The sequence below is a fragment of the Comamonas sp. 4034 genome, assembly GCF_050434545.1.
Classification (GTDB): domain Bacteria; phylum Pseudomonadota; class Gammaproteobacteria; order Burkholderiales; family Burkholderiaceae_C; genus Comamonas; species Comamonas odontotermitis.
The window spans coordinates 1-56694 of record NZ_JBNDIT010000008.1 but is presented as its reverse complement, the minus strand read 5'-3'; the positions used below and the strand labels follow the sequence as shown (position 1 = coordinate 56694).

The 56694-nt window shown below is 60.9% G+C and carries 49 protein-coding genes, 1 pseudogene and 1 riboswitch (1 of these 51 only partly in view); of the genes and pseudogenes, 24 read left to right on the top strand and 26 right to left on the bottom strand.

Annotated features, from left to right (window positions below; all coding sequences use genetic code 11):
* The 10 genes from nuoL to ABIE32_RS10370 all read left to right on the top strand — a co-directional run.
* On the top strand, window positions 1-138 hold the end of the coding sequence (gene nuoL, locus ABIE32_RS10415; RefSeq protein WP_429015815.1) for an NADH-quinone oxidoreductase subunit L. 1902 nt of this gene lie to the left of the window's left edge; only the last 138 of its 2040 coding nucleotides appear in the window; its start codon lies beyond the left edge, outside the window; the stop codon is at window positions 136-138.
* Window positions 139-150: 12 nt separating this feature from the next.
* On the top strand, window positions 151-1620 hold the full coding sequence (locus ABIE32_RS10410; protein ID WP_429015813.1) for an NADH-quinone oxidoreductase subunit M: 1470 nt from the start codon (window positions 151-153) through the stop codon (window positions 1618-1620).
* A gap of 27 nt (window positions 1621-1647) precedes the next feature.
* A complete protein-coding gene (gene nuoN, locus ABIE32_RS10405; RefSeq protein WP_429015810.1) occupies window positions 1648-3141 on the top strand; it encodes an NADH-quinone oxidoreductase subunit NuoN in 1494 nt (497 codons plus the stop codon).
* 28 nt (window positions 3142-3169) lie between these two features.
* Window positions 3170-3487: a DUF2818 family protein gene (locus ABIE32_RS10400; RefSeq protein ID WP_224151814.1), complete on the top strand. Its 318-nt coding sequence runs from the start codon at window positions 3170-3172 to the stop codon at window positions 3485-3487.
* Window positions 3488-3490: 3 nt separating this feature from the next.
* A complete protein-coding gene (locus tag ABIE32_RS10395) occupies window positions 3491-3973 on the top strand; it encodes a DUF1178 family protein (RefSeq protein WP_429015808.1) in 483 nt (160 codons plus the stop codon).
* A 333-nt stretch (window positions 3974-4306) separates the two neighbouring features.
* Window positions 4307-5077, top strand: coding sequence for an ABC transporter ATP-binding protein (locus ABIE32_RS10390; RefSeq protein ID WP_224151816.1), 771 nt, complete (start codon window positions 4307-4309; stop codon window positions 5075-5077).
* Window positions 5078-5093: 16 nt separating this feature from the next.
* On the top strand, window positions 5094-5801 hold the full coding sequence (locus ABIE32_RS10385) for an ABC transporter ATP-binding protein (protein WP_224152600.1): 708 nt from the start codon (window positions 5094-5096) through the stop codon (window positions 5799-5801).
* A gap of 160 nt (window positions 5802-5961) precedes the next feature.
* Window positions 5962-7158, top strand: coding sequence for an ABC transporter substrate-binding protein (locus tag ABIE32_RS10380; RefSeq protein WP_224151817.1), 1197 nt, complete (start codon window positions 5962-5964; stop codon window positions 7156-7158).
* A 44-nt stretch (window positions 7159-7202) separates the two neighbouring features.
* Window positions 7203-8087: a branched-chain amino acid ABC transporter permease gene (locus tag ABIE32_RS10375; RefSeq protein WP_224151818.1), complete on the top strand. Its 885-nt coding sequence runs from the start codon at window positions 7203-7205 to the stop codon at window positions 8085-8087.
* Between the two features lie 10 nt (window positions 8088-8097).
* Window positions 8098-9081 carry a branched-chain amino acid ABC transporter permease gene (locus ABIE32_RS10370; RefSeq protein ID WP_429015803.1) on the top strand — a complete coding sequence of 328 codons (984 nt, stop codon included), beginning with the start codon at window positions 8098-8100 and terminating at the stop codon, window positions 9079-9081.
* 77 nt (window positions 9082-9158) lie between these two features.
* Here the strand turns inward: ABIE32_RS10370 and ABIE32_RS10365 are convergent, their stop codons facing one another.
* Window positions 9159-10289, bottom strand: a complete 1131-nt coding sequence (locus ABIE32_RS10365; RefSeq protein WP_429016141.1) for an ABC transporter substrate-binding protein — start codon at window positions 10287-10289, stop codon at window positions 9159-9161.
* A gap of 332 nt (window positions 10290-10621) precedes the next feature.
* A riboswitch (TPP riboswitch) is annotated at window positions 10622-10743 on the top strand.
* Window positions 10744-11029: 286 nt separating this feature from the next.
* Between ABIE32_RS10365 and thiC the strand changes: the two genes are divergently transcribed.
* A complete protein-coding gene (thiC, locus tag ABIE32_RS10360) occupies window positions 11030-12964 on the top strand; it encodes a phosphomethylpyrimidine synthase ThiC (protein WP_429015800.1) in 1935 nt (644 codons plus the stop codon).
* Window positions 12965-13061: 97 nt separating this feature from the next.
* On the opposite strand, the gene ABIE32_RS10355 is transcribed toward thiC, so the two are convergent.
* The gene (locus tag ABIE32_RS10355) at window positions 13062-13574 is read right to left on the bottom strand and encodes an O-acetyl-ADP-ribose deacetylase (RefSeq protein WP_429015797.1); all 513 of its coding nucleotides are present in this window, start codon (window positions 13572-13574) and stop codon (window positions 13062-13064) included.
* 192 nt (window positions 13575-13766) lie between these two features.
* Here ABIE32_RS10355 and ABIE32_RS10350 point away from each other — a divergent pair, with 192 nt between their 5' ends.
* A complete protein-coding gene (locus ABIE32_RS10350; RefSeq protein WP_429015795.1) occupies window positions 13767-14432 on the top strand; it encodes a nitroreductase in 666 nt (221 codons plus the stop codon).
* Between the two features lie 134 nt (window positions 14433-14566).
* On the opposite strand, the gene ABIE32_RS10345 is transcribed toward ABIE32_RS10350, so the two are convergent.
* Entirely contained in the window at window positions 14567-15778 is a 1212-nt protein-coding gene (locus ABIE32_RS10345; protein WP_429015792.1) for an ABC transporter substrate-binding protein, read from the bottom strand.
* 372 nt (window positions 15779-16150) lie between these two features.
* On the opposite strand from ABIE32_RS10345, the gene ABIE32_RS10340 reads away from it, so the two are divergent.
* Complete coding sequence (locus tag ABIE32_RS10340) at window positions 16151-19237, top strand: IPTL-CTERM sorting domain-containing protein (RefSeq protein WP_429015790.1); 3087 nt, start codon at window positions 16151-16153, stop codon at window positions 19235-19237.
* 98 nt (window positions 19238-19335) lie between these two features.
* On the opposite strand, the gene mog is transcribed toward ABIE32_RS10340, so the two are convergent.
* Window positions 19336-19932, bottom strand: a complete 597-nt coding sequence (mog, locus tag ABIE32_RS10335) for a molybdopterin adenylyltransferase (RefSeq protein ID WP_429015787.1) — start codon at window positions 19930-19932, stop codon at window positions 19336-19338.
* Window positions 19933-19983: 51 nt separating this feature from the next.
* Window positions 19984-20661 carry a ribosome biogenesis factor YjgA gene (gene yjgA / locus ABIE32_RS10330; protein ID WP_429015785.1) on the bottom strand — a complete coding sequence of 226 codons (678 nt, stop codon included), beginning with the start codon at window positions 20659-20661 and terminating at the stop codon, window positions 19984-19986.
* Window positions 20662-20805: 144 nt separating this feature from the next.
* Here yjgA and pmbA point away from each other — a divergent pair, with 144 nt between their 5' ends.
* Together pmbA and ABIE32_RS10320 are read left to right on the top strand one after the other, a co-directional pair.
* Window positions 20806-22206, top strand: a complete 1401-nt coding sequence (gene pmbA, locus ABIE32_RS10325) for a metalloprotease PmbA (RefSeq protein WP_224151827.1) — start codon at window positions 20806-20808, stop codon at window positions 22204-22206.
* The gene (locus tag ABIE32_RS10320) at window positions 22206-22913 is read left to right on the top strand and encodes a riboflavin synthase subunit alpha (protein ID WP_429015782.1); all 708 of its coding nucleotides are present in this window, start codon (window positions 22206-22208) and stop codon (window positions 22911-22913) included. Before pmbA ends, ABIE32_RS10320 begins: the two co-directional genes overlap by 1 nt.
* Window positions 22914-22994: 81 nt before the next feature.
* Here ABIE32_RS10320 and ABIE32_RS10315 read toward each other — a convergent pair whose 3' ends face one another.
* The 3 genes from ABIE32_RS10315 to ABIE32_RS10305 form a co-directional block, all read right to left on the bottom strand.
* Window positions 22995-24275, bottom strand: coding sequence for an MFS transporter (locus tag ABIE32_RS10315; protein WP_429015779.1), 1281 nt, complete (start codon window positions 24273-24275; stop codon window positions 22995-22997).
* A gap of 136 nt (window positions 24276-24411) precedes the next feature.
* Complete coding sequence (locus ABIE32_RS10310) at window positions 24412-25698, bottom strand: PQQ-dependent sugar dehydrogenase (RefSeq protein ID WP_429015776.1); 1287 nt, start codon at window positions 25696-25698, stop codon at window positions 24412-24414.
* Window positions 25664-26746 (bottom strand): tartrate dehydrogenase, encoded by a 1083-nt coding sequence (locus ABIE32_RS10305; protein WP_377779920.1) that lies wholly within the window; start codon window positions 26744-26746, stop codon window positions 25664-25666. The genes ABIE32_RS10310 and ABIE32_RS10305 overlap by 35 nt, the downstream gene beginning before the upstream one ends.
* A gap of 181 nt (window positions 26747-26927) precedes the next feature.
* On the opposite strand from ABIE32_RS10305, the gene ABIE32_RS10300 reads away from it, so the two are divergent.
* Window positions 26928-27839 carry a DMT family transporter gene (locus ABIE32_RS10300; RefSeq protein ID WP_429015773.1) on the top strand — a complete coding sequence of 304 codons (912 nt, stop codon included), beginning with the start codon at window positions 26928-26930 and terminating at the stop codon, window positions 27837-27839.
* Between the two features lie 24 nt (window positions 27840-27863).
* Here ABIE32_RS10300 and ABIE32_RS10295 read toward each other — a convergent pair whose 3' ends face one another.
* From ABIE32_RS10295 to ABIE32_RS10280, 4 genes are all read right to left on the bottom strand, one after another.
* On the bottom strand, window positions 27864-28601 hold the full coding sequence (locus ABIE32_RS10295) for an SIMPL domain-containing protein (RefSeq protein ID WP_429015770.1): 738 nt from the start codon (window positions 28599-28601) through the stop codon (window positions 27864-27866).
* Window positions 28602-28813: 212 nt separating this feature from the next.
* A complete protein-coding gene (locus ABIE32_RS10290; RefSeq protein ID WP_429015768.1) occupies window positions 28814-29803 on the bottom strand; it encodes a Bug family tripartite tricarboxylate transporter substrate binding protein in 990 nt (329 codons plus the stop codon).
* A gap of 77 nt (window positions 29804-29880) precedes the next feature.
* Window positions 29881-31098, bottom strand: a complete 1218-nt coding sequence (locus ABIE32_RS10285; RefSeq protein ID WP_429015767.1) for a CaiB/BaiF CoA transferase family protein — start codon at window positions 31096-31098, stop codon at window positions 29881-29883.
* A gap of 71 nt (window positions 31099-31169) precedes the next feature.
* On the bottom strand, window positions 31170-32126 hold the full coding sequence (locus ABIE32_RS10280) for a hydroxymethylglutaryl-CoA lyase (RefSeq protein WP_429015764.1): 957 nt from the start codon (window positions 32124-32126) through the stop codon (window positions 31170-31172).
* Window positions 32127-32295: 169 nt separating this feature from the next.
* Here ABIE32_RS10280 and ABIE32_RS10275 point away from each other — a divergent pair, with 169 nt between their 5' ends.
* On the top strand, window positions 32296-33192 hold the full coding sequence (locus ABIE32_RS10275) for a LysR family transcriptional regulator (RefSeq protein ID WP_429015762.1): 897 nt from the start codon (window positions 32296-32298) through the stop codon (window positions 33190-33192).
* A 130-nt stretch (window positions 33193-33322) separates the two neighbouring features.
* Here the strand turns inward: ABIE32_RS10275 and ABIE32_RS10270 are convergent, their stop codons facing one another.
* The 6 genes from ABIE32_RS10270 to ABIE32_RS10245 all read right to left on the bottom strand — a co-directional run bounded on the left by ABIE32_RS10270 (window position 33323) and on the right by ABIE32_RS10245 (window position 41302).
* The gene (locus tag ABIE32_RS10270) at window positions 33323-35686 is read right to left on the bottom strand and encodes a PKD domain-containing protein (RefSeq protein WP_429015759.1); all 2364 of its coding nucleotides are present in this window, start codon (window positions 35684-35686) and stop codon (window positions 33323-33325) included.
* A gap of 157 nt (window positions 35687-35843) precedes the next feature.
* A complete protein-coding gene (locus tag ABIE32_RS10265) occupies window positions 35844-36290 on the bottom strand; it encodes a GatB/YqeY domain-containing protein (protein ID WP_429015758.1) in 447 nt (148 codons plus the stop codon).
* 160 nt (window positions 36291-36450) lie between these two features.
* Complete coding sequence (gene rpsU / locus ABIE32_RS10260) at window positions 36451-36663, bottom strand: 30S ribosomal protein S21 (protein ID WP_007833691.1); 213 nt, start codon at window positions 36661-36663, stop codon at window positions 36451-36453.
* Window positions 36664-36795: 132 nt separating this feature from the next.
* The gene (locus tag ABIE32_RS10255; protein ID WP_429015747.1) at window positions 36796-38781 is read right to left on the bottom strand and encodes a DUF5979 domain-containing protein; all 1986 of its coding nucleotides are present in this window, start codon (window positions 38779-38781) and stop codon (window positions 36796-36798) included.
* A 173-nt stretch (window positions 38782-38954) separates the two neighbouring features.
* Window positions 38955-40211, bottom strand: a complete 1257-nt coding sequence (locus ABIE32_RS10250) for an NAD(P)/FAD-dependent oxidoreductase (RefSeq protein ID WP_429015745.1) — start codon at window positions 40209-40211, stop codon at window positions 38955-38957.
* 185 nt (window positions 40212-40396) lie between these two features.
* On the bottom strand, window positions 40397-41302 hold the full coding sequence (locus ABIE32_RS10245) for a DUF3626 domain-containing protein (protein WP_429015744.1): 906 nt from the start codon (window positions 41300-41302) through the stop codon (window positions 40397-40399).
* An 87-nt stretch (window positions 41303-41389) separates the two neighbouring features.
* On the opposite strand from ABIE32_RS10245, the gene ABIE32_RS10240 reads away from it, so the two are divergent.
* The gene (locus ABIE32_RS10240) at window positions 41390-41899 is read left to right on the top strand and encodes an acyl-CoA thioesterase (protein WP_224151842.1); all 510 of its coding nucleotides are present in this window, start codon (window positions 41390-41392) and stop codon (window positions 41897-41899) included.
* 117 nt (window positions 41900-42016) lie between these two features.
* Here ABIE32_RS10240 and ABIE32_RS10235 read toward each other — a convergent pair whose 3' ends face one another.
* The 3 genes from ABIE32_RS10235 to ybiB form a co-directional block, all read right to left on the bottom strand.
* Window positions 42017-43213, bottom strand: coding sequence for a glycerophosphodiester phosphodiesterase family protein (locus ABIE32_RS10235; protein ID WP_429015742.1), 1197 nt, complete (start codon window positions 43211-43213; stop codon window positions 42017-42019).
* A 100-nt stretch (window positions 43214-43313) separates the two neighbouring features.
* Window positions 43314-44234, bottom strand: coding sequence for a uroporphyrinogen-III C-methyltransferase (gene cobA, locus ABIE32_RS10230; protein ID WP_429015741.1), 921 nt, complete (start codon window positions 44232-44234; stop codon window positions 43314-43316).
* Window positions 44231-45205: a DNA-binding protein YbiB gene (ybiB, locus tag ABIE32_RS10225; protein WP_429015738.1), complete on the bottom strand. Its 975-nt coding sequence runs from the start codon at window positions 45203-45205 to the stop codon at window positions 44231-44233. Before ybiB ends, cobA begins: the two co-directional genes overlap by 4 nt.
* Window positions 45206-45470: 265 nt before the next feature.
* On the opposite strand from ybiB, the gene ABIE32_RS10220 reads away from it, so the two are divergent.
* Both ABIE32_RS10220 and tsaD read left to right on the top strand, forming a co-directional pair.
* Window positions 45471-46181: a DUF937 domain-containing protein gene (locus tag ABIE32_RS10220; protein ID WP_224151846.1), complete on the top strand. Its 711-nt coding sequence runs from the start codon at window positions 45471-45473 to the stop codon at window positions 46179-46181.
* A 111-nt stretch (window positions 46182-46292) separates the two neighbouring features.
* Complete coding sequence (gene tsaD, locus ABIE32_RS10215; protein WP_429015736.1) at window positions 46293-47351, top strand: tRNA (adenosine(37)-N6)-threonylcarbamoyltransferase complex transferase subunit TsaD; 1059 nt, start codon at window positions 46293-46295, stop codon at window positions 47349-47351.
* A 71-nt stretch (window positions 47352-47422) separates the two neighbouring features.
* On the opposite strand, the gene ABIE32_RS10210 is transcribed toward tsaD, so the two are convergent.
* The 5 genes from ABIE32_RS10210 to ABIE32_RS10190 all read right to left on the bottom strand — a co-directional run bounded on the left by ABIE32_RS10210 (window position 47423) and on the right by ABIE32_RS10190 (window position 53217).
* Window positions 47423-47797: an Hsp20/alpha crystallin family protein gene (locus ABIE32_RS10210; RefSeq protein WP_429015733.1), complete on the bottom strand. Its 375-nt coding sequence runs from the start codon at window positions 47795-47797 to the stop codon at window positions 47423-47425.
* Between the two features lie 148 nt (window positions 47798-47945).
* On the bottom strand, window positions 47946-49172 hold the full coding sequence (gene mltB, locus ABIE32_RS10205) for a lytic murein transglycosylase B (RefSeq protein ID WP_429015730.1): 1227 nt from the start codon (window positions 49170-49172) through the stop codon (window positions 47946-47948).
* Between the two features lie 6 nt (window positions 49173-49178).
* Window positions 49179-51260 (bottom strand): transglutaminaseTgpA domain-containing protein, encoded by a 2082-nt coding sequence (locus tag ABIE32_RS10200; protein WP_429015728.1) that lies wholly within the window; start codon window positions 51258-51260, stop codon window positions 49179-49181.
* A 9-nt stretch (window positions 51261-51269) separates the two neighbouring features.
* Window positions 51270-52229: a DUF58 domain-containing protein gene (locus tag ABIE32_RS10195; RefSeq protein ID WP_429015726.1), complete on the bottom strand. Its 960-nt coding sequence runs from the start codon at window positions 52227-52229 to the stop codon at window positions 51270-51272.
* A gap of 67 nt (window positions 52230-52296) precedes the next feature.
* Window positions 52297-53217: an AAA family ATPase gene (locus ABIE32_RS10190; RefSeq protein WP_184705746.1), complete on the bottom strand. Its 921-nt coding sequence runs from the start codon at window positions 53215-53217 to the stop codon at window positions 52297-52299.
* 91 nt (window positions 53218-53308) lie between these two features.
* On the opposite strand from ABIE32_RS10190, the gene ABIE32_RS10185 reads away from it, so the two are divergent.
* The 4 genes and pseudogenes from ABIE32_RS10185 to ABIE32_RS10170 form a co-directional block, all read left to right on the top strand.
* Window positions 53309-54214, top strand: coding sequence for a histone deacetylase family protein (locus ABIE32_RS10185; RefSeq protein WP_377779923.1), 906 nt, complete (start codon window positions 53309-53311; stop codon window positions 54212-54214).
* A 12-nt stretch (window positions 54215-54226) separates the two neighbouring features.
* Window positions 54227-55012 carry an enoyl-CoA hydratase gene (locus ABIE32_RS10180; protein ID WP_429015724.1) on the top strand — a complete coding sequence of 262 codons (786 nt, stop codon included), beginning with the start codon at window positions 54227-54229 and terminating at the stop codon, window positions 55010-55012.
* 116 nt (window positions 55013-55128) lie between these two features.
* Window positions 55129-56400 carry a mechanosensitive ion channel family protein gene (locus tag ABIE32_RS10175; protein WP_429015721.1) on the top strand — a complete coding sequence of 424 codons (1272 nt, stop codon included), beginning with the start codon at window positions 55129-55131 and terminating at the stop codon, window positions 56398-56400.
* A 200-nt stretch (window positions 56401-56600) separates the two neighbouring features.
* Window positions 56601-56694 (top strand): annotated as a pseudogene (locus ABIE32_RS10170) (electron transfer flavoprotein subunit beta/FixA family protein); the annotation flags it as partial.

The following is a 56694-nucleotide window of genomic DNA, read 5'->3' as shown; positions in this document are numbered from 1 at the left end:
AATGGCTCCTGGAAGGTGGTTGGCCGTATCGCTGCGCTGGTGCGCTGGCTGCAGACGGGTTATGTGTATCACTACGCACTGGTCATGATTCTGGGCATCTTCCTGGCCATGACGTACTTTGTGCTGCTCAACAAGTAAGGAAGAAGAAAAATGGGATTGTTGAGTCTTGCAATTTGGACCCCCATCGTCTTTGGCGCGGTGGTGCTGGCTTTCGGCAAGCAAGAACAAGCCAAGATGGTGCGCTGGATCGCCTTGATCGGCGCGCTGGCTGGCTTGCTGGTCACGATACCGCTGTACACAGGCTTCCAGCTTGGTACTTCGGCCATGCAGTTCGTCGAAAAGGCCTCCTGGATTCCGCGCTTCGGAATCAATTACTACCTGGGCGTTGATGGCATCTCGTTCTGGTTTGTCCCGCTGACGGCCTTCATCACGGTGATCGTGGTGCTGGCGTCCTGGGAGAACATCACCGAGCGCGTCAACCAGTACATGGGTGCGTTCCTGATTCTGTCGGGTCTGATGATCGGTGTGTTCTCCGCACTGGACGGTCTGCTGTTCTACGTGTTCTTCGAAGCAACGCTGATCCCGATGTACCTGATCATCGGTATCTGGGGCGGACCCAACCGCATCTATGCGGCTTTCAAATTCTTCCTGTACACGCTGATGGGTTCGCTCCTGACCCTGATCGCGATCTTGTACCTGTACACCAAGGCAGGCAGCTTCGAAATTCTGGCTTGGCACCAGTTGCCGCTGTCGATGACGGAGCAGACGCTGATCTTCTTTGCCTTCTTCGCAGCCTTCGCGGTGAAGGTTCCGATGTTCCCGGTGCATACCTGGCTGCCGGACGTGCACGTGGAAGCACCTACCGGTGGTTCCGCCGTGCTGGCCGCCATCATGCTGAAGCTGGGTGCCTATGGCTTCCTGCGTTTCTCGATGCCGATTGCACCTGACGCTGCCCATCAGTGGGCATGGCTGATCATCGCGCTGTCGCTGATTGCCGTGATCTATGTGGGTCTGGTTGCCATCGTGCAGAAGGACATGAAGAAGCTGGTGGCGTACTCGTCGGTGGCTCACATGGGTTTTGTGACTCTGGGTTTCTTCATCTTCAACGACATCGGTGTGATGGGCGGCATCGTGCAGATGATTGCCCACGGCTTCGTGTCGGGCGCCATGTTCCTGTGTATCGGCGTGCTGTATGACCGCGTGCACTCCCGCGAAATTGCTGCCTATGGCGGCGTGGTCAACACCATGCCCAAGTTTGCTGCCTTCGCGCTGCTGTTCGCAATGGCCAACTGCGGCTTGCCGGGCACCGCTGGTTTCATCGGTGAATGGATGGTGATCCTGGGTGCCACCAAGTTCAACTTCTGGATCGGTGTTCTGTCTGCAACTGCCCTGATCCTGGGTGCGGCTTACACCCTCTGGATGTACAAGCGCGTGTACTTTGGCCCGGTGACCAATGACAATGTCCGTGAGCTGCAGGATATCGGTGGCCGCGAATTCTTTATCCTGGCCGTGTTGGCAGCCGCAGTGCTGTACATGGGTATCTATCCTGCGCCATTCACGGATGTGATGGGTGCGTCGGTTGCTGACCTGCTCAAGCATGTCGCCACGTCCAAGCTGTGATGCCCGGACAGAATTGAGAGACTTGAGATGATTGATAACATCAGCTGGCTGGCTATCTATCCTGAAATCGTACTGTTGGTGATGGGCTGCGTCATCACCCTGGTGGACCTCGGCGTCAAGAGTCGTGGTCGTACCGTGACCTACATCCTGTCGCTGCTGACCCTGGTGGTAGTGGCCGTGATCACGGGCATGTACGCCAGTGCAGGCAATACCTTCTACGCCTTTGGCAACATGGTGGTTTCCGACTCCATGGGCAACTGGCTCAAGTGCTTCGCAGCCATCGCCATGGCGGTGACCCTGGTGTATGGCCGAGGCTATGCGCGTGACCGCGAAATGCTACGCGGCGGCGAGTACTTCTCGCTGTCCCTGCTGGCCTTGCTGGGCATGAACGTGATGATCTCAGGCAACAATTTCCTGATCATCTACCTAGGCCTGGAATTGCTGACCCTGTCGAGCTATGCGCTGGTATGCCTGCGTCGTGACAACGAAGCCGCTGTTGAAGCCGGCATGAAGTACTTTGTGCTGGGCGCCATGGCTTCGGGCTTCCTGCTGTACGGCCTGTCCATGATCTATGGCGCTACCGGCTCGCTCGACATCGGCGAGGTCTTCAAGGCGGTGAACTCCGGTCTGATCCGTCACCAAGTGCTGGTCTTCGGTCTGGTGTTCGTGGTAGCTGGCCTGGCCTTCAAGCTGGGTGTGGTTCCATTTCACATGTGGGTTCCTGACGTGTACCAGGGCGCGCCAACGGCTGTCACCATCATCGTTGGCGGTGCACCCAAGCTGGCAGCTTTTGCAATCGTGATCCGTCTGCTGGTGGATGGCCTGCTGCCGCTCGCCATCGATTGGCAGCAGATGCTGGCGGTGCTGGCCATCATGTCGCTGCTGGTGGGTAACCTGGCCGCCATTGCGCAAACCAATATCAAGCGAATGCTGGCGTACTCGACCATCTCGCAAATGGGTTTTGTGCTGCTGGGCCTGATGTCCGGTGTAGTCAATGGCAATGTAGAGGCTGCTACCGCTGGCAACGCATACAGCGCCGCCATGTTCTACGTGGTGACCTATGTGCTGACGACGCTGGCTACCTTCGGTGTGGTGTTGCTGCTGGCCCGCGAAGGTTTCGAGAGTGAAGAGATTGCTGATTTTGCAGGCCTGAACCAGCGCAGCCCCCTGTATGCGGGTGTGATGGCCATCTGCCTGTTCTCGATGGCGGGTATTCCTCCGCTGGTGGGCTTCTATTCGAAGCTGGCTGTGCTGCAGGCGCTGGTGGCATCGGGCAGTGGTCTGTACATTGCGCTGGCCGTGTTTGCAGTGATCATGTCCTTGATCGGTGCGTTCTACTACCTGCGCGTGGTCAAGGTGATGTACTTTGACAAGCCCATCACTGCCACCAAGGTGTCGGCCCCGCTGGACGTGCGTGCCGTGCTGGTCGTCAATGGTGCCTTGGTGTTGATCCTGGGTATTGTGCCCGGTGGCCTGATGAAGCTGTGCTCCGATGCCGTGCTGCGTGCATTGGCAAGCTAAGCTGTAGTCCTTCTGCAAGAAAGCCCGCATGTCTATCACTGCATCCATCTGGCTCGTGATAGTGGCGGGCTTTGTCGCAGCCAACATTCCTTTTCTCAATCAGCGCCTTTTCGCCGTCGGCCCCCGAGGCAGTGTGGGCGGCAAAGCCCTGTGGATACGGTTGGTCGAGCTGGTGGTGCTGTATGTGCTGACAGGGGCTCTGGCCTTGCTGCTGGAAGGCAAGGCCGGGCAGCGCAGCGCCCAGGGCTGGGAGTTTTACGCCATTACTGCCACGCTGTTTCTGACTTTTGCCTTTCCAGGATTCGTCTACCAATACCTGACCCGCAAAAGCCGTTCGGCGGACTAGCGTATGAAGGTTCTCAATCTGCGCTGCCCTTTGAACCACGTGTTCGAAGGCTGGTTTGCTTCTGATGCCGAGTTTGCGCAGCAACAGCAGGGTGGCTGGCTCAGTTGCCCGATGTGCGGCTCCGCCGAGGTCGTCAAAGGTCTGAACGCTCCCCGTCTGGCACGCAAATCCAACGCAGTATCGGCTCCCGCCAGTCCCACCCAGGAGACGTCTCGCCAGGGAACGGCAAGTGATGCGGCAGCACCGGTTGCCGATCTTCAAGCCATGCAGCAGGCATGGCTCGCGGTCTCTCGCCACATTGTGGAGAACACCGAAGACGTGGGCTCCAGCTTTGCCGGGCTTGCACGCCAGATGCATGAAGGTGAAGTAGAGGGCCGCGCCATTCGTGGCACCGCAACTGCAGACGAAAGACGGTCGTTGGCGGACGACGGAATCGAAGTTGTCCCCTTGCTGCTTCCAGAAGCTGCAAAACACAGCCTGCAGTAGCATTTTCATTTTTCAATCAGAACAGCCAGTATTGCACTGGCTGTTTGTATTTTGTGCTTCCTAATTCATAGCGATCTCATGCCAATTCCATGGCAATCAAGGGCATGCCGGTCATCGAGATCACAGTTCTGGCGGGCATCTTGCATGTCATCCTGATGACTATAAAAATATGAGCAGCTCGCGCCCACGGGAAAACGCTTACGCATGCGTACTTACAGGCTTTCCCCACTATGACTTCTTGATAGTTTTTCCTAACATGGGCATTGTCGAAGCGGCGTGTCCTTTACGTGCAAGGATGCGCCGAACTTTTTTAAGCGAAGTGGTGCAGTGCCAATGAGTGATGTCATTCTTCAAACCCAGGATCTCACCAAGGAGTTCCGTGGATTTACAGCGGTCAGCAACGTGAATTTGTCCGTTCAGCGGGGATCCATCCACGCCTTGATCGGGCCCAATGGCGCGGGCAAGACCACCTGCTTCAACCTGCTGACCAAGTTTCTGACCCCGACCAAGGGCGTCATTCATTTCAATGGCGTCGATATCACCAAGGAAGAGCCAGCGCAGATTGCGCGACGCGGGGTGATTCGCTCGTTCCAGATCTCGGCAGTCTTTCCACACCTGACCTTGGTGGAAAACGTGCGTATCGCGCTGCAACGCCAGTTGGGAACCTCCTTTCATTTCTGGCGCAGTGAGCGCACGCTCGACAGCCTCAACGGCCGCGCCGTCGAGTTGCTGGATGAAGTGGGCCTGGCCCACATGGCCAATGAGGTGACCCTGAACCTGCCCTATGGTCAGAAGCGGGCGCTGGAGATTGCGACGACGCTGGCCATGGAGCCCGAGCTGATGCTGCTCGACGAGCCAACGCAGGGCATGGGCCATGAGGACGTGGACCGGGTGACGCAACTGATCAAGAAGGTGTCGGCAGGCCGCACCATTTTGATGGTGGAGCACAACATGAAGGTGATCTCCACCATTGCAGACCGCATCACCGTTCTGCAGCGTGGCGCGATCCTGGCCGAAGGCGATTACCAGACGGTGTCTCAGAACCCGCAGGTGATGGAAGCGTACATGGGAACGACGGACGGCCAGCTGCAGGGAGCGCACTGAGATGAACGACAAGAATATGACGCCTGCCTTGGAAATCTCCGACCTGCAGGCATGGTATGGGGAGTCGCACGTGCTGCATGGCGTGAACATGCGCGTGATGCCGGGCGAAGTGGTCACATTGCTGGGCCGCAATGGAGCGGGCCGCACATCCACCATGCGCGCCATCATGGGCCTGACAGGGTCTCGCAAGGGCTCGATCAAGGTCAATGGCGTCGAAACCATCGGCATGCCAACCCACAAGATCGCCCACCTGGGGCTGGGCTACTGCCCGGAAGAGCGCGGTATTTTCGCCAGCCTGTCCTGTGAAGAAAACCTGATGCTGCCACCCGATCTGAAGATGGGGACACCAGGCATGTCGGTCGCTGAAATCTACGAAATGTTCCCCAACCTGGCCGAGCGCAAGCACAGCCAGGGCACCCGGCTGTCGGGTGGCGAGCAGCAGATGCTGGCCGTGGGACGGATTTTGCGCACAGGCGCCAAGCTGCTGCTGCTCGATGAAATCTCCGAAGGGCTTGCACCCGTGATCGTGCAGGCACTGGCTCGCATGATCATCAGCTTGCGCGCCAAGGGCTATACGGTGGTGATGGTGGAGCAGAACTTCCGTTTTGCTGCTCCTCTGGCAGACCGCCTCTATGTCATGGAACACGGGCAGATCGTCGAGCAGTTCGGGGCTGATGAGCTGGAGGCCAAGATGCCGCTGCTCAACACCTTGTTGGGTGTTTGATAAAAATAATAGCTGGCAGCGCTTGGTTTGATTGGGTTTGAGGTAGAAAAATAATTAAACCCCCCAACCGGTAAGCGCTGACTGCTCTCTTTTTTTAGGGCCAGCAGAAAGCATGACAACCATTGCTGGTCCATCAGAAATGTTTTTACAGGAGACAGAGATGAAAGCGAAGCTCACAACCATTGCACAGGTCACTTGCTTGATGGCCCTTGCTGCCGGCGCGGCCCAGGCGCAGGAAAAGGTCAAGATCGGCTTCATTACCGACATGTCCAGTCTGTACGCAGACGTCGAGGGCAAGAATGGCGCGATCGCCATCCAGATGGCCATCGATGATTTTGGCGGCAAGGTGCTGGGCCAGCCAATCGAGCTGGTGTCGGCCGATCACCAGAACAAGGCGGATATCGCCGCATCCAAGGCGCGTGAGTGGGTGGATACCCAGGGCGTCACCATGCTGTTTGGCGGCACCAACTCCGGCACCGCACTGGCCATGGCCAAGATTGCGCAGGAGAAAAAGCGCGTATTCATCGTCAACGGCGCTGGCGCAACAGCCCTGACCAACGAGCAGTGCAGTCCCTACACCGTGCACTATGCCTATGACACCATGGCGCTGGCCAAGGGTACCGGCAGTGCCGTGGTCGAGCGTGGTGGCAAGAGCTGGTTCTTCCTGACCGCGGACTATGCCTTCGGCCATTCGCTGGAGAACGATACGGCAGCTGTCGTCAAGGCCAGCGGTGGCTCGGTGGTGGGTACGGTCAAGCACCCGCTCAATGCATCCGATTTCTCCTCTTTCCTGCTGCAGGCGCAAAACTCTAAGGCCCAGGTGCTGGGTTTGGCCAATGCGGGTGGCGACTTCATCAACAGCGTCAAGGCTGCGAAGGAATTCGGCATCAACAAGACCATGAAGACTGCGGGTTTGCTGGTGTTCCTGACCGACATCCACAGCCTGGGCCTGAAGAACACCGAAGGCCTGCTGCACACCGTCAGCTGGTACTGGGACATGAACGACGAATCGCGCAAGTTTGCCGAGAAGTTCTTCGCCAAGACCAAGCGCATGCCCACCGACATCCAGGCTGCAGACTACTCTGCCACGATGAACTACCTGAAGGCCGTGGAAGCTGTGAAGACGGCGGATGCCGACAAGGTGATGGCACACCTCAAGAGCACGCCGCTCAACGACTTCTATGGCAAGGGCGTGCTCCGCCCCGATGGCCGCTACGCCCACGACATGTACCTGGTGGAGGTCAAGAAGCAGGCCGAGTCCAAGAAGCCCTGGGACTACCTGAAGGTGCTGCAGACCTTGCCGGCTGACAAGGTGTGGACCACCAAGGCAGAATCCAAGTGCGCTCTCTGGAAATAAGCTGAATCCCGGCGCGTGTTCATCCACTGATTCGTGAGCCCCTCATGGAAATTTTTGGTGTTTCAGTTCCGGCCTTGATGAGCCAGCTTCTGCTGGGCCTCGTCAATGGGTCGTTCTATGCCATCCTCAGTCTGGGATTGGCAGTTATCTTCGGCTTGCTCAATGTGATCAATTTCGCACATGGAGCACTGTTCATGCTGGGGGCCATGTTCACGTGGATGGCCGCGTCATACTTCCAGGTCAACTACTGGGTGATGCTGTTGCTATCGCCCATCCTGGTTGGCGCCATCGGCATGGTCATCGAGCGCTTCCTGCTTCGCCACATCTACAAGCTCGACCACCTCTATGGCCTGCTGCTGACCCTGGGCCTGTCGCTGTTGATTGAGGGCGTTTTCCGCTCGATCTATGGCGTATCGGGCCTGGGCTATGACACGCCTGAACTGCTCGAAGGCGCGACCAATGTTGGCGTCATGATGCTGCCCAACTACCGCATGTGGGTGGTGGTGGCATCGCTCGTGGTGTGCTTTGCGACCTGGTTCGTCATTGAAAAGACCCGCCTGGGCGCCTACCTGCGCGCTGGCACGGAAAACCCGCGCCTCGTTGAAGCCTTTGGTGTGAATGTGCCGTTGATGATCATGCTGACCTATGCATTCGGCGTGGGCCTGGCGGCCTTTGCCGGTGTGCTGGCTGCGCCGGTCTACCAGGTCACGCCTCTCATGGGGCAGAACCTGATCATCACCGTGTTTGCGGTGGTGGTGATTGGCGGCATGGGCTCCATCATGGGCGCGATCGTCACGGGCCTGGGCCTGGGCGTGATCGAAGGCCTCACCAAGGTGTTCTATCCGGAAGCCTCGGCCACCGTGGTGTTCGTGATCATGGTGATTGTGTTGCTGGTGCGCCCAGCAGGCCTGTTTGGCAAAGCGAAGTGAGGGCTAGGGGATGAATTCCAAGAAATTTGCCAAATGGGGATACGGCTTGCTGCTGCTGGGGCTGATTGCAGCCCCCTTGATGGGCGCCTATCCGGTGTTCGTCATGAAGCTGATGTGCTTTGCGCTGTTTGCCTGCGCCTTCAACCTGTTGCTGGGCTATACCGGGCTGCTGTCGTTCGGCCATGCTGCATTTTTTGGTGGCGCAGCCTATATCACGGGCCATACCATCAAGACATGGCATCTGACGCCTGAACTCGGCATTCTGTTTGGTGTGGCCTTCGGTGCGTTGCTGGGCCTGGTGTTTGGCTGGCTGGCCATTCGCCGCCAGGGTATCTACTTCTCGATGATCACCCTGGCGCTGGCGCAGATGCTGTTCTTTGCCTGCCTGCAGATGCCGTTTACCGGCGGCGAAGATGGTCTGCAGGCCGTGCCGCGTGGCAAGCTGTTTGGCGTGCTGAGCCTAGAGAGCGACCTTACGATGTACTACGTGGCGCTCGTCATTGTCGTGCTGGCTTTCCTGCTGATCATGCGAACCGTGCATTCACCGTTTGGCCAGGTGCTCAAGGCCCTGAAGGAAAACGAGCCACGCGCCATCTCGCTGGGCTACGACGTCAATCGCTTCAAGCTGCTGGCGTTTGTCATCTCGGCAGCGTTGGCAGGACTGGCTGGTTCGCTCAAGACGGTCGTGCTGGGCTTTGCCACGTTGACGGACGTGCACTGGACCGCTTCGGGCCAGGTTATCCTGATGACGCTGGTGGGTGGTCTGGGCTTGCTGTCCGGGCCTATCGTGGGCTCTGCGGTGATCGTGGCCCTGGAAAACAAGATCGGCGATATTGGCAACGCGCTGTCGCGCTGGACGGGCGTGGAATGGTTCAACACCCTGGGTGAGTCCGTCACCATCGTCACCGGCCTCATCTTTGTGATCTGCGTGCTGGCCTTCCGCCGAGGCATCATGGGCGAATTGATCGCTTTCGTCGATCGCAGGAAGAAATAAGCCCAACTGCGCAGTTTCTCCACTGCGCTGCCAACGACAAAGGCCCGCATGTGCGGGCCTTTGGTTTTTGGGCGGGATTATTTCCAGAGCTTGCAGGTGGATTCTGCCCTGGTCGTCCACACCTCGTCGGGGCTGAGCGTCTTGAGAATCTTGAAGTAGTCCCAGGCACCTTTCGATTCTGCAGGTGCCTTCACCTGCATCAAGTACATCTCATGGGCGTAGCGGCCATCGGGGCGAATGGTGCCCTTGGCATAGAAGTCGGACAAGGGTTCTGACTTGAGTGCTGCCATCACCTTGTCCGAATCGGTGGATTTGATCCTGTCGGCAGTCTTGAGATAAGTCATCATGGCCGAGTAGTCGGCCGCCTGCAGCGAGGTGGGCATCTTCTTGAATTTCTCAAAGAAGCGATCGGAGAACTTGCGGCTTTCCGGGTTCAGATCCCAGTGCCAACTGTCGGTGAACATCAGCCCTTCAGTCTGCTTGAGACCCAGGCTGTGGATGTCCGAGCTGAAAAGCAGCAGGCCCGCCAGCTTCATGGTCTTGGTCACGCCAAACTCCCGCGCCGCCTTGATGGTGTTGATGGTGTCTCCACCTGCATTGGCCATGGCAAGTATCTGTGCCTTGGAGTTCTGTGCCTGCAGCAGAAAGGACGAGAAATCCGATGCATTGATGGGGTGCCTGACCGAGCCAATCACGCGGCCTCCAGCCGCCTTGATCACCTTGGTGGTGTCGGCTTCCAGGGCATGGCCGAAGGCGTAATCGGCGGTCAGGAAGAACCAGTCCTTGTCTCCCAGGCCCACGATGGCGCCGCCGGTGCCCTTTGCCAGTGCCACGGTGTCGTAGGCGTAGTGCACCGTGTACGGACTGCACTGGTCATTGGTGAGGGCCGATGTGCCCGAGCCGTTCACAATGATGAGGCGCTTTTTCTCCTCGGCCACCTTGGCCATGGCAAGGCCAGTGCTGGAGGTGGTGCCGCCCACCAGCATCTGCATGTCGCGCTGGTCAAACCATTCGCGCGCCTTGGATGCTGCCAGATCCGCCTTGTTCTGGTGGTCGGCAACCATCAGCTCCACCGGCTTGCCAAGCACCTTGCCACCATAGTCATCAATCGCCATCTGCAAGGCAAGAGCACCGCCCTTGCCGTCTACATCCGCATAGACGCTGGACATGTCGGTGATGAACCCGATCCGCACCTTGTCCTGCGCCATGACACCCTGGGCCGCCAAGGCGAGAACACAGCCAGCAGCCGCTGCAGCTATTGGGCGCCTGCGGTGTGGTAGCGCGCGGCGCGCGGGTAGGCGTGGCGTTGCAGGAACATTCATGGGAGTACTCCTTGTTCAAAAAGACATGCGTACGGCGCGGCGGCCACGTGCGGGGCAGGCGTAGGCTGCTGCGCCCCGATGGTTGCAGGCGGAATGAGCAGTGCCTACTGGGGTAAGCACCAAAACAGGGCCACCCCCGCATGGATTTGAGCGAATGGGGCTGGTGTACGCAATGACGGCGAAGGGCTGGCGCAGTACGGCGGGAACCGGCTATACTGCATGCAGCTCCGGGGTGTGCGAAAGCGCTGAGATGCGAAAGGCAGTTGCAAGACTGCTGATTAGCGAACCCGACGAACTTGATCCGGTTCATACCGGCGGAAGAAGAGCGGGACCCTGACGCAGGGCCCTTGGACAAGAGGATGCGGGGCATCCATCCATGGGCACAGCACACCCCAGGCGCCTCGCGCACTGGGGTTTTGTCTTTTTAGGGCGAACTTTCGGGGCGCAACGGCCTTGGCTGGAGTCGGCAGATTCCAGAGGGAGCCTCAGCATTGGCCAGTCAGTCAGTGCAAAAGGCTCCCCCGGTGCAGGATGGTGGCGGCACCAAAGCCGTCACCACCAGATCAGAGCGGGCCCAGCACTCCACGGAGCGTTTGATGAACTTCATACGCTTTTTGGAGACTGCAATGAACGCCCCCGATTCGATCTTCACTCCCGCCGCTGGCAACGCCCCTGATGCAGCCCGCTTTGCCCAGCTGCTGGCCCAATCCCGCCAGCCTTTTCCGGCATCCACCAAAAGCCATCTCAATGGCGCCATCCACCCGGAGCTGCGTGTGCCCGTGCGCGACATCGCACTCACCAATGGCGAGCAGGTCAGCGTGTATGACACCTCGGGGCCGTACACCGATCCGTCGGCGGTGATCGATGTGCGCAGCGGCCTGCCCAGCGTGCGTGGCAACTGGATCGAATCGCGTGGCGACAGCGAATACTATGCCGGCCGCCTGCGCGTGGCGCTGGACGATGGTGGCAAGCGCGGCGAGGAGGATGCGCGCGTGGCCCAGCTGCGGGCCGAGGCAGCCGCGCTGCAGCGCCAGCCACGCCGGGCCAAGAGCGGTGGCAACGTCACCCAGATGCACTATGCACGCAAGGGCATCATCACGCCCGAGATGGAATATGTAGCCTTGCGCGAGAATGGCCGCCGCGAGTGGATGGCCGAGTACCAGCAAGATGCTGCACGCGAAGCGCGCCTGGCCGGCAACAGCCTGGGCGCCGCGATTCCGAAGATCATCACGCCCGAGTTCGTACGTGACGAAGTGGCGCGCGGCCGCGCCATCATTCCGGCCAACATCAACCACCCCGAGATCGAGCCCATGGCCATCGGGCGCAATTTCAAGGTCAAGATCAACGCCAACATCGGCAACTCGGCTGTCACATCCAGCATCGAGGAAGAGGTCGAAAAGCTGGTCTGGGCCATTCGCTGGGGCGCCGACAACGTGATGGATCTGTCTACCGGCAAGAACATCCACACCACGCGCGACTGGATCATCCGCAATTCGCCCGTGCCCATTGGCACCGTGCCTATCTACCAGGCGCTGGAAAAGGTGGGTGGCATTGCCGAGGACCTGACCTGGGAGATCTTCCGCGATACGCTGGTCGAGCAGGCCGAGCAAGGCGTGGACTACTTCACCATCCACGCAGGCGTGCGCCTCGCATACATCCACCTCACGGCCCAGCGCCGCACCGGCATCGTCTCGCGCGGCGGCTCCATCATGGCCAAGTGGTGCATGGCACACCACCGCGAGAGCTTCCTGTACGAGCACTTCGAGGATATCTGCGACATCATGAAGCAGTACGACGTGAGCTTCTCGCTGGGCGATGGCCTGCGCCCGGGCTGCGCGTCGGATGCCAACGATGAGGCCCAGTTTGCCGAACTCAAGACGCTGGGTGAGCTGACCCAGATCGCATGGAAGCACGATGTGCAGACCATGATCGAGGGCCCTGGCCACGTGCCCATGCACATGATCCAGGCCAACATGACCGAGCAGCTCAAGCACTGCCACGAAGCGCCGTTCTACACCCTGGGGCCGCTGACCATCGACATCGCCCCCGGCTACGACCATATCGCCAGTGCCATCGGTGCAGCCATGATTGGCTGGTTCGGCACCGCCATGCTGTGCTATGTGACGCCCAAGGAACACCTGGGCCTGCCCGATCGTGACGACGTCAAGCAGGGCATCATCGCCTACAAGATCGCGGCGCACGCTGCCGACGTTGCCAAGGGTCATCCGGGCGCACGCTCGCGCGACGATGCGCTCTCCCAGGCGCGCTTCGATTTCCGCTGGGAGGACCAGTTCAACCTGGGTCTGGATCCCGACACGGCGCGTGCGTTCCATGACGAGACGCTGCCCAAGGACAGTGCCAAGGTGGCGCACTTCTGCAGCATGTGCGGGCCCAAGTTCTGCTCGATGAAGATCACCCAGGAAGTGCGCGATTTCGCCAAATCGCAAGGCGTGGCCGCGGAGCAGGGCATCTCGGTGGGCATGCAGGCCAAGGCGGAAGAGTTCAACCGCACGGGCGGCGAGTTCTACATTCCGATCGCATCGGATACGACAGCGCGTTGAACCGTGTGAGATAGAGACGAAAATAGCGGCCAGCGCCAATCCATAAAGCGCTGGCTGCTATTTATTAGGTAGCAACTACCTGAAGAGGCCGTTAGCTTCAGTCTGCCAGCTCACGCAGTACCTGCCCATACACCTCCAGATCGTTGGCCGAAAAGCAGCAGAACACCACAGACTGAACGCCGGGTGCGTTTCCTGCACATGCCTTGACGGTTGCCACGGCGATGCGCGCCGCAAGTGCAATGGGGTAGCCATAGATGCCGGTACTGATGCTGGGGAAGGCGATGGCCTGTGCACCCACGCTTTCGGCCAAGGCCAACGAGTGCCGGTAGCATGCCGCAAGCATTGATGCTTCATCGTTTTCGCCATTGCGCCACACAGGTCCTACGGTGTGGATGATGTGTTTGGCAGGCAACCGGTAGCCACCCGTGATCTTGGCGTCACCCGTTTTGCAGCCGCCCAGCAATCGGCATTCGTGCAGCAGCTCGGGCCCGGCGGCCCGGTGAATGGCGCCATCGACCCCACCGCCGCCCAGCAGCGACGAGTTGGCGGCATTGACGATGGCATCCACCTGCAAGCTTGTGATGTCGGATTGGATGGCAGTGATGTGCATGGCAAGAGTCCGGCAATGAGGGCCTCTACAAAGGCGGTTTGCAGAGGGCCCCTGGGGTTTCAGCGTAGCGCCTCCACAAGTGACTCACCTGTATCTTGCAACGAAAGTGTCAGACCTATTTGCTGCACTGCACTAAACTTGCCTGCAGTGACGGCCTATCGCCTGCGATTTTCATCCAAGAAAGACCCAGCCATGAATGTCTCTCAAGCCATGAAAGAGCGCCGCTCGGTGCGCGCGTTTTTACCCAAGGCCCCTACGGCAGACCAGGTGCACAGCCTGATGAGTGATGCGGCGCAGGCCGCATCCGGAGGCAACCTACAGCCCTGGCGTGTGGTGGCGCTGGCGGGGGCGGCCTTGACGCAGCTCACGGATGCTATTGCTGCGGCGCAGCCCGATGAGGAGCAGGTCAGCAACCTGTCGTATCCGCCCAACCTGTGGGAGCCGTACCGCAGCCGCCGCTTCAAGAACGGCGAAGATTTGTACAAAACCATTGCCATCCCGCGCGAGAACAAGGCGGCACGCCTGGAGCAACTGGCCAGGAATGGCCAGTTCTTTGGGGCGCCGACGGGTATTCTGGTGTTTGCAGACGAGCGCATGGGCTATGCGCAGTGGGTGGATCTGGGCATCTACCTGCAATCGCTCATGCTGCTGGCCACCGAGCGCGGCATGGCCACCTGTGCCCAAGGCTTTTGGCGCCGCTATGGCAATACGGTGGAGCGGGTACTCAAGGCCCCTGAGCCTTACCGCGTTGCCTACGGTGTGGCACTGGGCTATGAAGACACGCTGGCGCCGATCAATACCTTGCGCGCCGATCGTGCGCCGTTTGCCGAGTGGGCGCAGATGCGGGGCTTTGAATGAACTGTTTGCGGTGAAAGTGGCTGCTGGCGCTTGTCCGTAGCGCGCTATCACTTAAATTTTCATAGCAAAAAGCCGCAAGGGTTTCTTGCGGCTTTTGTGTTTTTTGTGCTGTATGGGCCTGCGGTTGGCCGGGTTTACTTCCAGATAGGGCAGTTGGCCTCTTCCTTGCTGGCAAACAGGGTGTCGCCGGGCAGCTCCTTGATCAGCTTGAACGAGTCGTGCTTGGCCTTGGATTCTTCGGGCGTCTTCACCTGCAGCAGGTACATGTCGTGCACATAGCGGCCATTGGGCTGGATCTTGCCCTTGCCAAACATGTCGTTCAGCTCCATGGATTTGAGCGTGGCCATCACCTTGTCGGCATCCAGCGTCTGGGCCTTTTCCACGGCCTTGAAATAGTTCATGGCAGAGGAGTAGTCAGATGCGTGCAGCGAAGTTGGCATCTTGCCGGTCTTGGCATAGAAGCGGTCAGTCCATTTGCGTGCCTCAGGGGTCCGGTCCCAGAACCAGCTGTCGGTGAACATCAGGCCACCGGCAAGTTTGAGCCCCAGGCTTTCTACTTCGTTGGCAAACACCATCAGCGCCACCGGTTTCATCTTGGGGGTGACGCCAAACTCACGCGCGGCCTTGAGCGAATTCATGAAATCGCCACCCGCATTGGCGAGGCCCAGAATCTGCGCCTTGCTGGACTGCACCTGCATCAGGTAGGACGAAAAGTCGTTGGCATGAAAAGGTGCGCGAACTGATTTGAGTACCTGCCCGCCGTTGGCGGTGATGACCTTGGTGATGTCGTTTTCCAGCGTGTGACCAAAGGTGTAGTCGGACACCAGCAGGGCCCAGTTCTTGCCGCCTTGCTCTGCCACGGCCTTACCCGTGCCCCGTGCAATGGCTGTGGTGTCGGAGTTGTAGTGCACCCAGTACGGCGAGCAGTTGGCACCGGTGATACCCGAGGAATACGCACCATTGATGAGCAGCACGCGTTTTTTCTCGTTGGCCACCTGGCCCATGGCAAGAGCTGTGGCGGTGTTGGTGCCGGCAATCAGCAACTGCACGCCCTGCGTGTCTACCCATTCGCGTGATTTGGTGGAGGCAATATCCGCCTTGTTCTGGTGATCTGCAGCGATCAACTCAATCGGCTTGCCCAGCAGCTTGCCACCGAAATCGTCAATGGCCATCTGGATCGCTGTGGCACCGCCCTTGCCGTCGCCGTCGGCGTACTGGCTGGACATATCGGTCAGGAATCCCAGGCGAACCTTGTCCTGGGCGTGGGCCGGGCTGGCCAGCAGACCGCATGCCAACGCGCAGGCTGCCATGACGGGGCTCAGAACTGGGGACGAGGGCTTGAACATGAAAGGCTCCTTTGTAATTGGTTGGAGTGGATAGGTGTCTGCATGCATGCTAGAAGCATTGCTTCTGGTGCGTGATAGTGAAAACCGTTGCACCTACCGTTTCATGTCGCCCAGGTTACGTCGTCTGAATATTGATAACCTATATGTTTTTAATTTTTGTGCAGATAGCAGAGGATGTGTTGAAGAAGATACGGCCGTTGGCCATAGGAAAGGTGCATGCTTTTTTCATGACCGTGTCATTGATTGTTGCAAAACTCTCGCCTTTCTTTTGGGGATACTATGCGACGCCTACCTCTTGTGGCAGCAATGGCAACATTGCTGACATTGCCCTTTCAAACCACACTTGCCGCTGAAAGCGCTGTGGTTGCAAGCATGCAGCCTCTGCAGGCGCTGGAGGCCAGGCTGGCCAAAGCCGATCCACAAGGGCAGGTCTATGTCGACAAGGTATTCAACGACAAGACTGCAACCGGCCTGCCTATTGGCTGGCGCACGCCTGGGTGGAACAAAGGCAAGGCCTCCATTGACGCGACAACCGGCAACCTGCTGATCGACGGCACCGCCAACGACACCGCAATGACGGCCGTCATGCTGCCGGTGGAGCTGGAAAAGCTGTCCAACTACCGCATCGACATGGAATTCACCTTCGACAAGGTGAACAGCAACACCCGCTGGGGCAGTGTGATGTACCGCAGTTCTGCAGAGAGCGGAACCTACGCCTATGAGCCGTATCACCAGTTCGCAATGCGACAGAACGCCACTGCCAGCAATGGCACTGAATTCGCATTCCGCAAGGCGGGTGCATGGTCGGTGACCAGCACCAAGGCTTTTACCGAAGCCATCGACAAGAACAAGACTTATATTGCCAGCGTGGTGGTGCATGGGAACCGTGTTCGGCAATACCTCAATGGAGTCTTGTTGCACGATGTCGTCATCACATCTGGTCTGACCCAAGGCGGTATCGGCATGCAGACTGCGGGGCTGGTCATGCGCGTCAAGAGCCTGAAGGTGACCGAACAACTGACCCCTTTGCCTGATCTTGACATGCCTGTCACCGTGCAGGACACCGGCACACTGGCTGCCATGGCGCCGACGCTGGTGCAGGCGGCCCATGCAGGCGTGGCGCTGGACGGAACGGGCGTCAGCACGAGCTTGCTGAGTTTGGACAGCGCGCTCAACCTCAAGGACGCCAATGGCGCCGTGGTGGGCACCCTCAAGGCGCACTACGAGCAAGCTGCGCGTAACACCATACCGCTGCTGCGTATTGACGATGCGGCCACGGTGCATGCGCTGGTGGCTTTCTCCAACGATGTACACAACCTGGCCGATGTCACGCTGCTGTCTGGCGATGTGGCACTGCTCAAACAGGCGCGCGTAGCGCTGCCCAAGGTGCGCACGGCTGTGGATTTCAGCCAGCGCAACCTGGGCACATCGACCCAGGATCTGCTCACGATCTCCGGCGACACCAACCGTGCAGGCGCCAAGATCGCCATCCTGCCCGCGAACCTGAGCCACCGTGACTTCGTGGCCCGCCTGCAGCGCCTGCTGATCACGGTATGGACAAGTGCCGAAGCGGATACGCCCGAGCAGGCGGCACGCATCCTGACCAGTGGCGTCAACGGCGTGGTGTCGGCCAACAGCGCTGCCTATGCGGAGGTGTTGCGCAAGCTGCCTGCCAATACCCTGCTGCGCAAGCCGCTCGTGATCGGCCACCGCGGCATGCCCAGCCGTGAAGACGAAAACACGCTGGAAAGCGCCAGAGCAGCCGTGGCCGCCGGGGCCGATGCTGTGGAAAACGATATCTACATCACCACCGATGACCACCTTGTCATCATGCATGACGACACGGTCAACCGCACCACGACCGGCACCGGCGCTGTCGAAGGCATGAGCCTCGATCAGGTCAAAGCCTTGCGCACCAAGGGCAAGGGCTACCAGGTGCCCACCATGCGCGAGTATTTCCAGACCTTCAAGGACAAGCCCATCACCCATGTGATCGAGCTCAAGAGTGCCAACCCGCGCATCATTGCCCAGCTCAAGAAGGAGATGGAGCAAGAGGGCGTGGCCGACCAATCGGTTGCCATTTCGTTCAGCAGCGACCAGCTCAAGCGCAGTGCCGAGCAGATGCCGGAGTTGACCGGCGGCTTTCTCAACAGCATTGCCGAGAGCGCCGATGTGACCAACAGCGTGCGCAACGTGCTGGAAGCCACACAGGCCAATTCCTCTACCTTCAACCCCAGCTATGGCGCCATCAGCCAGCGCACCATGGAGGCGGCCAAGCATCGCGGCGTCACATTCTGGCCGTGGACGGTGAATACGCCCGCAGATTTCTACAAGTACTACAGTTGGGGCACCCACGGCATCACCACCGACCACGCCTATCTGGCCAGCGACTTTCCGGTCGATATTTCTGCCAAGCCCCAGCAAGGCGTGCTGGCACTCAACACGCCAGTGAATCTGGAGGTTGATCTGCTCACGCAACTGCAGGACAAAAAGGCTGCAGTGGCCAACGAGCTGGTGTACCTGGGAGGCACTGCCGCTGTGGCACAGGACAACGGCGGCACGCTGAGCTTCAGCACGGCTGGCACGGCCATCGTCATGCCCGGCTACCGCCACAAGATGGATGCCAACTACAACTACGTGATCCTGGGCAAGCCTGTAACACTGATTGTTGGCGATGGCAGCCATGGCGTGGTGGGCGTGCCCAACGTGGCATCGGCGGGCAGCGTTGCGTGCTCCAGCGCCGTACCGGGCCAGACCAGCAGCTGCACGGTAGTGCCGCAGCCGGGCTACCAACTGCTGGGGCTGGCCGCAAGCAGCAATTGCCCCGCAGGCAGCTGGAATGCGGATCGCTCCACCTACACCACGGGCACGCTTACCGGCCAGTGCCAGCTTCAGTTTGATTTCGCTGCCAAGCCTGCAACGGCTTCCCTGGCACCAGTTGGCAAGGCGGGTGATGTGCAGGCCAGCGTCAGTGGCGGTGGCTCCGGTCTGTGGGCGTTCGATGGGGGCAAGCCGGTAGCCGTTAGCGCTGCTTCACAGCCGCCTCAAGGCGTGAGCTTTCCGTTTGGACTGGTGAGCCTGCAGCTCACGGGTGGACAGGCAGGGCAAAGCGCCACGGTGGAGTTGACCTATCCCGAGACGCTGCCCGCAAATGCCAGGTACTACAAGTTTGGCAAGACGGCAGACAACCAGAAGGACCACTGGTATGCGTACCCCAACGCCACCATCAACGGCAACAAGGTGGCGCTGAACCTGACGGACGGCCAATTGGGCGATGACGACCTGGTGGCCGACGGTGTGATCCGCGATCCGGGCGGTGTTGCTGTAGTGGCGGGAGACCCTGGTACGCCATCGACGCAGGCTACGCCGGTTCCGGCCCTGGGTCAGGCGGCTTTGGCACTGTTGTCGGGCGGCATTGGTATGCTGGCCTGGCGCCGCAAACGCAAGGCTCAGGCCTGATCGCTGCGTTGAAATGACCCACAGATGGCTCACCCCCGCCAGTTGCTCAAAGCCCGGGCGGGTTTTTCTTGCCGCAGTCGGGTGAGGCGTAGCCGGATTTAGTTGCGAGGGGCGCGGACTGCGTTCTTGGGCCGAAAGGCCTTGCACACCGCGTCTTGCGTTTCCAGATAGGGGCCGCCAATCAGGTCAACGCAGTAAGGCACGGCGGCAAAAATGCCTGGCACGAGCTGCGTTCCATCGGCATCCTTCAGGCCTTCCAGCGTTTCTGCAATTGCCTTGGGCTGACCGGGCAGGTTGATGATCAGGCATTGGCCGCGTATGACGGCGATCTGGCGCGACAGGATGGCCGTGGGCACGAAGCGCAGGCTGATCTGGCGCATCTGCTCGCCAAAACCAGGCATTTCCTTGTCAGCCACGGCCAGGGTGGCTTCGGGCGTCACATCGCGCAGCGCCGGGCCGGTGCCGCCTGTGGTCAGCACCAGGCTGCAGCCTGCATTCACCAGTTCGATCAAGGTCTGGCTGATCAGCGCCTGTTCGTCGGCAATCAGGCGGGCCTCGTAGGCCACCGGGTTGTGCAGCGCACGGCCCAGCCAATCCTGCAGGGCGGGCAGGCCTTTGTCCTCATACACACCACTGCTGGCGCGGTCGCTGATCGAGACAATGCCGATTTTGACGGAGTCGTATGCAATACTCATATTTTGATAGCTGATTGCGCGCACCCACCATGCGCCAGGGGCTGTTTTCTCTCAATCCTCATCGCTGGCATCGTCATCTGCCGCGGATGCCTGCACGCGTGCTGCGTGGGCGGCCATCACATGGTCCCGCACCAGCTGGAACAGCTCGCGGTATGCGCGGCCTTTGCGGGCGGCCTGGCCGGTGGATTCCTGCACATTGGCCTCATGGGCGCCGGGCATGTCCTTGCGCGCCTGGCGCACCAGCGAACGCAACTGCTGGATATCGGTCTGCGGCGCCTCGTTGATCCATTGCGCGACGGCATCGTCGTCTGCAATCATGCGGTCGCGCCACTGTTCCGAGGCATGCAGCAGGGCTTTTTCAATGCCGGAGCCTTCCTTCTGCTCTGTGAGCGCGGCGTTGATGGCGGCTACCTCGCTTTCGTCGAGCCTGCGCATCAGCTTGCCAACGAACTGCATCTGGCGGCGCTTGCCTTCAAAATTGGTGATGCGCTTGGCTTCGGCCAGCGCGTTCACCAGAATCTCGGGCAGTTGCAGGCGGTTGAAGAGATCGCTGCGCAGCGTGAGCAGTTCCTTGCCGAGGTCCTGCAGGGCATCCATTTCCTTTTTCAGATCGGACTTGCTCGATTCGGTCGTGCCTTTGAGTTCGGCCTTCAGCTCGATATCGAGTTCGCTGCCTTCGGCCACGAACTTGCCGCGAACGAAATAGCCTTTTTTGGGTTTGCGTGACATGGTTATGCTTTTGTTCAAAAGGCCACAGCCCGGCAGGGAGGAGCTGAACGGGCCATTGCCTCTGCTGCGCACGCTGGTTGCGCAGGTCGTTCAGCCCATCTCAGTGCCAGGGCGATGGCGGTTATCAGTATCATAGCGGGCAGTATGAAAAAAACCGTATCCAGCTCCAACAGCCAGGGCGATGCCCAGGCCGCAACCGGCTTCAGTTACAGCCGCGCATTTTTCAAAGACCTTGTCGAGCAGGCACTGTCGCATGCCAAAACACTGGGTGCCACCGACGCCGGAGCAGATGCCTCCGAAGGCGCAGGCCTGTCGGTCAGCGTGCGCAAGGGCGAACTGGAGACGGTGGAGCGCAACCGCGACAAGTCGCTGGGTGTGACGGTGTATATCGGCAAACGCCGAGGCAATGCCAGCACCTCGGATTTTTCGACCGAAGCGGTAAAGCGCACGGTGCAAGCAGCCTATGACATCGCCCGTTTCACGGCCGAAGACCCGGTTGCCGGCCTGCCCGATGCAGCCGATATTGTGCCAGCAGCCGAGCAACGCGAACTTGACCTGTTCCATCCGTGGGCTATTGACAGCGAGGCAGCCGCACAATTGGCGCTGCAGTGCGAAGCGGCCGCCTTTGCCACCGACAAGCGCATCACCAATAGCGAGGGAGCAGGCGTATCGGCCCAGCAAAGCCATTTCTACAGTGCGCATACCAACGGTTTTGCCGGTGGCTACGCCAGCTCACGCCACAGTATCTCGGTGGCTCCCATAGCGGGCAAGGGTGCCGACATGCAGCGCGATGCCTGGTACAGCAGCATGCGCCGCGCGCAAGATCTGGCCGACCCGGCTGTCGTCGGGCGCTACGCCGCAGAGCGCGCCTTGTCGCGCCTCAATGCACGCAAGATTCCTACTACCGAATGCCCGGTGCTGTTCGACGCGCCGCTGGCCGCGGGCCTCGTGGGTTCGCTGGTGCAGGCCATCAGCGGCGGCGCGCTGTACCGCCGCAGCTCCTTCCTGCTGGGTTCCTTGGGCAAAAAGGTGTTCCCCAAGCACATCCAGCTGGTGGAGGATCCCTTCCTCATTGGCGGAAAGGGCAGTGCGCCGTTCGACGACGAAGGCGTGCGTGTCAGCAAGCGCCATGTGGTGGAAGACGGCAAGGTCAATGGCTATTTCCTGTCCACCTACTCGGCCCGCAAGCTGAGCATGAAGACTACGGGCAACGCAGGCGGTGCCCACAACCTGCACTTCTATTCCTCCAAGACGCGGCCAACTGACGATCTTGCCGCCATGCTGCAAAAGCTGGGTACGGGTCTTTTCGTGATCGAACTCATGGGCCAAGGCGTGAACCCGGTCACAGGTGATTACTCGCGTGGCGCCAGCGGCTTCTGGGTCGAGAATGGGCAGATTGCCTTTCCCGTGCAGGAAATCACGATTGCCGGCAACTTGAAGGACATGTTCAAGGACACTCTGGCTGTGGGCGCCGATGAGTACTGCGCGGGCTCCAAGACCCTGGGCAGCATTCTTGTTGGCAAGATGAAGGTGGCAGGTTCCTGATGTTCACTGGGATCATTCAGGCGGTCGCCACCATCAGCGCCATTGACGACCAGCCCGGCCTGCGCACGTTCACGGTTGCCTTTCCTCCAGGTTTTTGCCAGGATCTGGCCATTGGCGCGAGCGTATCGCACGATGGCGTATGCCTGACAGTGACCGAGCTGGTGGACGCGCAGCATGCACGGTTTGATGTGATGCTGCAAAGCCTGAACATCACCACCCTGGGCCAGTTGCAGGTGGGCTCGTCCGTCAATGTGGAGCGCGCCGCCAAGGACGGTGCCGAGATTGGCGGCCACCCGCTGTCCGGCCATGTGGATTTCACCGGAACCCTGGCTGCGATCCGCGAGTTCGACAACAACTACGTGATGCGCGTGGCCGTGCCCGAAGCCTTTCGACGCTACGTGTTTGCCAAGGGCTATATCGCTATCAACGGCGCCAGCCTGACGGTTGCCGAGGTGAACCGCCAGGAAGGCTGGTTCGAGGTCTGGCTCATCCCCGAAACCCGCCGCATGACGGTGTTCGAAGCCAAGCGTGTGGGCGACGGCCTCAACATCGAGATCGAACGCGGCACGCAAGTGGTGGTGGACACCGTCCGCGAAGCCGTGGATGAAAGCCTGGGCCAGCTCAAGCCCTTGCTGGAGAGCCTGCTGCGCGAGAGGGGCCTGTCGCTGGACGATCTGGTCAAGCCGCCGCAGTTGCCACGGGGATAGGGTCCTGCCAGAGAGCGTTCCCCACTTGGCCTGCCGCCGCCAGCCTTGGCGCACCAAAATACCCGCATCAGCGGGTATTTTTCATGGCTGGAGCTTGGTTGGCAGCAGCAGCGAGACGCACGCTGCAACGAGCAACAACACGGCAGCCGCCCCAAAGGCAATCCAGTGCGTGCCAAATTGCTCGAATGCCCAGCCGCCAAGCCAGCTGCTGATCATGGCGCCGATCTGGTGACCCAGGTAGGCCCATCCGTACAGCAGGCCTACCAACTTGATGCCATACAGATCGCCCAGAATGGCAGATGAGGCGGCAATCGAGCCAGCCCAGACAATGCCGCCAATGGCAGCCACTGCATATAGCTGCCAGTGGTGAACGACGGCCACCAGGCCCACAAAGCCCAGGCCGCGTACCAGGTAGATGACGGCAAGGATGTAGCGGCGCGGCACCATGTCGGAGAGTTTGCCCAGCGCCAGAGTGCTGAAGATCGCCACAAAACCGATGAGACCGATGCCCCCCGCGCTGCTGCCCGCGTCAAAGCCATGGTCCATCAGCATGGGCATGCCGTGGGTGCCCAGCAGGTTCATGCTGAAGCCGCAGGCAAACAGGCCCAGGAAGATCTGCCAGAACGGTGCGGTTGCGATAGCCTGGGTAAAGCTGATTGCTTCTGATTTTGTAGCTACTGGCGCTTGATGGGTGGGCGTTGTTTGCCGGTTTTGTTCAATTTGCGCAGCAGTCAGATCGGTATTTTCGGGTGCATCGTCGCGCACGATCCATAGAGCCATGGCGCCGATGATGAGTGCAAACACCACCGCAAACCCCAGCAGGGTGCGCTGCCAACCCCATAGGCCGATGGTGGTGGTGAAGACGGGTGTCATCACCGCGATGCCCGCCATCGAGCCCGTTGACAGAAAAAACAGTGCCATGCCACGCTGGCGCGTGAACCAGCGGCTGATCATGGGTGTGACTGCCACCGGGCTGGTAAAGGCCAGCCCAAGCGACAGCGCGACGCCATAGGCCCAGAAAAAGCTCCATGGCGTGCGGGCGTTCACCGTCCAGAGGCAGGCGAGCACGACAATGGCGGTGCCTGTCAGCAAAACAGTGCGCGTGCCCTTGCGCGCCACCAGCCAGCCTGCCGCTGGCATGCCCAGGCCATAGCAGAGCATGCCGACTGCCACGATGGACGAGAGCAGGCTGCGGCTGAAGCCCAGATCCTCCGACATGGGCAGCATGAATGGGCCAATGCCCATGCGCATGCCGACCGTGAGCAGCGTGAGGATGGTGGAAGCCGCGACGATCACCCAACCGAAGTAAAGGCCGGGCGGCGGGGTAGGGCCCGGGGGCACTGAAGAGGGGAGTGCTGTCATGTCGCGGTGGCTGCAGGGCGCCCTAAGGCGGGCCTGCGCAGCAGGGATGGATAACTGCAGATGATAGGCCGGGGCTCAGGATCCACAAGCAGGCTGGGTGGCTGGATGTCGCCCACGCGGCATGGTTGGTTGCGGTTCAGCGCTTGTGAATGGCTTGGGGCGTGGTGTCGGGCAACAGCATCAGCAGCGTGCGGTTGTAGTCTTCCACCACCATCAATTGCCCCAGGTGGTTCAGCGCGAGGCCGGTGGGGCGGCCCAGCGGGCGCATGTTTCCGTCTGCCGTCCATCCGGTCAGCCATTCCACCGGTTTTCCGCCTGGCTTGCCGTCCTTCTGGCGCGCAAAGCCCACCACCCGATGGCCCTGCGGGCCGTGCCAGGCTACCAGCAACTGGCCTTGAAAAGGACTGGCTGCGGGCGTGGCGAGCAAATGCAGCGGCGCCGTGTGCGCAGGCCACAGCATGCGGGGTGCCTTGGTGGACGCACACCGGACGCGCTTGTCATAGCCGCGCGCCACGCGCTGCTGGCCCACGCAGTAGGGCCAACCGTAGTCTGCGCCCGCGACCAGCTCGTTCAGCTCTTCCGGCGGTTCATTTTTGTCGCGGTAGTCGATATTGTTTTCGCCTTGCCACAGGCTGCCTGCGGCCGGGCCATCGGGCAGCGTGGCAAGCGCCACCGAATTGCGCAGGCCGAGTGCAAAAGGTGCAAATTGCTGCACGGGCGGTTGCCCGGATACTGGCGGGTTGTGCAGAACCGCACGCCAGACCGCGCCACGGAACTGCATGGCCTCCCGCTCGGGGCACGGATAGGCAAGCTCGCCTTGCGCGCCCTGGCAGCGGTCGGTGACCGAGCCCATGTTGACATACAGGCTGCCATCCGGCCCGAACGTGATTTCCTTGAGCGGGTGGGCTCCGTCGTTGGGCAATGCGTCCAGCACCGTCTGCGGCTGTACCGGCTGGCCTGCTGCGGGCACCGGCGTGCGCCAGATGCGGCCCGCCTCGCCGATGTAGATCTGCGCATCGGGGCCGCGCACCAGTGCCAGGGGCCGATCCAGCTTATCTGCCAGCACTTTGACCTGCGGGCGTTGCAAGGGTGTGGCAGTGGGCTGCGCAGGCAGCGCTATCTCCAGCAGCCGCCCCTGGTGGGGCACCCAGCTGCCCATATCGATGATCCACAGGCGGCCTGGGCTGATCTCCAGCACCCGGCGCGGTGCGCGCAGGCCATCGCGTTCATCGGCCACCAGGGCCACGCAGGTTCCTGCTGGGCTGCCGATGCTCACGCGCTCGTAGCCGCCACAACTGCCCTGCGGCGTGTAGCCCCGCGCCTGTACCTGGGGCGTGCATGCCAGCAAGGCTGCCAGCGCAGTGGCTGCGCGCAGCCCTGCCAGGCGCTCAGGCCAGCAATTGCGCAATGGCCTGGCCCACATCGTCTGTCTTGGCCTGTCCGCCCAAATCGGGCGTGCGGGGGCCGCTCAGAATGGTCTGGCTGACCGCGTCGACGATGGCATCGTGTGCCTGCCGCCACGCGCCCTGGCCGTTGCCCAGAAAATCCAGCATCAGCGCCACCGACCAGACCATGGCAATGGGGTTGGCAATCTTCTGGCCATAGATATCGGGTGCGGAGCCATGCACGGGCTCGAACAGCGAGGGGAAGTTGCGCTCGGGGTTCAGGTTGGCCGACGGTGCCAGGCCAATCGTGCCGGTGGTAGCGGGGCCCAGATCGGAGAGGATGTCGCCGAACAGGTTGGTGGCCGCCACCACGTCAAACCGGCCGGGCTGCAGCACAAAGCGGGCGGTGAGGATATCGATGTGCTGCTTGTCCAGCACCACATCGGGGTAGTTTTTGGCCATGGCTTCGGCGCACTTGTCCCACCAGGGCATGCTGATGGCAATGCCATTGGACTTGGTGGCGAGGGTCACATGCTTCTTGCTGCGGCTCTGGGCCAGGTCGAATGCGAACTTGAGCAGGCGGTCTGCGCCCTTGCGGGTGAACACGGCCTCCTGCAGCACCATTTCGCGGTCCGTACCTTCGAACATGATGCCGCCCAGCGCGGTGTACTCGCCTTCGGTGTTCTCGCGCACTACGTAGTAGTCGATGTCGCCCGGCTTGCGGCCAGCCAGCGGGCAGGGCACGCCATCAAACAGGCGTACCGGGCGCAGGTTGATGTACTGGTCGAACTCGCGGCGGAACTTGAGCAGCGAACCCCACAGCGATACGTGGTCGGGCACGGTGGCGGGCCAGCCCACGGCGCCGAACAGAATGGCATCGAAGCCTTGCAACTGGGCTTTCCAGTCGTCGGGCATCATCTGGCCGTGCTGGGCAAAGTAGTCGCAGTGCGCCCAGTCGAAATGCTGCATCTCCAGCGGCAGGTCAAAGCGTTTGGCTGCAGCTTCCAGCACACGGATCCCTTCGGGCATCACTTCCTTGCCGATGCCGTCGCCAGCCAGTACGGCGATACGTTGTTTCTTGCTCATGGATCGTCCTCTAGGTGTCTTGGTGGCACTGCCAGCCTGCGGCGGCAGACCTACAATGGCGCGTCCTTGCCATTTTGCAAGGAGGATGCCAGCTTCGCCACGCATCCTAGCGCCATTGGCACGGGCTGTGCAGCATTTGCGGGACAGCGTGTGCGCTTGCTGCGGTTTTCGCTGATCTACCGTGTCTCACCTCCCTTTTCCTCCTGAATTCCTGGCCGTGCTGGCCGCTGCCTGCTGGGCGATGGCTGCGCTTTTTTCTGCGCCGGTCTCGCGCAAGATGGGCGCATTTGCCTTTACGCGCTGGCGCATGGTGTTTGCCAGTGTCATGCTGGGCGGCTGGGCCACCATTGCGGGTAGCTGGGGCACGCTCAATCCCACCTTGATTGCGGTGCTGGTACTTTCGGGCTTCATCGGCATTTTTATTGGCGATACGGTGCTTTTCGCCTGCATGAACCGGCTCGGGCCTCGCCGCTCGGGCATTCTGTTTGCCACGCACTCGATGATGTCTGCCGTGCTGGCTGCGCTGTTTCTGGGCGAGCGCATGGGCGGCACTGCCATGGTGGGCTGCACCCTGCTGGTAGGAGGGGTGATGACGGCGATTGCCTTTGGCTCGCGCGCAGGCAGCGCTACGGAGTGGGAGGCCACGCGTGGCCGCCTGGCGGTGGGTGTGGGCCTGGGCCTGTTGGCTGCGCTGGGGCAGGCCTTGGGCACCTTGGTAGTCAAGCTGGTAATGGGGCCGCAGGTCGATCCGGTGGCTGCTTCAGCCATCCGCATGGCGGCAGGTTTTGGCTTTCATGCATTGCTGCTGGTGGCGCGCTGGCAGCCTGCCCGTTTGCAGGCGCCCATGGTACAGCGCGACTGGGCTCTGGTAGCGGGCAGCGCCTTCTTGTCGATGGCGCTGGGCATGACTCTGATCTTGGCCGCGCTCAAATACGGTAGCGCGGGCCTGGTGGGCATGCTGTCGTCGATTTCACCGATTCTGCTGCTGCCGCTGCTGTGGTGGAAGACCCGCGTGGCGCCTACTTTGGGGGCTTGCCTTGGCGCCGTATTGACGGTTGCGGGCGTGGCGCTGATTCTGTCGCGCAGCCTGTAGCGCCGTACAGGCTGCGCGCAAAGCTTATTTGATCAGCTTGACGGAACCGGACAGGGTGACCGATACCGTGGTGTAGCCGGCTTCCAGGCCTACGGGCTCGCTGGCATCCGCCGATTTGGACATGGCCATGGCATAGCCGCGGTTGGCACGCATCATCGGCTGGCTGGTGCCGCTCTGGTTCAGGTTGATGTTGCCATATTCATAGCGCGCAAACCCCATGGCGCTTGCCGTGACCTTGGCCTTGGCCTCAAAGGCTTTGACGGCGTCGGCAATCAACTGATCCTGCGCTTTTTTACGGGCAGCGTCCGACAGGCGAAAGCCGGAGCCTGCCAGCCGCGCCTTGTCCATCAGGGCAGCCATGGTCTGGCCGACCTGGGCGGTGTCGGTCGATTCGATCTGCACGTTGAAGTTGGTGCGCCAGCTGGAGATCTTGCCGTCCTTGTTATAGACGGGCGTGGTGAACAGGTTCTCGGTGGTGACCTGCAGCGACGGTGATTTCTTCACCGTGGCGAGCACATCGGCCAGTGCGGTTTTGCCCAGCTGTTGTGCCTGCGCCTGGTCTTTTGACTCCTTCTCCACGCTGAACTGCGCCCATGCGGTGTCTTCTGGCACGCGGGTCGTTGCTTCGGCGTCAAGCGTCAGAGTGGGTCCGGTATCGGCGGCCTTGGAGTTGCTGGAGTGGTTCTGGGCCATGGCGGTGGTGGTGACGAATGGGGCGGCGGCGATCAGTGCGGCGGTTGCCAGCAAGCGCATTTTTTTCATGAAAACTCCTCGTAGAACGGCAGGGCCCGTCATCGGCCTGGTGAGCGATGCCTTGGTGGCCCTTGCGATGGTAGTTGCAGCCGGGCCCATAGCTGTGCGGGCGAATTCCGCATTTGGCTGGGGCGTGCGTGGTCTGCACACTGCAATGGAGTGTGACAGCGTAGGGCTTCGATAGTTCCGCGCCTGTAGGAGAGCTGCCGCAATGCCCTTGGTTAATCTAATTTCACATTGGCGGCGTTCACCACGGCTTCCATGCGTGATTTTTCTTCACGGATGAAGGCGGTTGTCTGTGCGGGAGGCATCAGTTGGATATCGTAACCCTGCGCCACCAGTGCCTGCGTGGCCTCGGGGGTTGCAACGCCTTGTACAAAGCCTTGGTACAGCCGTTGCCGTTCCGCGTCTGCCAGCCCGGCCGGCGCAATGGCGGCAATCCAGCCGTCCAGCACATAGTCTGGCAGTCCCTGTTCAGCGATTGTGGGCACGTCGGGCAGTGCGCTCGACCGTTTGGCGCTGGTGACGCCCAGCGCACGCAATGCGCCGGTCTTGACATGCGGCGCTGCGGGCGCAACGGCCACCACACCCAACTGTACCTGGCCACTGAGCAAGTCATTCATCAACTGGCCCATGCCGCGGTAGGGGATGTGCGGAATCTGCAGCCCGGCCTGCTGCACAAACATGGCTGCGCCCAGGTGCAGGATGGTGCCGTTGCCCGAAGATCCGTAGTTGAGCGTGCCCGGGTTGGCCTTGGCATGGGCGATCAGTTCCTGCACATTGCGCACGGGCAGCTTGGGGCTGGCAACCAGCACGAAAGGTGTGCTGCCGATGATGGTGATGGTGGTGATGTCGCTGATCGAATCGAACGGAATGTTCTTGTAAAGGCTGGGGTTGACGACATGGTTGTTGCTGATGATGCCGATCGTTGAGCCATCCTTGGGGGCGCGCACCAGCTGTGCGGTGCCGGTAATGCCTCCTGCGCCGGGCAGGTTCTCGATCACCAGGGCCTGGCCCAGCACCTTGCCGATGCTGGGGCCGATGGCACGGATGGCTCCATCTGCGCCCGAGCCGGCCGACAGCGGCAGGATGACGCGCAGCGGCTTGTCGTGCGGCGCTGCGGCTCGGGCCAGCGGCGCCAGTGTGCCAGCGGCACAGGCGATGGTGGACGCCAGCCACTGGCGGCGAGTGATGGATGGGGATGCGTTCATGCCTTGTCTCCTGAATGCGGGTCTGCGCCCGTCTGGTAAGCGGTGATTGCTATCAAATCAAAAGCTTGCCTCTGCTGCTAGCCTGCAATGGCTCCAGTGGTGCGCAGCGTTGCAATCGCAGCGTCGTCATAACCCAGGCTGTGCAGCAGCTCCCGGGTGTGCTCACCCAGCTGCGGCGGGTTCAGGCGTACGCCCAGGCGCTCGCCTGCCAGCCGGATGGGCAGCAGGGTGGTGGGCGCTTGCTGGCCGGCACGTTCGCCATCGGTCAGGCGCACATCGGCCAGGCCGCCCGTGGCAAGCAGGTGCGGGTCGTTCAGCAACTGCTCGGGCTTGCTGATGGGGGCGTAGGGCAGGCCATTGGCCTCAAACTGCTGGGCGATATGTGCTGCCGTCATTGGTGCAAAGCGCTGGCGCAGCTCGGGCAGCAAACGGTGCCGCAGGCGCACACGGCTGTTGTTGGTGGCGTACTGCGGATCGGCCAGCAGATCGCTCCAGCCAAAGGCGGTGCACATCGCAGCCCACTGCGCATCGCTCACGGCGGCCAGAAAGATCTGCTCGTCGCTTTGCACCGTGAATACGTCATACACCGACCATGCAGAAATGCGGTTGGGCATGGGCTCAGCGGCTTGGCCAGTCACGGCGTACTGCATCATGTGCTGGCCGACAAGGAACACATTGTTTTCGAACAATGCGGAGTCGATCTCCTGCCCCTTGCCGGTTTGCGCCCGCTGCATCAGTGCGGCCATGGCGCCAATGGCGCCAAACATGCCGCCCATGATGTCGTTGACGCTGGTGCCCGCGCGCAGCGGGTCGCCAGGGCGGCCCGTCATGTAGGCTAGGCCCCCCATCATCTGCACCACTTCGTCGAGCGCGGTGCGGTGCTCGTACGGCCCGGGCAGAAAGCCGGTGTGGTTCACGTAGATGAGGCGGTCGTTCAGCCTGGAGAGCGCTGCGTAGTCGAGGCCGTACTTTTTCATCACGCCGGGCTTGAAGTTCTGCGCCACTACATCGGCGGTGCTGGCCAGGCGGATGGCTGCCTCCAGCCCCTGTGGTTGGCGCAGATCCAGAGCGATGCTTTTCTTGTTGCGGTTGAACATGGGGAAAAAGCCCGCGCCTGCGCCCAGCAGGTGGCGGGTGCGGTCGCCTTCGACAGGCTCTACCTTGATGACCTCCGCCCCCAGGTCTGCCAGCACCATGCCGCAAGTGGGGCCCATGACCATGTGGGTGAATTCGACCACGCGCAGGCCCGCGAGTGGCAGAGTGGGTGGGGTGCTGGAAGAGGAAGGATTGCTCATGATTTGGTAGCTATAGGCGCTTTGGATATGGGCGCCAGAAGGTATTTTTATTGGAAGTTCTTTGTGGAGACTCAGATGGCTGTCGCGCAGGAGGCTGGCTTGGCACTGCTGCGGATGACACCGGCCTGCCACAGGCTGCCATGCAAGGTCTCGCCAGGCAGCCAGTGTTGCAACTGCTGCCGCAACTGCAGCAGGGCTGGCACGTGTATACCGGTGGCCACGCCCATGCGTTCGAGCATGTAGGCGAGGTCTTCGGTGGCCACATTGCCACTGGCGCCGGGTGCGTGAGGACAGCCGCCAATGCCACCCAGGCAGGCATCAAAGCCGCGCATGCCGCTTTGCCAGGCTGCGTAAGCATTGGCCAAGCCCATACCGCGGGTATCGTGGAAATGTGCGTACCGCAATCGATCGCCAACCAGGTGCAAGGCCTTGTCAAACAGGCGGCGGACAAAAGCTGGGTCGGCGTAGCCGACGGTGTCGGCTAGGCTGAGACGGTCGGCGCCAGCATCGAGCAGGGCCTGCAGCAGGCGCAGCACCTCGGCTTCGGCCACTTCGCCCTGCAAGGTGCATCCAAACGCGGTACCCACACCGCCTTCGATGATGGTGCGGGCGCCCGCCGCATCACGCGCCGCGCGGATACGAGCCACTTCGGCCACCACTTCATCCGGTGTCTTGCGCAGATTGGCCAGGCTGTGCGCATGGCTGGCCGACAGCGGCACGATCATCGCATGGGCTCCGGCTGCAAGGGCTCGTTCCGCCCCCTTGAGATTGGGCACCAACACAGATGCCACGAGGCCCGGCAGTTGCAGCGCATGCTGCAGCACCGCCTCGGTATCGGCCAATTGCGGCAGCAGCCGGGCGGGCACCATGGAGCCGACCTCCACTTCGCGCACGCCGGCGGCATAGGCGGTATCGATCCAGCGGCATTTCTCTGCAGTGCCGACGATAGTGGCGACGCTTTGCAGGCCGTCGCGCAGGCCTACCTCGCGGATGGTGGCTGATGCGCCAGTAGGGGCTGTGGTTTGCAAGGGGCTGTCTCCATTGCGTTGTTCTGGCTTGGATTCTAAAATTTCCAAAGCGTCAGTAATAATCAATTTGAGAAGCTATATAGTTCCAAAATGGAAAATCTAAAAGCCTGCATTCGCGCACAGTTTCCCGCCTTCAGGTCTGTTTGTGCAGGCTTTGGGAGATTCGCCGATGCATGACCTCAGCCTGTTGAACCTGCGCCTGTTTGTCCAGGTATGCGAGCAGCGCAGCATTGCCAAGGTGGCGCAATCAGAGGCGCTGGTGGCGTCTGCCATCAGCAAGCGTCTGGCGCAGCTGGAGCACCAGATGGGGGCAGATCTGTTTCTGCGCGAGAAGCGCGGCCTGCGGCCCACTGCAGCAGGAGAGACCTTGCTGGAGCATGCCCGCACCATGCTCGCGGCGGCCAACCACATGCAGCAGGAGATGGCGGCCTACAGCAAAGGCGTACAAGGGCAGGTGCGGGTGCTGGTGACTGCTTCGGTGATGGCCGAATCGCTGGCCGAAGATGTTGCCTGTTTCCTGCAGCAGTCTGCGCACGCCAACATCCGCGTCACTCTGGAAGAATGTGTGAGCCCGGATGTGGTGCGCGGTGTGCGAGAAGGGCGTGCCGCCATGGGCATCTGCTGGGATGCGGCCGATCTGTCCGGTCTGCAGACGCGGCCCTACCGCAGCGACCGGCTGGCTATTGCCGCCCACAAGACCCACCCGATTGCCCAGCTGGATGAGGTGCATTTTGCCGATGTGCTGGATTATGAACATGTCAGCATGCCGGCCTTGAGCGCGGTACAGATTCTGCTGACCCGTGCTGCGGCACAGGAAGGAAAAAGCCTCCGCCACCGGGTGCATGTTTCCAATTTCGATGCTGCCCTGCGGGTGGTGCAGGCCAACCTGGCCATCAGCGTGGTACCACGCGAAGTGGCGCAATCCTATGCGGCCAATACCGATGTATGCGTGGTTCCGCTTGCCGACAGTTGGGCGTACCGGCGCTTTGCGATCAGCTGCAGGGATGAGAGCCAACTGCCACCAGCTGCAAGGGCGCTGCTGGGGTATCTGAGTGGCTCCAGCTAGGCGCTGGGTGGCATCTCTCGGTGAGGCCCGCCAACATGGATGCTATTGATGTCGTAGATGGCACTGAGGATGCCCCAGTAAAAAAGCCTTCTGCGCGCCGCACAGAAGGCTTCTATCATGGCGTCAACGCTCAGTTGCTCTTGAACGTCGTCAGGTAAGAGAATTTCTGACCGGTTTCCTTGATGGTGAAGCTGTACTGCAGCTTCACAGTCTCGCCATTGGTGTAGGTGCTGCGCAGGGCAAATGCCAGAGGCTGGCCTGCCGTCACGACCTGACCGTCCTTGAGGCCGTCAAAAGTGGGCTTCACTGGAGAGTCTGGCGTCAGGTTCTGCGTCTTCAGGTCCGTAATGGTGTAGTTGCTGCCATTGGCCACCAGCTTGTAGCCGGCCACCTTGTAGGTCGTGCCGCAATTGCCTTCGCAACTGACAGTGGAGGTCGGCGTAGCAGTGTAGGGCCAAGTCACCAGATTTTCCGTGGTGTCGTTGGTGCCCGTGCTGCCGACGCTATAGAGCAGGACGTTGTTGGTGGCCTTCACGTTGATGGTCGTCTGCGCTGCCTGGCTGTTTTCCTTGCCGTCATTGACGATCAGGACGACCACATACTGGCCCACTTTGTCTGCCAGAAAATTGGGCTTGGCAGTGGTGCTGGACGACAGATACGCAGTGCTGCCCTCAGGTGCAGAAATCAGCGCCCACTTGTAGGTGATAGGGTTGCCGTCTGCATCGGAGCTGCTGCTACCGTCCAGATTGACCGTTTTGCCGTGGACGGCATCGGTGACATCTGCAATCACTGCGACAGGAGCCTTGTTGGGCTTGGGTACAGGCTGTTCGGAGCCGTCGTCAGGGCCATTCGTTCCATCATCGATCGATGGATCAAGGTACAGCGGGCCGGCCTGAACCAGATTGCCCTTGCCATCTGCAATTCGCATGATGGTCAATTCAGGCGAGGAATCGGGCAACGGACCGCCGTCTCCCAGAATGGCACGTGCGGCGCCATAGAAGCCAGTTCCGATGCGGATGCGCTGCTGGTCAGAGGTTATTGTCTTTGGCTCGCAGACAAAGCGGAATTCCAGCCAGTAGTTGGAGAAGCAGGTGTAGCCTGCGTCCTTGTCTTCCACAACACCTTCGCCGGTCTTCACCAGATTCAGGATGCGGTGCTTGGCTGCTCCGGAATGGGGAACCAGGGCCCAGGTGCCGACCAGGCTGTCGACACTTTCCGCATTGACGCCGAAGTAAAAGCGCTGCATGCGCAGAGAGTCTTCCTGCGGGAACTGGACGAGACCGGTTGCGGTGGTGGCAAACGTCAGTTCAGCAATACCGGAATAGCCGTCCTCGACAGCGTCTGCGGGTGGGCCACCCAGATAACGGCCATCACGGTACTGCAGCAGGCGGATGGAGGGGGTATCCGGGGTAGGAATCGTGCTGGGGCTGTGAACTTGCAGTCCAATATGGAAGGTTGCCTTGCCGGTGTTCGTGTAGTTGTAGATCGGCATGAACAAGGTGTGCTTGGCATTGGTGGGCTTTTGCACATCCAGGGAAATGCCACGGCCAGCTTTGCCGGTGACTTCCCGGGCAACAATCCAGGTGCCAGCTTCGGGCAGGGAGTTGCGGCGGAAAAACTGGTCGGTCACCAGTTTGTTGTCCTTGATGCGATAGGACACTTTCTCCACCCGTGCGCCCAGAACGCGGCGCTCGGCGCCATCGGTGCCGACCGTGATGGTGCCGTGCAGCTCGTCGAGGCTGCGTTCCATGGTCAGCTTTGTAGGCTGACGGGAAGTGGCTGCACCGCCATTATTGATTTCTTCGCCGTCGCAGGCGAACAGATGGTCGGCGCCGGTGTAATTGCACTCCATGAACCCATACTGCTTGGGTGTGGCAGTGTCAAAGCGGCGAACCGTGAATTTATTGCTTTTGCCATAAGGCCAGCCTGGATCCATGTCCGGGTTGAGTGCCTGCTGTGATCCGAGACCGATGTCGGCAAAATATGTCTTTACCGGCTTGTCGTTTTCATCGAACTCCACCATAGCCCAACGCTCTGTATAGGCAGTGTCAGACCATTGATCTTCCGGCATGCTTTCGTAGTTGAAACGCTGCATGCGCTTGATTTTTTCGCCGGGCAACTTGATGGTCGCAGTGGTACGGCTCGTAAACTCAATCTCGACATTTCCTGCATCAGCCGCTTCAGTGCCATTTTTGGGAGCGCCGCCAAACGAAGGGCCGTCCTTGTACTGCTTCAGTGCGGCGACCACTTTGTTGTCAACCACAGGGCCGGTGGCCATGTGGAAGGTGGCCGAACCGTCTTCGTTGTAGTTGTACAGCTGCATCAGGAAGACGCCGTCCTGTACATCGATGCCCATGCCGCGGCCAGGTTTGCCCGTCAGTTCATTGGTGATGATCCAGTTGCCGTTCTGTGGCGTGATCGTGTTCGCGGCCCAGCCTGCAGAAAACGCGCAGGAGATCAGTGCAGCGGTAATGCTCTTTGTAAACAGTCGCATGGGTCTCTTCAATTAAATGACGGGCAAAAAATTGGCAACGCATTGCCTGCGTAGCCAACCGGGTATTGTACGGCAGCTTGTATTGGTGCTGAAAAGCAGATAATTGGCGCTAAAGTGCGACAAATTGAAACCGGCTCGGCAGTCCCTTCAAAGGGTCTCAGTGGCTCAATGCGGCCTTGACGGCGGCGGACACCACGCCCATGTCGGCTTTGCCTGCCAGCTTGGCCTTGACGGCGCCCATGACCTTGCCCATGTCGCCTGGGCCTGAGGCACCGACTTCAGCAACAATGGCTTGAACGGCTGCCGTGACTTCTTCTGCGGACATGCGCTCTGGCAGGTAAGCCTTGATCACTTCGATTTCGGCCTTTTCCTTGTCGGCCAGGTCCTGGCGGTTCGCGGTTTCAAAGGCCGCGATGCTGTCCTTGCGCTGCTTGATCATCTTGTCGACGATTGCAATGACCATGGCGTCATCCAACTCGACACGCTCATCCACTTCTTTCTGCTTTATCGCAGCCTGCAGCAGACGGATGGTGCCCAGGCGCTCCTGGTCCTTGGCGCGCATGGCGGTCTTCATGTCTTCGGTGATTTGTGCTTTCAAGCTCATGGCTCTCTCCTATTGGGGCAGGCCGGAGGTGCGAGCAGCGGGCTGCCGAAGTTGTATGGGTGCCGGGGGGCGTCAGAAAATGAAAAACCCGCGCCTGGCGTCCCGAGCGCGGGTGATGTCACAACCTGGGCATTCAATGCGCCGGGTGTGAAAGCTGCGATCAGTACAGCTTCTTGGGCAGTTGCATGCTGCGAACGCGCTTGTAGTGGCGCTTGACAGCAGCAGCCTTCTTGCGCTTGCGCTCGGCAGTTGGCTTTTCGTAGAACTCGCGAGCGCGCAGGTCGGTCAGCAGGCCCAGTTTTTCGATGGTGCGCTTGAAGCGGCGCAGAGCAACGTCAAAGGGTTCGTTTTCTTTTACACGGATAGTCGTCATTAGCTAATGTTTTCCATTGGTGCCAGCAGCGGGTTTTGGGGAAGATCGGGCCCCAAAGCCATGAATGGCGGTTGTGCCCTGTCAAATTGACTAGTATTGGCAGACAGGGCTTTGCCAGCAAAGAGCCTGAGATTATAACTGGTTTTTGTCGGAGCGCAACGGCCGTGCAACGCTGCGGCGTTGGCGGATGCCCAAGGCGGCAAGCAGCGCCGCCATGGCCGCAAGGCCCGCAGCCGTATTGCCGGGCACCGGCGCTGCACCAGCAGGCACCGCATTGGTGCGCAAGGTATTGGTGATCGCCGTGCTCACCGATTGCCCGCCTGCCACGCTGATCGTTGCCGGGGCAAAAGCAGGCGCATCCCAGGTATAGCCGGAAGGCGCAGCAGGCAGCGCTTCACTCAGCGTGCAATTGGAACCGGCCGGGATGGTGGCCAGGGTGGCGGTCTGGCTGCCAGCAGCAGTGAAGCTGAGACTTGTGGTGTAGGGTGTGTTTGCCACAGGCTTGTCACAGGTAGCCGTGAAGTTGAACGTGAGAGGCCATGCCACCGGCGCTCCGGCTGGCAGTGGCGCCAGTGTCTTGGTGATGAGAGCCGTACCCAGTGCAGGAGGGATGGTCTGCAGGCGGTTGGTGATGGCGCTACTGACAGTCTGACCAGCTGCCACCGTAACGCTTGCAGGCGAGAACGCTGCAGTATCCCAGGCATGTGCGGCAGGCGCGGCGGGCTGCGTTTCGCTCAGGCTGCAGACGGCACCCTCCGGCACGTTGGCGATGGTGGCAGTCTGGCTGCCGGCGGCATTGAAGCTGGCGGTGGCCGCATAGGTAGATCCTGCCGACGGCAGGTTGCAGGTGGCGGTGAAGTTGAAGTTCTGCGGCCAGGTTACTGGTGCGCCCGCTGGCAGAGGAGCCAGGGTCTTGGTGATGGCAATGCTGCCGGTTGTCGGCACCAGGGTATTGGTGAACGCAGCAGAGGATTGCGCACCTTCGGTGATTGCTACGTTGATGGGGGCAGCAGGGGCGATTTCCCAGCGGAAGCCGGAGATGGCGATGGGGGCCTGTTCGGAAACGCTGCAGTTGGCGCCTGCAGGAATGTCGGTGACCGTGGTGGTTTGTGTGCCGGCAGCACTGAAAGCCAGTGGGGGAACGGCATAGTTGGTACCTGCCGAAGGCTTGTCGCAGGTGACTGTGAACTGGAAGTTCAATGGCCAGACCACGGGAGCCTGTGCGGGAATCGGTGCGAGTGTCTTGCTGATCTCGATGCTGCCTGATTGCGCGGCGCAGGAGCCGGTAGGAGACGTGGCGGCGTTGACCATGATTGAGCCCAGCCTGCCTACAGGCGGGTTGCCTGGCAGGGTCAGCGGGTTGACATCGCTGATCGTGAAGATACAGGCGCCGTTGCCGCTGAAGGATTGTGCCCGGGGCACGATCAGGGCCGAGACATTGTTGATGCGGGTGTTGTTGGCAACGTCCGCCGGGGTTGGCATCGTGATCGGGGGGCGAGGCGATGGATCTCCGGGCGAGGGTGTTTGCGGCGGCATGTACAGCACGTTGTACGCGGGCACATTGTTCAGTGCCCGGTAGTCGTAAACCGCCATGGGGTTGAGCGAGTTGAAGGAGCTTGCCAGCGGCGTAGCTCCATTGAGCACGACGCTGCCTGGCGTTGTGGTGAGCGAGCTGTTGTTGAACAGCGTCCCTGTCGAAATATTCCAGCCCGTTGCCGCGTTGATGATGGGATTGGTGATCTGGTCAATATTGGCGGTGCATGCCGAGCATTGATCGGGGTACAGGAAGAATGCATTGGCCGCGCGGGTTTGGATGGCAGATTGCACCGCGCTCACGCTGGCCGGGTTGAAGCCACCAAAGACCGCAGTCAGCACCACAATGTCGTACTGCCCGCCGCTGGCTGGGATGAAGTCGCTGGCCGTTACCGTTGTCGGGTTGCCACTAGCTCCGGTAATGTCAAAGTTCTTCTGCGTGACATCTGCTGCAGAACCACCCAATGCGGTGACTGCTGCCACCATTTCGTTGTAGGCCCCGTCCGCATAGGGTTGGCTGAGGTAGGTACCTGCCACATGGGCATCACCAATAATCAGTACCTTAGGCACCTGTGCTGCAGCCATTGATACTGCACCGATACAAAAAGCACCTACGACAGCCTGGAGGGCGCCACGCCCGAGATGGTTTGATATGAAGGACATGAACACCCTGTACCAAAGTTGTAATATTTCGTTATTTTAGGGTGGATGGAATTTTAATAATTGCAATTATTAATCAATTGTCTATTTTTAATAAATTAATTGATTTTTTGCAACGACCCTGCACAAGCAGCCGCACTGGCCCAGGCCCATTGAAAGTTGTAGCCACCCAGCCAGCCGGTGATGTCGACTACCTCGCCAATGAAGAACAGACCGGGTATGCGCTTGGCTTCCATGCTTTGCTGCGACAGCTCGCTGGTGTCAACCCCGCCCACAGTCACTTCGGCTTTTCGGTAGCCTTCTGTGCCTGTCGGTGTCAGTTGCCAGCATGTCAGGCGTTCTGCCAGGCGCAGCAGGGCTTTGTCGCTGGCCTCGGCAATCGGGCGCTGCCAGTCAGAATCCTGTGCCACCCAGGCGTCGGCAAGGCGTGCCGGCACGATGGCGGCCAGCTCGTTGGCAATCAGCTTGCGTGAATGTTGCTTGGCGGCCCGCAGGTGCGCGGCCACATCCAGCTCGGGCACCAGGTTGATGTCGATGGGTGCGCCTGCCTGCCAGTAGCTGGAGATTTGCAGAATCGCCGGGCCAGAGAGTCCCCGGTGGGTAAAGAGCAGGTCCTCGTGAAACTCCATGCGCGTTTTCTTGCTGCCAGTGCCAATCACCACGGGCAGTGCGAGGCCCGCCAGTTGTGCATAGGGCGCCCATGCAGCACCGTCAAAGGTCATAGGAACAAGGCCGGGCTCGCGAGCTACCAGCTTCAGGCCAAATTGCTGGGCCAGACGGTAGCCCAGATCGGTGGCGCCGATCTTGGGGATGGACAAGCCGCCTGTGGCGATGACGAGGTTGGTGGCCTGCACGCGCCCGCGATCAGTATCAATTTGATAGCGATAGGTGGTCGTTGCATCTTCGCTATCTACCATTTTTTCTATATTTTTGACAGCACAGGGCTGCCAGCGCTCCACACGGCCGGCCTCGCACTCGGCCAGCAGCATGGCGATGATGTCTTCGGCCGAATGGTCGGCAAACAACTGGCCTTTGTGCTTTTCATGGTGGGCAATGCCGTGCTTGTCGACCAGGGCCACAAAATCGGCAGGTGTGAAGCGCGAGAGCGCCGAGCGGCAGAACTGCGGGTTCTGGCCGACAAAGTGCTTGTGTGGTGCGCGCACATCCAGATCGCGGTTGGTGAAGTTGCTGCGCCCGCCGCCTGAGATGCGGATTTTCTCCGCCACTTTGGCCGCATGATCGATCAAAAGGACCTTGAGCCCGCGCTGCCCCGCCTGTGCGGCGCAAAACAGTCCGGCAGCACCGGCGCCGATGATGACCGCGTCAAATTGCAGGGAGACGTTGGATGGGGACATGCTGAAATGCTATTAAAAAAAGAGCTTGCTGCGCTTGGTGGATGCACGGTTTGTGCAATTTTCTTGAAATGAATCGTCACGCTGAACCGCGCTTGCAAAAACGCCGCCTTGGGGGTGGGCACGGGCTGTGCTTGGGGGTGGTGCGACACCTGAAAAGCGCTGCATTATCGGCGATACATGCGCCGTTACATCGGGCGCCCGAAACGGGCCAAGCAGTGCCAGGCCTTTTTCAGGGTGGGGCCATCGTAGCGGGCGGGGTGTTCTGCCTGTGCCCTGCCAAGCGTTGCGGGAGTCAGACATCGGTGCTCAGCGCCATCCAGCTGTGCCAACATGTCTTGCAGCGCATCTGCTATTTCTGCACCCCGATAGGCGGCAGCATCCGTCAGCATGGCTGCAGTCAAACGGTAGCCGCCGTGCCAGCGCACCGGCACGCCGCAGCGTGTGGCGGCAGCCGCAGCCGGGCTTCCCGCCAGACTCGGGTCCAGCACAATGGCCGCCACATCGCGTGCCAGCACCAGGCCTCCGTGAAGCTGTGCCTCCACATAGTGGTCCAGCGGGTCGGGCAGAGAGAGGCATCGCAGCTGTTGCCAATCCATCTGCGGCCACAGGCCCACATGCGTGGGCTGCCAGTAGCTGTCAGGGTCGCAGAAGCTGCTGCGCATAGCCAGTTGCGGGTGCAGCACGAGATAGGCGCTTCCAAAGCGCGGGGCTGCGCCGTAGCCGATGCTGCAGGCGTGGCCCAATGGGCTTAGATCCACGGCCCCATACACGGGACGCTCATCTGGGGCAGACGAATCATAGGCACCGGCAAACCAGTCATGCTCCCACTGCCAGCGCTGACCACCGGCTTGCGGGCTGTAGCTGCCGTTGCTCCAGCCGCTTTCAAACTGTGATTGGTAGCGTCCGCTGGCAGCCAGTTGTGCCATTACCGGCTGGTCACCATACAGCCAATCGGCATGAAAGTGGATGTGAATGGGGGCCAGCGGCGCTGTATTGCAGTGGCTGGTACCACGGCTTTGCACGGCTTGCAACGCCTGCAACTGGGCAGGCTTCAACACGGAAGATGCGGGCTCGGAGGCAGGTGTTCGCATGGTGGCGCCAGCATAGCAGCCGTGGGCGTGGATTCATGGCCTGGAGGGCAGTGTCGCTTTGGGCGGCAAATCCCTACAATTGCGACCATGCGTCTTCCTCACCACCAACTCACGATGACCGTGCTCATGTCGCCAGACATGGCCAATTTCTCTGGCAATGTGCATGGCGGGGCCATCCTGCGTCAGCTCGACAATGTGGCCTATTCCTGTGCCAGCCGCTATGCAGGCCGCTATGTGGTCACGCTGAGCGTCGACCAGGTGATGTTTTTGGAGCCCATTCACGTGGGTGAACTGGTGTCGTTTTACGCCAGCATCAATTACACCGGCACCTCGTCAATGGAGGTGGGTATCAAGGTGGTGGCCGAGAACATCCAGGAGCGCAGCGTGCGCCATGTCAACAGCTGCTTTTTCACGATGGTGGCGGTGGATGACAACCGCAAGCCGGTGCCCGTGCCACCGCTGCAACCCGAAACCGATGAGGAAAAACGCCGCTGGAACGCTGCCATCACCCGCAAGGAGTTGCGCAAGGAACTGGCCCGGCGCTTTGCCGAAACCCGGCAGACCGACGTTGCGGCAGGAGGTGCGGGTGGGCAGTAATTGATTGCGTGCCGCGCCATCCCGTCAAACATGTAAAAGACTCTGAAACACAAAAGCCAGCGAAGGCGCTGGCTTTTGTGTTTTCAGGCACAGATATGCGAGGGCGAAGGCGCGTGATCAGCGTGCCTTGTTGGCATCTGCCGGGTTGGCAGACAAAACGGCATCCACGCCTACTTTGTAGAACAGCTTGTATTCCTTGCTGGCGTCACCTGCAAAATCACTGGCCAGCGTGCTGACATCGCTGGAGAACTTAAACGGGTGCACAAACAGGTTGGCTGCGTGGGCATTGGTCACGAGGTTGGTTGCCGACATCATTTGACGATCACGGTAGTCCCATTTGCCGTCATTGTTCAGATCGTCAGGTTGGCCATTACTGTTCTTGTCCAGATAGGTGGCCGAGATGACATAAGGCTTCCATGGCGAAATGCCATCGGCGTAGGTCTTGATCTGCGCCAGGCCTGCAGTGGTGACCATGTCGGCATAGGTGGTTGCCGTGCCTGCCACTGTGAAATCATACGGACGGTCATAGGGTGCTGACAACTGGATCACGCCCCAGGGGGAGAGGTCACTGCCCTGAATCATCTGCACCAGCCGTACCTTGGTCTTGTCGCGCAAGGTCTTGAGGTGCTGAACTTCCGTCGAGCGGATCATCACGGGCGAGGTGGCCGACGTATTTCCCGCCTGCTGTAGCGCGGCAATCAGCTTGTCTTCCATGGGGAGTCCCAGCTTGCTGTGGTAGGTGGGGTTGTGGGTCTGCAGGTAGAGGCCGGGCGTGCGGGCTTGCCGTTTGGCCCAATCGAACACCTGCGCAAGTGACTGGATACGGAAGCTGTTGATGTCGGTCGAAGTGCTGGAGCCCGTTGGATTCTTGAGGCGCAATGTCTGCAGTTCTGCCAGCGTGAAGTCGGAGGCAAACCATCCAGTGACCGAAATGCCGTCGATCACCTTGGTGGTCTTGCGGTCAGAGAACTCGGAGTGGTTGGCGATATTGGTAATGTTGGTGATATCGGGAGAGCCCAGGGCCACCAGGGTGCCATCCTTGCTCATGACCAGATCCACAGCAATGAAATCAGCGCTTTGCGTCATGGCTTGGCCCATGCTCTCGAGCGAATTGGCGGGCTGGCTACCAACGCTGGCCAGAGCGAAGCTTTGGGGACGTTTGCCATCCAGCGTGGGGTAATCGGGGTTGCCAGGGGTTTCGCCACCGTCGCCGGGGCCCACGCCAAATTCGGTATTGCAGCCGCTGATGAGCGCTGCACACAGGCCGCTGATGGCGATGGTTCCCAAGCGCCATGCATGTTGCGTTGGCTTCACGTTTTCTCCTCGTCTTGTTAGTGAGGCCAGCAGCTGGGTGGCCTGCTGGCGGGCCGTAACTGCCATTGCATGAGAGCCTGGGGGGCATCAAGCGGCAGTTTTACGGTTGCGCTGCTCGTCGTGGTACACGGGCGAGCAGCGCCTCGCTATCGTAGTCGTAAAAAGAGGAGGTATCTTGGAGTGCGGTATCGCCACTTTGTTGCGGATCAACGGACTGCTCGGCTTGAGCTGCCAGGGCCGCGCAGTGGACGATATCACCCACCACGATGACGCTCGGGCTACCCAGCTGCTCGCGCGCCATGGTGGCGGGAAGCTCCGCCAAGGTGGTGATGGCCTGGCGCTGCTGGGGAAGGCTGGCGTGTTGCACGATGGCCACCGGCGTATTGCCGGGCAAGCCCTGCAACAGGCCTTGGGTGATGCTGATGGCGCCAGCTACTCCCATGTAGATCACAAGGGTGAGCCGGGCGCTGTGAGCTGTCTGGGCAAGCTGCACCCAGTCGGGCCCCACACCGCCGGGCTTGGCGTGTCCGGTGATGAACACCACCCCCTGGGCATGGTCTCGGTGGGTCAGCGGCGCCCCCAGGCTGGTGACGGCGGCAAGGCCAGCCGTGACGCCGTTGACGATACGAGGGATCACACCATGGGCGCGCAGGAATTCCACTTCTTCGCCGCCTCGGCCAAAAATGAATGGATCACCGCCTTTGAGGCGCACGACCTGCTCGCCACTTTGTACTTCCTGCAGCATCAACCGCTGGATGAAGGCCTGGGGTGTACTCTGGCAGCCGCCGCGCTTGCCCACATGCACAATGCGCGCGCCGGGCGCTGCCCATTCCAGTACCGCGTCGTTCACCAGATCGTCCACCAGCAATACCGTGGCCTGCCGAATGGCTTTGGCGGCAGCGATGGTCAGAAGGTCTGGGTCGCCTGGTCCGGCGCCCACCAGCGTGCAGCTGCCAGGCAATGGCTTGGCCGTAGTGGGCAGATCGGCATTGTCCGAAGGGGCCAAAATTTCATCGGTCATGGGAGTTTTGCTCCTGATTTAATAGCATTCTGCGCTTGTTCGGAGGGCGACAAGGCTGAATTTCTCATCAAATCCACCAGGCTGCGTATGTGTTGCACCTGTTGCGCAAGGGCGGCAGGCACTGGCAGGCGACCTGCGAGCACTGCTTCGGTATAGCGGGCGGTGCTATCGGCGTCAATGCTGTCAGGCAGCCCCGGCACTTCGCTGTCGGTGCCTGCGGCACGCGCCTGCAGCAATTGATGGTGACCATGTACGAAACCGTCGTACTGTGGCGTGCGGCGCGGGTCGGCGCAGACTTCGCCTTCGAGGCCACGAGAGAGCAGGGCATCGAGACCCAGTTGCGTCAGCGTAGATTGCAGCATGGGCAGGTACTCGGGGTGGGTGTAGCTGCCCAACAGCAGGGCGGGGCCTGCTACGGGCTGCAGCAGCTTGGCAACGCTGTGGCCTGGATTGCGCAGGCCGATCACTTGGCGCACGGCCAGCAGCCGCGCCAGCGCCGGTAGCAAGGTGGCCGTATGCACGGTGGTAACCTGGGCAGGCTCCAGGATGCAGGCTTGAGGGAGTGTGCTGATGCCCAGGCGTTGCAGCACCGCGAATACCGAGGTACGGCTGGCTTCGGTCTGCATGCCGTGCACCAGCACCGGCAGCCCTTCGCGCGCCAGCAGCAGCGCCAGCAATGGCGTGAGGGTGGGCAGGCGGCGTGCGCCGTTGTAACTGGGAATGATGACGGCAGGCACAGGGCCTGGCGAGCCAAGGCGAGCCATGCGGGCATGCACCGCATCCCACAGGCCGCACATCTCTTCGGCGGTTTCTCCCTTGATGCGCATGGCGATGCAGAAGGCGCCTACCTCATAGTCGCTGACGTGGCCATCCAGAATCTGGCCAAGCAGGTCAGCGGCCTGTGTGCGATTCAGCGCCTTGGCGCCACGAGCGCCGCGCCCGATCTCTTTGATGTAGTGCTGTATGGCCATGGTATGCAGGAATGTTTGGCATATTATTTTAGGTTTTATAGATGAAAAAGTAATAAGAAAAATCATGCCTCCCAGCATGCGGGGTATGGGCCAGGCGCCCTTGTCCGGTGCAGATGCTTTGGAGACATGCATTTGTCATGCCAACCATTCCGAGTGCTGTGACAATTGACGAAGTTTTGCGCTGTGAGCGGCTGCAAAGCGGTGGCAAGGGCCTAATATCGGCGGTCTGAGCCAATGCCTTTTTGGGCGCATGAAAGGAAACCCTATGTCCGTATCTCCATCGATGGTTGAAGAGCTGCTGCAGCAACTGCAAGGCGCGCCCATGCAGCAGATGGCGCAAAGCCTGGGCGAGAGCGAAGCACAGACCGAGCAGGCCGTGCAGGCTGCCATTCCGATGATGCTGGGCGCCCTGGGCAATAACACGCAAAACGCCGCAGGAGCCGATGCCCTGTTTGGCGCGCTGCAACGTGACCACGCCGGCGGCCCGGACCTGGGAGGCTTGCTGGGCTCGTTGCTGGGCGGAGGTGCAGGTGGCAGCCAGGCCGGTGGCGGCCTGGGTGGCCTCGGCGGTATGCTGGGCAGCGTGCTGGGCGGAGCCTTGGGCGGCGGCGCTCCCGCGGGCGGCAACCCTGCTGCGCTTGATGGTGGCAGCATTCTGGGTCACATTTTTGGTGGCCAGCAGGACCAGGCTTCGAGCAGCCTGGGGCAGGCCACGGGTCTTGGAAACAATGCAGGCAATCTGCTCAAGATGCTGGCGCCCATTGTGATGTCCTTCCTCGCGCAGCGTGTGATGGCAGGTGGCATGAACTCTTCCGATCTGGGCAGTGCCCTGGGCCAGGAACAAAGCCGCGTGCAACAGCAAGGTGGCTTGGGCGGCGGCCTGCTGGGTTCGCTTCTGGACCAGAATGGTGACGGCAAGCTGGATGTGGGCGATCTGATGAAGATCGGTGGCTCGCTGCTTGGCGGCCGCCGCTGATCGCAGGCGCACTCGCCACTGCTTCAATGCATCCCCAATACCTTCCCGCGATGCGGGGTGGTGTTGGGGATTTTTCATGTCCGCCCTTTGAAGCGCCTACACTTTCGCCCCATGAGTTTGCTGATTTTGGGAATCGAATCGTCGTGCGATGAAACGGGTGTGGCCCTGGTGCGCACGCGGGAGGGTGGCGCTGTGCCGCAGCTGCTGAGCCATGCGCTCTATAGCCAGATCGAGATGCACCGCGCCTATGGCGGTGTGGTGCCGGAGCTGGCCAGCCGCGACCACATCCGCCGTGTGCTGCCCCTGACCGAAAAGGTGCTGCAGGATGCCGGTTGCGCGCTGGATGACGTCGATTCCATTGCCTTCACGCGCGGGCCGGGCCTGGCGGGTGCACTGCTGGTGGGCTCGGGTGTGGCCTGCGCCATGGCCGCAGCACTCGATAAGCCTGTGCTTGGCGTTCATCACCTTGAAGGCCATCTGCTTTCGCCGTTTCTGAGCGATGATCCGCCCCAATTCCCATTTGTCGCGCTGCTGGTATCGGGTGGGCACACGCAGCTGATGCGCGTCGATGGCGTGGGACAGTACGCGATTCTGGGCGAGACCATTGACGATGCCGCAGGCGAGGCCTTCGACAAATCCGCCAAGCTGCTGGGCTTGCCGTATCCGGGCGGGCCTGAGCTTTCGCGCCTTGCACAAAGCGGCGATCCCGAGGCTTTCAAACTTCCGCGGCCGCTCTTGCACAGCGGTGATCTGGATTTCTCATTTGCCGGCCTGAAGACCGCCGTGCTGACCCAGGCCAAGAAGTTGGGCGATACGCTGGATGCGCGCAAGGCCGATCTGGCGGCCTCCACGCAGGCGGCGATCGTCGAGGTGCTGGTGAAGAAAACCTTGAGCGCACTCAAGGACACCGGCATGAAGCGCGTAGTGGTTGCTGGTGGGGTGGGCGCGAACCGCCTGCTGCGCGAGCAATTGAACACCGCATGCGCCAAGCGCGGCGTGCGCGTGCATTACCCGGAGCTGCATCTGTGTACCGACAACGGCGCAATGATTGCCATGGCGGCTGCCATGCGCATCCAGGCAGGACAGCAACAGGCGGAGAAAATCTATGCTTTTGACGTGAAGCCGCGCTGGCCGCTTGATTCCATCGTGGCACCGTCCGCTGCGGTATAGATCACATCTGCGCCTTCGGGCAGCAAGACGGGGCCGCTTGGGCCCCGTTTTGTTTTTGGGTGATTGTCTTGTTACTGGATGCTGAGCGTCTGCACCGTGGGCTCTGGCTGGTGGGTGGCCAGGGTCAAGGTCAGCACGCCGTTCTCCAGTGTTGCCTTGGAAAGGGTGGCGTCAATCGCTGCAGGCAATTTCCAGGCGCGTTGCACGCTGCGCGGTGCGCCTTCCACGCTGCTCAGCCGCACTGTCTTGTCTTGCAGTGCAATGGTCAACTGCTCACGGGAGAGGCCGGGCACATCAAGCTGGATGGTGAACACATTGGCTTCCTGGTTGACCGTCTCGTTCGCTGGCGTGGAGGTGGTGGTCTGCAGGAAGCGCTGCAGGGCAGCATCCATGGCGGCGGGCGAAACAGCAAAAGCGGAGCGGTGCAGCAGAGGGCTCATGATCATCTTCATTCCTTTTCTATCAGCGCAGCACGATTGCTGCTGAATGACTGGTAGTTGGATGGAGAAGCGTTGATTTCAAGAGAAATTCTCTGCTTTTTATTTTTATGGAACTGCTCTTGAAACCCTTTCGATAGCGGCCATATTGCGCGCGTTACGGCGTGCTGAAGTTGGCGGGGTCGGGCGTGCGCTGCTGGCGCGCCTTGTTGCGCAGATAGGCCTTGGCAGCGGCTTCGGCAGCCGGTGAGTTGGTGCTCTCGCTGCTGGGTTCCTGTACCTCGCTGTCGGTATCGGGCAGGGCTGGCGTACCAGTGCGCGCGCGCTTGATGGCTTGGCCCAGCTCGATCACCGACATCGCGTAGAAGCTCGAGAGGTTGTAGCGCGTGATGGTGTAGAAGTTCTGCGTGCCTGCCACGTACTGCGTCTCTCCGTCGCCATTTTTCAGCTCGATCAGAGCCAGCAGACCGCTATGGCTGTTGCCGGGTGGCGCCACTTGAACGCCGTTTGCGGCCATGTCGGCGGCGCTGAAGCTGGGCTTGATGTCGGGCTCAAGCAAGGTGGCCAACTGCGCCGGGGTACTGCGCAGCTGCATGTCGTAATAGGCAGGCATGCCGCGCTGCCAGCCGTGGGCGACAAAGTAGTTGGCTACCGATCCGATGGCGTCGGCCTTGCTGGTGAACAGGTTGATCTTGCCATCGCCATCGAAATCGACGGCGAAATTGGACCAGCTGGTGGGCATGAACTGCGGCATGCCCATGGCGCCTGCGTAGCTTCCTACCGTGTCGAACGGGTTGGCGTTGTTCAGATAAGCCGTCGTCAAAAATTGCTCCAGCTCGCCGCGAAAGTACTGGGCGCGGTCTGCTGCGCGCGGGTGGCTCGCAGGGTAGTCGAATGCCAGGGTAGCCAGTGCATCGACCACACTGAAATTGCCCATCTGCTGGCCGTAGATGGTTTCCACGCCAATGATGCCGACGATGTATTCGGCAGGCACGCCATAGGTTTGCTCGGCGCGCGCCAGGGGGGCCTCGTTTTCGTTCCAGAAGCGCAGACCGGCGCGGATGCGGATGGGTTCGACAAAGCGGCTGCGGTAGACGCGCCAGTTTTTCACGCCTGCAGGGCCCGTGCGCGGGGTCATCAGGCGCTGCACCGTAGGGTTGAAGCGCGCCTGGCTCAGGCTGGCGCGCAGCCATGCTTCGTCGATATGGCGGCGGGAAGCAACTTCGCGCACAAAGGCATCGGCTTCCGGACGGCTGGCGTAGCTCTGTGCCGAAGCGCTGGCTTCGCTGTCACGTGCTTTCTTGGAGGATTTCTGTGCATGGGCGCTTGTCAGGCAAGCGGTGGCGGCTATGAGAACAATCGTACTTTGGAAAATGCGGTGCATGGGGCTTTATACCTTGTTGGCTTGCGTTGCCAGGCTGGACCAGGGCAATTGTCGTAACTGTTTGCGCAAGGCGGCGAGGGAGTGCTGTGGTGCAGCCTTGCCTGCTGGCGTGGCATAGCGCAGCTGCTCCATGGCCTGCAACCATTTGGCAAAGGCGCGGGCTTCGGGAGAATCCGGTATCCGGTGGCGAATGGCGTTTGCCAGGTTGCGTGGTGTACTGCTGTCGCTGCTGGCGATACCGGCCTTGGCCAGGCGTTTGCGCACCTGCGCGATCAGTGCCAGCCAGGGATCGGTGTGGCGGCGCTGGTACTGCAGCGCGGCGGCTGCAATCAGGGCGCTGGCCATTACCAGCACGCCCAGGATGCGCACCAGATCCATCCAGTTCGGACTTTGCAGGCCGAGGCTGCCGAGCAGATCCATCTGCTCGCGCTGGGTGTAATTCAGCACCCATTGGTTCCAGTTGTTGTTGACGGCTTCCCAAACGGCGCGCATGCGCTGCAGGCCGCTGATGGCGGCGGGACTGCTCACGCTGATGCCCATGAAGTTGCTGGTGTTGAGGCGCTGCGCGGCACCCACGCGCCCCGGATTGACGGCTCCTGTCGGGTCTACACGGACCCAGCCTTCCTGCTCGCCGAGCCAGACTTCTGCCCAGGCGTGCGCATCGGCTTGGCGCACGGTCCAGTAGCCATCCACGCTGTTGCGCTCGCCACCCTGGTAGCCGGTCACGATGCGCGCTGGCACGCCTGCGCTGCGCAGGGCCACCACAAAGGCGGCGGAGATGTGCTCGCAAAAGCCCTCTTTGCGGTCAAACCAGAACAGGTCGGCCACCTGGCCGTTGTAGATGCCGGGATCGAGCGTGTAGGTGTAGCCGCCAGTGCGCAATTGGGCCAGCAGGCGCTGTACCAGTTGCTGGTCTCGGTTGGGGGCGTCGCCGATGTCTGCCACCAGCTGCTGCACCCATGCACGGGTGCGCGGATTGCTGGTTGCGGGCAGGCGTCGATTGAAGGACAGCTCCCGGTTGCCAGCCTGCATGCCGAAATGGTAGCTGGTATGGCTTTGCATGGCGATGCGGGTGACTTCGGCAATCGGCCGGTTGCTGAGCCATTGCAGATCGCCGGTGCTGTAGGCACGGCCACGGGGCAGTACAGGCGGGGTGCGGGTCAGATCCAGTGCCAGCAGCCAGGGTTTTTGGTGTGGCTCCAGTGTCAGTTCGTAGCGCAGTGGCTCGCCGGTGGTGACGATGTCGTCAAACAGCTTGTCGTCGGTTGCGCGAAAGCTGGGAGTGGCGCGCCAGGTGGTGCCATCGAAATCAGCCAATACCGGGCCGCGCCAGTAGAGCTGGTTGGAGGGTGGCGGCTGGTTGCCAGGGGTATCGAATCTGACGCGAAACGCGATGCCTTCGTCTTGCGCCAGTGATGCCATGTTGCCGACCGTCATTTCATCGGAGAGCCCTGTTTTCCCGGCATTCGGGTTGGGCACGCCCCATAGCGGAGCCATGCGCGGAAAAAGCACGAACAGAGCCAGTGTCAGTGGCGCGCCGATGGCGATCATCTTCAGCGACAGGCCTGCCGCGTATTTGAGCGAAGGCTGGCCCACCGGCATGTGTGCATTGACCAAGGCGGTCAGCAGGCCCACCAGGCCAATCGCGATGGCCAGGGCGGTGAGCAGCGATTGCGAATGCAGAAAATTGGCCAGCAGCGCAAAAAAGCCGAGAAAGAACACCACCATGGCATCACGCCGGGCACGCATCTCCATGGTCTTGAGTGCCAGCAGCATGCTGATGAGGGTGACACCGGCTTCCGAGCCAACGATGGTTTTGTAGCTGGCAACCGTGGCACCCACCACACAAGCCAGCAGCGCCACCAGAACCCAGCGTCCGGGCAGCGGCTTTTGGCGCACTGCAAGTACACCGCGCCACAACAGCAGGGTGTACGCAAGTGCCGTCGCCCAGATGGGCAGGGATGCCGCAAGTGGCAGCAGCACCCAGGCCACGACGACGAGCAGAAACACGGTATCGCGCGCTTCGCGCGGCAGGCTGGGCCATGTGGAGCGCATTGCAGCGGGCGAAGGGGACAGGTTGTGTGCCATGTGCTTCCCTCAAGCCAGCGCCAGTGCCCGCAGGCAGGCCAGGCGGTGCTCTGCGCCGGTGTCCGGGGTTATCTCTCCGCGACCAGTCTGTATACGCAAACCGTAGCGCAAACCCTGCTGGTCTGCTGCAAGCACCCAGGCTGTGAGGCGCGAGAGCTGCGCTTCGCGTTCGGCAAGGCCGCAGCGGCTGGCGTCCAGCCACAGGTCCTGCTGGGCCTGGTGCTGGTTGTCGCGCACCACAAAATGGCTGCTGCCAGTGCCCATCTCGGTAGCCATGGCGCTGGCTGCCTTCTTCCACACCACCAGTTTCAAGGGGTCACCGCGCCGGTAGCCGCGCACGCCATCGAATTCGCCACTCGCTGCACGCAGGCTGGCGCTGCTGCCCATGCCTGCATCGGCTGCGCCCAGTGGTAATGGCGGCGGGTGGGCCTCGGGGCTGGGGTAGATCAGGGCGTTTTCACTGCTGCGGAACACGGTCCACATCCGGAAGACGCCCAGCGGAAAGCGGGTCTCCACCACTACCGCTGGCAAAGGCTGCCATCCGCGCTGCTGTGCCAGTGCGGCGAGCTGCACGGTGGCGCTGGCCTGAGCGCCGACGTCTGCCATGCTGTATTTGTCGTCCTGGTAGTGCCGCACGCCCAGGGCGTAGCGCGCGCGGCGGTTGGGGTTGTCGATGCGCAGCTCTACGCGCAGCGCCTGTCCGGCAAACTGCGTCTGCGGCGCATGCAATGACAACTGCAGGCCCAGCAGGTTGCGGTAGCCGATGCCAATGGAGACCAGGGCCGCTCCAGTCAGCATGAAGGTCAGCAGAAAGCCCAGATTGAGCTGAAAGTTGATGCTGGCCACCAGCAGCACCAGCAAGGTCAGGCCCAGCATGCAGCCCGCACGGGTGGGCAGCAGGTACAGATTGCGCCGCGTGATGGTGTGGACGCTGCTATGGGCCAGTTTGCCCAGCCACCACAGGCGCATGCGCTGGCGCCATTGTTTGGCCCAAAATGGGCTTTGGCGCATGCCTGTAAAGCGCAGAGTGCTCACCTTATTGCAGCGGTACGCTGTCCATCATGGCGCGCACCTGCTCGACTGCGCTGCGGCCTGCGCTGCTCACCGGCACCAGACGGTGCGCCGTGGTCTGCGGCAGAATGGCCTGCACATCATCGGGGGCGACATAGTCGCGGCCATGGATCAGTGCCTGTGCCTTGGCGGCGCGGATGAGACCGATGCCCGCGCGTGGCGACAGACCCTGCACAAACCAACGCCCCGAGCGTGTGGCCGCAATCAGTGCCTGCACATAGTGAATCAGCGCATCACTGGCGCGCACACTGCTCACTTCCTGCTGCAGGAATTTCAACTCGACGGCAGAGGTCAGGGCGGGCAACTGGTTGGCGATGTCGCGGTGCCCCTGGCCAGCCAGCAGCTGGAACTCGGCCGCCTGGTCGGGGTAGCCGAGCGAGATGCGCATCAGAAAGCGATCGAGCTGGCTCTCGGGCAGGGCGTAGGTACCCAACTGCTCCAGCGGGTTCTGTGTGGCGATGACAAAGAACGGCTGCGGTAGCGCACGCGTGGCGCCTTCGACGGTGACCTGCTTTTCCTCCATGGCTTCGAGCAGGGCGCTTTGCGTCTTGGGGCTGGCGCGGTTGATCTCGTCGGCCAGCAGGATCTGGGTGAACACGGGGCCCGGGTGGAAGACGAAATTCTGCTGTTCGCGTTCGTACACCGACACGCCCGTCAAGTCGCTGGGCATCAGATCGGCGGTGAACTGCACGCGCGAGAACTGCAGGCCTAATGTGCGCGCCAGAGCGTGCGACAGCGTGGTCTTGCCCACACCGGGTACGTCTTCGATCAGCAGGTGACCTCCCGCCAGCAAACAGGTCAGACAATCCTGAACCTGAGCCGGTTTCCCCACAATCACCGTGTTAAGCTGAGCCAATAATTTTTGTATGGTGTGCTGCGTTTGCATGCCATAACGATATACGACAAAAACAATCAAGGAGACGAAAGCGGTGTCCAAGACAGGTTATTTCACACATCGCGATTGCTGGATGCACGATATGGGCGCAGGCCATCCAGAGTGTCCACAGCGACTCGATGCCATTGAAGACCGGCTTTTGATGACGGGCGTGGGCGATGCGTTGGAGCGGCGCGACGCGCCCAAGGCCATGGTCTCCGACCTGGAACTGGGCCACGATCGCTTGCACATCGCCGCGATCCGGGGTCTGTCGGAGATGGCCGCCGACAACCAGGCCGTGGGCGGTCCGGCCACCTTGATGCTGGATACCGACACCTCCGTCAATGCGCACACCTGGAACGCTGCATTGCGCGCTGCCGGGGCTGCATTGGCCGCTACCGATGCCGTGATTGGCGGCGAGATGGAAAATGCCTTCTGCGCGGTGCGCCCACCCGGCCACCATGCCACGCGCAAACAGGCCATGGGATTTTGCTTTTTCAACAATGTGGCACTGGCAGCCAAGTACGCGCTGATGCGCCACCAGCTGCAGCGCGTGGCGATCGTGGATTTCGACGTGCACCACGGCAACGGCACCGAAGACATCTGCGCGGGCGATCCGCACATCCTGATGTGCGGCATCTTTCAGCATCCGTTCTACCCATTCAGTGGCGACAAGGACCCGGCTGGCAACATGCTGAACGTGCCGGTACCTGCCTATACCAAGGGCATGGACATCCGCGAGATTGTGGAGACCTACTGGATGCCGCGGCTGGAAGCGTTCAAGCCCGAGATGATCTTTGTCAGTGCCGGCTTTGATGCCCACCGGGAGGACGACATGGGCCAGTTGGGCATGGTCGAGGCTGACTATGCCTGGATCACGCACCGCATCAAGGATGTGGCGCGGCGTTTCAGCAAGGGGCGGATCGTCTCCTGCCTGGAAGGAGGCTACATGATGGCGCCGCTGGCGGCCAGCGTGGAGGCCCACATCCGTGTTCTGGCTGATTTGTGAGGTGAAGCTCTGATGACGGATTCTGCTGTTCTTCTGCAAACCCGCGATGCGCGGGGCGTTGTGACCCTGACGCTGAATGACCCCGCACGCTTCAATGCACTGGGGGACGAGATGCTCGCCGCACTGCAGGCGGCCCTCGTGACCATTGGCAAGGACGAAACCGTGCGTGCCGTGGTGCTGGCCGCCAATGGCCGCGCGTTTTGCGCGGGCCACAACCTCAAGGACATGGCTGCGCACCCGGATCGCGCCTGGTACCAGGATCTGTTCAACCGCTGTACCAAGGTCATGCTGGCCATTCAAAAACTGCCGGTTCCGGTGATTGCACGGGTGCAGGGCATGGCTACGGCAGCCGGTTGCCAACTGGTTGCGCAGTGCGATCTGGCAGTGGCCAGCAGCGACGCCAGTTTTGCCACCAGTGGCATCCACTACGGACTGTTCTGCGCCACGCCCAGTGTGCCGCTGGTGCGCAACGTGCCCATCAAACGGGCAATGGAGATGCTGCTGACGGGCGATTTCATCAGCGCGCAGGACGCGCTGGTGCAAGGGCTGGTCAACCGGGTTGCCAGCGAAGACCTGCTGGATGCCGCGGTGGAGCAGCTGGTTGCTGCAATCGTGAGCAAACCGCGTGTTGCCGTCAGCATGGGCAAGGCCCTGGTCTACCAGCAGCGCGAATTGGGCCTGGAGGCTGCCTACCAGACGGCCAGCCAGTGCATGGCAACGAATATGATGGATGCGGATGCACAAGAGGGCGCGCAGGCCTTTGCCCAAAAGCGCAAGCCGGTCTGGCCGCAGGGCTGAACAAGCCCGGTAATGGATGGCAAAGGCGGCATGTGCACGGCATATGCCGCCTTTATGTTTTGGCGTCAATCTTTTCTAAGGAATGGAATGACTACCGGGTGGTCATGGAATGGTCTATGGATATCTTTGAGAAACTGATTCACGATTTTCGCCAGGCCAGCACCTTGCTGGAGCTGGGAGTATTGCTGGCTTGTTTGGTGCTCGCTGGCTTGTTGGCACGCGCCTTGTACCGCCGCTACGATGGCGGGCCATCCGTATGGTTTGGCACTTCAGCCTGGGGTGGTGCCCTGTTTCCACTGCTGGCCCTCTTGTTCACCGCCGGGGCCCGTATGGTGGTGGAGCACTACCAGCCCGTGTTCCTGCTGCGTCTGGGTGCGCAGATTCTGTTGTCGCTGGCAGTCATTCGCCTGGTGGCACGCGTGCTGGCCAAAACCTTTCCACACTCCACCGTGGTAAGGCTCATTGAGCGCATCTTCTCCTGGCTGGCCTGGGGTGTCGCCGTGCTGGGCATTCTGGGCGTGCTGCCAGCTGTGACGGGTGAGCTTGATTCGATCCGCTTTGCGTTTGGAAAAACCTCGATCTCCATTCTGGAGCTGCTGCAGGGTGTTTTGTCGGTCGGCATCGTGATGATCGTGGTGCTGTGGATTTCGGCCACATTCGAGCAGCGGGTGATTGATGACATGGTCAGCGATCTGTCGATGCGCAAGATGGCCGTCAATCTGACGCGAATGGTGCTGATCACCGTGGGGCTTTTGGTTGCACTGTCGCTGGTGGGGGTGGATCTGACGGCCTTGTCCGTGTTGGGCGGCGCCTTGGGCGTCGGCCTGGGTTTTGGCATGCAGAAGATCGCCTCCAACTATGTCAGCGGCTTTCTGGTGCTGATCGAGCGGGCCCTGCGCATTGGCGACAACGTTCGAGTGGATGGCTTTGAAGGCCGAATCACCGACATCCGTACCCGCTACACCGTGATACGTGCCGGCAACGGGCGCGAATCCATCGTGCCCAATGAAACCCTGATCACCCAGCGGGTGGAAAACCTTACCGCTGCCGACCAGAAATTCAACCTGACCAGCAATATCGTGGTCGCGGCAGACTGCAATGTGGCCCAGGTTCAGCAGATCCTGCAGGAGGCAGCTCTCGCGCAGGCGCGGGTGCTCAAGACGCCGGCACCTGTGGCCTACCTGGTCAATTTTGCCGCCGATGGGCTGGAATTCAGCCTCAGCTACTACATCAACGACCCGGTCAATGGACAGGCCAATATCCGGTCGGCGGTCAATGTCGCGATCCTGGAAGGACTGCGCGCCGCGCAGATCGACATTCCGTTCCCGCAACGGATTTTGCATATTCAGAACAATGCGGGCGGTGCAATACCTGCCGCGCAAGGCTGATGCACTGCCAACTTGTGCGGAAAATGGGGCAGTGCGCGGTGATGCGCAGATAATCAAGGCGACGTTGCCGATTGGGTATAAAAAAGCACGATCGTGCTAATTTGTGCGATGATCGCTTCAGCCATTCCCGTTGTCAGGTGGATGCAAGCAGCAGGCCAACTGGCGCAGACCCATTTCAAATAACTCAGGAGTCGAGGTTTATGAAAGTACTGGTACCCGTCAAGCGCGTGGTGGACTACAACGTGAAAGTGCGCGTCAAAAGCGACGGCACGGGAGTGGACATTGCCAACGTCA

What these genes read in the sequence shown, in the direction of transcription:
- ybiB (WP_429015738.1), bottom strand. Translation starts at nt 45,205, where the DNA reads ATGGCCATACAGCACTACATCAAAGAGATCGGGCGCGGCGCTCGTGGC.
- pmbA (WP_224151827.1), top strand. Translation starts at nt 20,806, where the DNA reads ATGAAAAAAACCGTATCCAGCTCCAACAGCCAGGGCGATGCCCAGGCC.
- ABIE32_RS10340 (WP_429015790.1), top strand. Translation starts at nt 16,151, where the DNA reads ATGCAGCCTCTGCAGGCGCTGGAGGCCAGGCTGGCCAAAGCCGATCCA.
- ABIE32_RS10350 (WP_429015795.1), top strand. Translation starts at nt 13,767, where the DNA reads ATGAATGTCTCTCAAGCCATGAAAGAGCGCCGCTCGGTGCGCGCGTTT.
- ABIE32_RS10285 (WP_429015767.1), bottom strand. Translation starts at nt 31,098, where the DNA reads ATGAGCAATCCTTCCTCTTCCAGCACCCCACCCACTCTGCCACTCGCG.
- mltB (WP_429015730.1), bottom strand. Translation starts at nt 49,172, where the DNA reads ATGCACCGCATTTTCCAAAGTACGATTGTTCTCATAGCCGCCACCGCT.
- ABIE32_RS10390 (WP_224151816.1), top strand. Translation starts at nt 4,307, where the DNA reads ATGAGTGATGTCATTCTTCAAACCCAGGATCTCACCAAGGAGTTCCGT.
- ABIE32_RS10380 (WP_224151817.1), top strand. Translation starts at nt 5,962, where the DNA reads ATGAAAGCGAAGCTCACAACCATTGCACAGGTCACTTGCTTGATGGCC.
- ABIE32_RS10175 (WP_429015721.1), top strand. Translation starts at nt 55,129, where the DNA reads ATGGATATCTTTGAGAAACTGATTCACGATTTTCGCCAGGCCAGCACC.
- ABIE32_RS10270 (WP_429015759.1), bottom strand. Translation starts at nt 35,686, where the DNA reads ATGCGACTGTTTACAAAGAGCATTACCGCTGCACTGATCTCCTGCGCG.
- ABIE32_RS10385 (WP_224152600.1), top strand. Translation starts at nt 5,094, where the DNA reads ATGACGCCTGCCTTGGAAATCTCCGACCTGCAGGCATGGTATGGGGAG.
- ABIE32_RS10265 (WP_429015758.1), bottom strand. Translation starts at nt 36,290, where the DNA reads ATGAGCTTGAAAGCACAAATCACCGAAGACATGAAGACCGCCATGCGC.
- ABIE32_RS10400 (WP_224151814.1), top strand. Translation starts at nt 3,170, where the DNA reads ATGTCTATCACTGCATCCATCTGGCTCGTGATAGTGGCGGGCTTTGTC.
- ABIE32_RS10375 (WP_224151818.1), top strand. Translation starts at nt 7,203, where the DNA reads ATGGAAATTTTTGGTGTTTCAGTTCCGGCCTTGATGAGCCAGCTTCTG.
- ABIE32_RS10410 (WP_429015813.1), top strand. Translation starts at nt 151, where the DNA reads ATGGGATTGTTGAGTCTTGCAATTTGGACCCCCATCGTCTTTGGCGCG.
- ABIE32_RS10305 (WP_377779920.1), bottom strand. Translation starts at nt 26,746, where the DNA reads ATGAGCAAGAAACAACGTATCGCCGTACTGGCTGGCGACGGCATCGGC.
- ABIE32_RS10395 (WP_429015808.1), top strand. Translation starts at nt 3,491, where the DNA reads ATGAAGGTTCTCAATCTGCGCTGCCCTTTGAACCACGTGTTCGAAGGC.
- ABIE32_RS10245 (WP_429015744.1), bottom strand. Translation starts at nt 41,302, where the DNA reads ATGCGAACACCTGCCTCCGAGCCCGCATCTTCCGTGTTGAAGCCTGCC.
- ABIE32_RS10210 (WP_429015733.1), bottom strand. Translation starts at nt 47,797, where the DNA reads ATGATCATGAGCCCTCTGCTGCACCGCTCCGCTTTTGCTGTTTCGCCC.
- thiC (WP_429015800.1), top strand. Translation starts at nt 11,030, where the DNA reads ATGAACGCCCCCGATTCGATCTTCACTCCCGCCGCTGGCAACGCCCCT.
- ABIE32_RS10180 (WP_429015724.1), top strand. Translation starts at nt 54,227, where the DNA reads ATGACGGATTCTGCTGTTCTTCTGCAAACCCGCGATGCGCGGGGCGTT.
- mog (WP_429015787.1), bottom strand. Translation starts at nt 19,932, where the DNA reads ATGAGTATTGCATACGACTCCGTCAAAATCGGCATTGTCTCGATCAGC.
- ABIE32_RS10250 (WP_429015745.1), bottom strand. Translation starts at nt 40,211, where the DNA reads ATGTCCCCATCCAACGTCTCCCTGCAATTTGACGCGGTCATCATCGGC.
- nuoN (WP_429015810.1), top strand. Translation starts at nt 1,648, where the DNA reads ATGATTGATAACATCAGCTGGCTGGCTATCTATCCTGAAATCGTACTG.
- tsaD (WP_429015736.1), top strand. Translation starts at nt 46,293, where the DNA reads ATGAGTTTGCTGATTTTGGGAATCGAATCGTCGTGCGATGAAACGGGT.
- yjgA (WP_429015785.1), bottom strand. Translation starts at nt 20,661, where the DNA reads ATGTCACGCAAACCCAAAAAAGGCTATTTCGTTCGCGGCAAGTTCGTG.
- ABIE32_RS10290 (WP_429015768.1), bottom strand. Translation starts at nt 29,803, where the DNA reads ATGAACGCATCCCCATCCATCACTCGCCGCCAGTGGCTGGCGTCCACC.
- cobA (WP_429015741.1), bottom strand. Translation starts at nt 44,234, where the DNA reads ATGACCGATGAAATTTTGGCCCCTTCGGACAATGCCGATCTGCCCACT.
- ABIE32_RS10315 (WP_429015779.1), bottom strand. Translation starts at nt 24,275, where the DNA reads ATGACAGCACTCCCCTCTTCAGTGCCCCCGGGCCCTACCCCGCCGCCC.
- ABIE32_RS10185 (WP_377779923.1), top strand. Translation starts at nt 53,309, where the DNA reads ATGGGCGCAGGCCATCCAGAGTGTCCACAGCGACTCGATGCCATTGAA.
- ABIE32_RS10190 (WP_184705746.1), bottom strand. Translation starts at nt 53,217, where the DNA reads ATGCAAACGCAGCACACCATACAAAAATTATTGGCTCAGCTTAACACG.
- ABIE32_RS10295 (WP_429015770.1), bottom strand. Translation starts at nt 28,601, where the DNA reads ATGAAAAAAATGCGCTTGCTGGCAACCGCCGCACTGATCGCCGCCGCC.
- ABIE32_RS10200 (WP_429015728.1), bottom strand. Translation starts at nt 51,260, where the DNA reads ATGGCACACAACCTGTCCCCTTCGCCCGCTGCAATGCGCTCCACATGG.
- ABIE32_RS10275 (WP_429015762.1), top strand. Translation starts at nt 32,296, where the DNA reads ATGCATGACCTCAGCCTGTTGAACCTGCGCCTGTTTGTCCAGGTATGC.
- ABIE32_RS10240 (WP_224151842.1), top strand. Translation starts at nt 41,390, where the DNA reads ATGCGTCTTCCTCACCACCAACTCACGATGACCGTGCTCATGTCGCCA.
- ABIE32_RS10220 (WP_224151846.1), top strand. Translation starts at nt 45,471, where the DNA reads ATGTCCGTATCTCCATCGATGGTTGAAGAGCTGCTGCAGCAACTGCAA.
- ABIE32_RS10365 (WP_429016141.1), bottom strand. Translation starts at nt 10,289, where the DNA reads ATGGCGCAGGACAAGGTGCGGATCGGGTTCATCACCGACATGTCCAGC.
- ABIE32_RS10370 (WP_429015803.1), top strand. Translation starts at nt 8,098, where the DNA reads ATGAATTCCAAGAAATTTGCCAAATGGGGATACGGCTTGCTGCTGCTG.
- ABIE32_RS10320 (WP_429015782.1), top strand. Translation starts at nt 22,206, where the DNA reads ATGTTCACTGGGATCATTCAGGCGGTCGCCACCATCAGCGCCATTGAC.
- ABIE32_RS10345 (WP_429015792.1), bottom strand. Translation starts at nt 15,778, where the DNA reads ATGTTCAAGCCCTCGTCCCCAGTTCTGAGCCCCGTCATGGCAGCCTGC.
- ABIE32_RS10195 (WP_429015726.1), bottom strand. Translation starts at nt 52,229, where the DNA reads ATGCGCCTGTGGTGGCTGGGCAAACTGGCCCATAGCAGCGTCCACACC.
- ABIE32_RS10255 (WP_429015747.1), bottom strand. Translation starts at nt 38,781, where the DNA reads ATGGCTGCAGCACAGGTGCCTAAGGTACTGATTATTGGTGATGCCCAT.
- ABIE32_RS10355 (WP_429015797.1), bottom strand. Translation starts at nt 13,574, where the DNA reads ATGCACATCACTGCCATCCAATCCGACATCACAAGCTTGCAGGTGGAT.
- rpsU (WP_007833691.1), bottom strand. Translation starts at nt 36,663, where the DNA reads ATGACGACTATCCGTGTAAAAGAAAACGAACCCTTTGACGTTGCTCTG.
- ABIE32_RS10310 (WP_429015776.1), bottom strand. Translation starts at nt 25,698, where the DNA reads ATGTGGGCCAGGCCATTGCGCAATTGCTGGCCTGAGCGCCTGGCAGGG.